Source organism: Pseudonocardia sp. P1, from assembly GCF_000178675.2.
In the GTDB taxonomy this organism is placed as follows: Bacteria; Actinomycetota; Actinomycetes; order Mycobacteriales; family Pseudonocardiaceae; genus Pseudonocardia.
Map to the genome: position 1 here is coordinate 403,701 of NZ_ADUJ02000001.1, position 56,859 is coordinate 460,559.

Sequence of the window (56,859 nt, forward strand, 5' to 3'; positions counted from 1 at the left end):
CGCTCATCGCGAAGGCCGTCGCGAACTCGCTGGCGAAGAAGATCGCCAAGCAGCGGGGCGACGACCCGGACGAGGGCCGCGCGTTCTTCTTGAACATCAAGGGCCCGGAGCTGCTCAACAAGTTCGTCGGCGAGACCGAGCGGCACATCCGGCTCATCTTCCAGCGGGCCCGGGAGAAGGCCTCGGCCGGTACCCCGGTGATCGTGTTCTTCGACGAGATGGACTCGATCTTCCGGACCCGTGGCTCGGGGGTGTCCTCCGACGTCGAGACGACGATCGTGCCCCAGCTCCTCGCCGAGATCGACGGCGTCGAGGGCCTGGAGAACGTGATCGTGATCGGCGCCTCGAACCGCGAGGACATGATCGACCCGGCGATCCTGCGGCCCGGGCGGCTGGACGTGAAGATCAAGATCGAGCGTCCGGACGCCGAGGGTGCGCAGGACATCTTCTCCAAGTACATCACCGAGACCCTGCCCATCCACGACGACGACGTCGCCGAGTTCGGCGGCAGCCGCAAGGCGTGCGTCGACGGGATGATCCAGCGCATCGTCGAGCGGATGTACGACGAGTCGGAGGAGAACCGGTTCCTGGAGGTCACCTACGCCAACGGTGACAAGGAGACCCTCTACTTCAAGGACTTCAACTCGGGCGCGATGATCCAGAACATCGTCGACCGGGCGAAGAAGTCCGCGATCAAGTCGGTGCTCGAGTCCGGTCAGACGGGCCTGCGGGTCCAGCACCTGCTGGACGCGATCGTCGACGAGTTCGCGGAGAACGAGGACCTCCCGAACACCACCAATCCCGACGACTGGGCCCGGATCTCGGGCAAGAAGGGCGAGCGGATCGTCTACATCCGCACCCTGGTCACCGGCAAGAACGAGGCCACCGGCCGCGCGATCGACACCGCGTCGAACACCGGCCAGTACCTGTAGGCACGCACCCGGCGAACGGCCCCGCCACGGTCTCCGTGGCGGGGCCGTCCGTCGTCGGGCACTCCGCGGGATCAGGGGCTCACGGCGTCCGGGCGCGGACGACGTCGAGGTTGCGGAACGTCGGCTCGCCGGTCGCGATCTTCTGCATCCGCTCGGCGATCCGGGTGGTGGCCGGGTGGTCGGAGTTGCGCATCGCCAGCTCGTGGCTCGGGAAGCCGACGACCTCCACGTAGGTGCCGGGGCGTTCCCGGTCCTCGGCGACGACGTACCACTGCGCGGTGCGCTCGGTGCCGATCTCGCGCATCCACTCCTCGACGAGCCCGTCCATGTCCTCGATGCGGTTCGTGTCGAACTCGATCATCTGGACGAACGAACCGTCGGCGGCGTCCAGCGGGGCGGTCCGCATGCCGGCGCGGATCGCGTCCCGCAGCTCGGGGCCGTCCGTGTGGCCGTGCACGGCCACGGCGTGCCCGCAGGCGGCGTCGAGGACCTCGGCCTCCTCGCCGGTCAGGGTCAGCGTGCAGCCGGACTCGCTCGGCATCTCGCGGCAGTCGACGATCTTCCTGGTCATCATGTCCTCCGGTACGACGGTCGGGTGGGTCACCGATCCCTCGCCGGGGCGCCGCGCGCGCAGCGGCGGATCGCGTGCAGTCGTCGCGGCCCGGAGTCCCGGTCGACGGGCGAGCAGAGTAGCGGCGGGGACCCGACGGCGACGTCGTCACGATTGCCGATCGCAACGGACCCGCCGACACCGTGTCCGATCCGTTCACGACGCGGGGGCGGGCCCGGGCCTAGCCTTCCGCCCATGGACGAGACGATCGGCGCCGAGCTCGACATGATCGGCATCATGGTGACGGACATGGCCCGCTCGGTGGCCTTCTACCGGCTGGTGGGCCTGGAGTTCCCGGACGGCGCGGAGTCGTCGCCGCACGTGGAGACGACCCTGCGCGGCGGCATCCGGCTGGCCCTGGACCTGCAGTCGATGGTGGAGGGCTTCCACCCCGGCGCGGCCCCGACCGGCGACGGACGCATGTCGGTCGCGTTCCGGCTGCCGGGTGCGTCCGCCGTCGACGACGCCTGGAAGCGGATCACCGGCGCCGGGTACGAGTCGGTGCTCGACCCGTTCGACGCGCCGTGGGGCCAGCGCTACGCGACCGTCCGCGACCCGGACGGGTCCCCGCTCGACCTGTTCGCCTGGGTGTGAGCCCTCCGGCCGGTCAGAACTGCAGGCCGAGTGCCCACCCACCGAGCAGGTAGGCGAACAGGGTGATCAGCACGACGCCGACGACGTTCAGTGCCAGCCCGCCACGGGCCATCTGGCCGATCGTGACCACGCCGGACCCGAAGACGATCGCGTTCGGCGGTGTCCCGACCGGCAACATGAACGCACAGGTCGCGGCGAGCGCGGCCGGGATCAGCAGGGTCATCGAGTCGGCCCCGATGCCGATCGCCACGCCGCCGAGCACCGGGATGAACGTCGCGGCCGTGGCGGTGTTGCTGGTGACCTCGGTCAGGAACAGCACGATCAGCACGACGGCGCCGACGAGCAGCAGGATCGGCAGGACCCCGAGACCGGCGACGCTCGCGCCGATGAACTCGTCGAGACCGCTGGAGGCGACCGCACCGGCCAGGGCGAGCCCGCCGCCAAAGAGCAGCAGCACGCCCCAGGGCAGTCCCCGCTGGGCGTCCTCCCAGACCAGGAGCATCCGGTACGGCCGTACGGCACCGGTGCCCTCGCGCGGCTCGTCCGGCGGCTCGGTGTCCGCGGGCAGGAGGAACAGCGCGAGACCCGCCGCGATGGCGATCGCGGTGTCGTTCATCCCGCCCAGCCACGGCAGCGCGGCGTCGATCGCGGCGAACTCCGTGAGGATGCCCGGCACGATCCAGAGCACCGCCGCACCGGCGAACACGCCCAGCACCCGCTTCTCGGCCGTGCTGGCGGGGCCCATCCCGCGGAGCTGGTCGTCGATCATCTCCCGGCCGCCGGGGATCTCCGTGAGGTCGGTGCGGAACAGGAACCGCGTGATGAGCAGCCATGCCACACCGATGAACACGACCACGATCGGCACGCCGAGCTGCATCCAGCCGAGGAAGCTGATCTCGCGGTCGAGCTCGTCCGCGACGTAACCGGCGACGATCGCGTTGGGCGGGCTCCCGAGGAGCGTCCCGAGACCGCCGATCGACGACGCCCAGGCCACCGACAGGACGAGCCCGACCCCGAAGGTCCGCACCGCGGGATCGCGGACGGTCTCGCTGATCGGGGCTCCGCGGCGGACCGAGTCGCCCGAGCTGCCTGCCCGCTCCGCGACGAGGGCCAGGACCGACAGCGCGATCGGGAGCATCATCAGGGTGGTCGCCGTGTTCGACACCCACATCGACAGGAACCCGGTCGCGATCATCATCCCGAGCACGATCCGGGTCGGGGAGGTGCCGACGGTCCGCAGCGTCAGGAGCGCGATGCGCCGGTGCAGGTGCCACTTCTGCATCGCGATGGCGATGAGGAACCCGCCGAGGAACAGGAACACGATCGGATCGCCGTAGTCGGCCGTGATGTCGGAGACGCCGACCACCCCGAGTGCGGGGAACAGCACGATCGGCAGGAGCGCGGTCGCGGAGAGCGGCACCGCCTCGGTGACCCACCAGGCCGCCATCAGCACCCCGATCGCAGCGACGATCCGGGCGTCGGGTTCGAGGGTCTGCGCGGCCCCGAGGAGGATCCAGGTCAGCGCCCCGAGGCCCACGCCGAGTGCCCGGAAAGCCCAGGTGCGGCCCGGTGAGCGGCCGTCGGCCGCGGTCGTCCCTCCGGTGCCGGGCGGGGGCTCGTCCCCGGCCGGCCTGCGCTCCTCGGTCGGGTTCTCCGACGTCCCCGGGTCGGTCGTGGCCATACGTCCCCCTCGTGCCGCGCTGCTCGTTCGGGGGACGAACCTATCCGATTGATCTGGATATGTCCGAATGGTCCACCCCGATCTCCAGGTCGAGGAGCCGGGAGGACAGCGACTTCCCGTGGGTGTCGAGCTCGGCCGACACCGTGACCCCGCCACCCCGCACCCCGGTGCAGACGAACTGCAGGCAGCACACCAGCGGGAGCTCGTGGCGGATCACCTCGCCGCCGACCCACCGGTCCAGCGCGGCACGGACCCGGTCCGGGGTCAGCGCGGCGACCAGGTCGTCGTAGCCGGCGTCGTCGTGCGGGACGACGGTCAGGGTCGCGACGGTGCCCTTGTCCCCGGCCCGGCAGTACGCGATCTCATGCAGCCGCACGGCCGGCCTCCAGCAGGGTGACGTGCGGGGCGACGGCGGCCCGCGGGACCAGGGTGGACAGCACACCGATGACCTCGTCGACGTGCGCGCGGGCGCCGCCCCCGCCCGCCGGACCGTTCGTGTAGAGCGCCTCGACCTCGTGCCCGAGGACGTCCAGTGCGCCGGTGTCGTGGTCGACGGCCGCGACCCGCAGCCGGGCGTCCTCGTCGCCGCCGCGGACCTCGATCCGCGGGGCGACCGGCAGCCCGCGGACCCGTTCGGCGACGACGTCGGCGGCCAGCCGGGCCCGCGCGGCCGCGTTCGGCCCGACGTAGGAGATCCCGGCCTCCAGCCGGTGCCCCGCCCGGTAGCCCACGCTGACCTTGAGCTCGTCGGGCCGGGCCCGGCCCCGTGCGCCCGTCACCCGGACCCGGTCGGGGCCCGCGGTGTCGACCCGCACGCCGCGCAGGTCCAGCAGGACGTCCGGGGTGCGGTAGCCGGTCGGATCGGTGACCTCGTAGAGCAGCTGCTGGCGGACGGTGTGGCGGTCCAGCCGCCCGCCGCTGCCGTCCGGCTTGCCGTAGACGGCGCTGCCGTCCGCCGCGACGTCGGCGAACGGGAACCCCAGCCGGGCGAGGCCCGGGACGTCGAACGCCCCCGGATCGGCCGCGTAGCCGCCGGTGAGCTGGCCCGCGCACTCGAGCAGGTGCCCGACCAGCGTCCCGGCCGCGGCGGGCCCGGGGTCGGCGAGGTCCCAGCCCAGCCGCTGCGCGAGCGGGGCCAGGAACAGCGACGGGTCCGCGACCCGGCCCGTGACGACGACCGCCGCCGACGACTCCAGCGCCGGCAGCAGCGCGTCGGCACCCAGGTAGGCGTTCGCCGAGACGAGCTCGCCGTGCGCGCGCAGCGGGCGCCCGTCCTCGGCGGCGGGGGCGTCCGGATCGATCCGGTCGAGGACGTCGTCGCCGGTGACGACGGCGACCGGGGCCGTCGACCCGAGCCGGTCGAGGTGGTCGCGTACGATCCGGCCGGCCGCAGGCGGGTTGGCCGCGCCCATGTTCGTCAGCAGCCGGACACCACCGGCGAGCAGGTCGGGGAGCAGTGCGGTCAGGCGCTGCTCCAGCCGCGGGTCGTGGCCGGCCCCCGGGTCGGCCAACCTGCGGCGCTGGCCGAGCGCGATCGTCCGCTCGGCCAGGCACTCCAGCACCAGGTCGTCGAGGCGGGCGTGGCGGGCCAGCTCGACGGCCGGGTCGATCCGGTCGCCGGCGAACCCGGCGCCGCTGCCGATCCGGGTCGTGGTCGGGGGCATCGCGTGCGTCCTCCTCGGTCGGGTCGGGTCGGGTCGGGGCGGGTCAGAGGGTCAGTGCGCCCGTGGCGAGCGCGACGACGGTCATCACCAGCGTGGTGCCGAACGCCCAGCCGAAGACGAACCGCTGGTGGCGGCCCAGCTCCACGCCCGTCATCCCGAGCAGGATGAAGGTGGAGGCGGTGAGCGGGCTGAGCGGGAAACCGGTCGTCATCTGGCCCAGGACGGCGGCCCGGGCGACCTCGGCGGGGTCGCCGCCGAGCGCCGCCGAGGTCTCGGCGAGCACCGGCAGCACGCCGAAGTAGTAGGCGTCCGGGGTGAACACGAGGCTCAACGGCATCGAGGTGACGGCGACGGCGACCGGCACCAGCGACCCGGCCCCGTCCGGGACCAGGGAGACGATCGACTCCGCCATCGCCGTGATCATCCCGGTGCCGCCGAGCACGCCGGTGAACACGCCCGCGGCGAAGATCATCGCGGTGACCAGGACGACGTTGTGGCCGTGCTTCTCGAACAGCGCCCGCTGCCCGTCCCAGGTCGGCCGGTTCACCAGCAGCGCGAGCACGAAGGCGCACAGGAACACCACCGGCAGATCGGCGAGCTGGAACAGCAGCACCACGACCAGCGCGAGCGTGAGCACGACGTTGAGGGCGAACCGGACCCGGTCGGCACGGGACCGCACGACGGGCGCGGCCGCGGCGCCCGGGGCGTCCGCCGGGGTGGCCTCCGGATCGAGCTCGACGACGCCGAGGCGGCGCCGCTCCGCGCGCCCGATCAGGTAGGCCGCGAGCAGCACCCACGCGATGCCGGCGCCCATGGCGGGCAGCAGCGGCACGAACACGGCGGTCGCGTCGAGATCGAGTGCCGCCATGGCCCGGGCGGTCGGCCCGCCCCACGGGACCATGTTCATCACGCCCGCGCCGAGGCAGACCAGGCCCGCCAGGACGATCCGGCGCATGCCGAGCCGCTGGTAGAGCGGCAGCATGGCGCTCACCATGATCAGGAACGTGGAGGCGCCGTCGCCGTCCAGCGCGACCAGGACGGTCAGCGCCGCGGTGCCGACGCAGATCTTGAGCGGGTCACCGCCCGCCCAGCGCACCACCCGCCGGATCGCCGGGTCGAACAGCCCGGAGTCGAGCATCAGGCTGAAGTAGAGGATCGCGAAGGTGATCATGATCGCGACCGGGGCGACGGTGTCGAGACCGTCGGTGACGTAGTCCCCGAGGCCGCCGGCGAGCCCGGCGACGACGGCACCCGCGGCGGGGACCACCGTCAGTGCCAGCAGCACCGACACCCGTCCGGAGAGCACCGCCGCCAGGAACACGGCGATGGTCAGGAATCCGATCGCGGCGAGCATCGTCGACCTCCTCGTCGGCGGTGGACCGGCTGTGGCCCGCCGCACACGCTGCTGTCCGGGACCTATGCTCGTCAAAGACCAGATGTGGATCGACTGATGCGGTGGGCCTATGGATCTCACGTTGCAGCAGCTCCGGGCCGTCGTCGCCGTGCACGACGCCGTTGGGTTCACCGCGGCCGCGCACACGCTGCGCGTCGCCCAGCCGTCGCTGAGCCGGGTCGTCGCCGACGTCGAACGACGTCTGGGGGTGCGCCTGTTCGAGCGGACCACCCGGCGGCTGGAGCCGACCCCGGCCGGGAGCGCCGTGGTGGCCGCGGCCCGGCGTGCCCTCGACGCCGTCGAGTCCGAGCTGCGGCACGTCGACGGCTTCCTCGGCGGCCGGGAGGGCGCGGTCCGCATCGCCACGCTGCCATCGCTCGCGGCGATCCTGCTGCCCGGCGTGGTGTCCGCGTTCCGCGGGGCCCGCCCCGGGGTGCGGACCGAGATGTCCGACGCGCTGGCCGACGAGGTCCTCGAGCGGGTGCGGACCGGGCGGGCCGATCTCGCGGTGACGGTCCTGCCCGACGACGACGGCGCCGCCCCGCCCGACCTCCTGGCGACCCCGGTCGCGGCGGACCGGTTCTGCGCACTCGTCCCGCCGGACCACCGGCTCGCCGGGTGCCCCCGGCTGCGCTGGGCGGACCTGGACGGCGAGCCGCTCGTGGACTTCGACCCGACGACCAGCATCCGCCAGCACGTGGACCGGGCCCTGCTCCTGGCCGGCGCCCGTCCGGAACGGGGGCTGGCGGCACGGAACATCGCCGCCGTCGCCGGGCTCGTCGCCGCCGGGCTGGGTGTGACGGCGGTCCCGGGCCTCGTCGTCCCGCTGACCGGGTTCGCCGGGCTGGTCGCGGTACCGCTCGACGGCCCGGTGCTCACGCGGCGGATCGCGCTGGTCGTGCCACGGGGCCGGCATCCCGTGCCCGCGGCGCAGGCGTTCGCGGCGATGCTGACCGGCGCCGACCGGGACCGGCCGTCGCTGCCGGAGCACGCGGAGTGGGTCGGGCCCCCGGACGGGGACCGGCCCGGACCGGTCAGCCCGTGAGCGTCGTGGGGGAGACGCCGGCCAGCGCCCGTACCTCGCGGGACAGGTGCGGCTGGTCGGCGTAGCCGGTGCGGGCGGCGACCTCGGCCGTGGGCACCCCGGCGAACAGCAGGCTGCTCGCCGCCCGGAACCGCAGCACCCGGCGGGCCACCGACGGGCCGTAGCCGAGCGTCGCGAGACAGCGCCGGTGCAGCGTGCGGGAGGTGATCCCGAGCAGATCGGCGACCTCGGCGGCGGGCGTCCCGCGGGCCAGCGCCCGCAGCGCGGGCCGGGGGAGCGGATCGGGGAGCGGGCGCCGGTCGTCCGCCGCGTCGCGGAGGGCGCGGGTGACACCCAGCAGGAGCCGGGGGACGTCGTCGGCGTCCGGGTCGTCCGCGAGCGCCCGCACGGTGTCCGTCACGGCGCGCGGCGGTGGACCCGGCAGCAGGTCCTCCAGTGGGGTCCGGGCGTCCCGCAGCGCGTCGGCGGGCACGCCCAGCAGGCCGGGCAGGATGCCGGGCCGGAACCGCAGCCCCGTCGTCACGGCGCCCGCCGGGCCGGTCGCCAGGTGGGCGGCCGTGTCCGGGCCCGCGACGGTGAGCCGGGCGTCGAGGAGCAGGAGGTCCATGCAGCCGTCGGGCAGCACGCGCTGGGCGTGCGGCCGGTCGTGCCGGCTCTGCCAGGCGCACTCGAGCAGGCCGGCGTCCGGTCCGTCCGGCGTGATCTCCCGGTATCCCGCCACGGTGTGGAGCCTACGACGCGCCGGAGCCCCGGGCCGCACGTCGCGGACCGGGGCTCCCGGGGATGATGCGGTCGGTCAGGAGGCGCGCAGGACGGCCTGGATCTCCAGCTCGACGCCCACCTTCTCGCTGACGACGACGCCGCCACCGTCCATCGGCAGCTCGATGTCGACACCGAACTCCGAGCGCTTGATGGTGGTGGTCGCCGTGAAGCCGGCGCGGGTGCCGCCCCAGGCGTCCGGGCCGAAGCCGTTCAGCTCGAGGTCCAGCTCGACGGGCTTGGTGACGCCCTTGAGGGTCAGGTCGCCGGTGAGCACGAAGTCGTCACCCTTGGCGGCGAGCCCGGTGGACCGGAAGGTCCACTCCGGGTACTTCTCGACCTCGAAGAAGTCGGCCGAGCGGATGTGACCGTCACGCTGCTCGTTGCCGGTGCTCAGGGAGGAGGCGTCGATGGTGGCGGTGACGGTCGAGTCCTCGAGGTTCTCGGCGGTGACGAGCTCACCGGAGACCTGCTCGAAGCGGCCACGGACCTTGCTGACCATCATGTGACGGACGACGAACGCGACGTCGGAGTGCACCGGGTCGATGTCCCAGGTGCCTGCGATGTAGCCGGGGATCTTCGTGGGGGCGCTCATGGAATCTCCTGGGGTAGTTAGTTGAACTCTCACTTGTTGAGAGCGATACTAGGTGCAACAAGATGAGGGCTCAAAGATTTCGGAGGGTGTCGTGGATCACACTCGCTGGCTCGACGACGACGAGCAGCGGACCTGGCGGGCCTTCCTCGCGGCACAGCGCCTGGTGTCCGACCTGGTCGAGCGACGGCTGCAGACGGGCGCCGGGATGCCGCAGGCGTACTACGAGATCCTGGTGCGGCTGTCCGAGGCGCCGGACCGGACGCTGCGGATGAGCGTGCTCGCCGAGTCGGCGATGTCCTCGCGCAGCCGGATCTCGCACGCGGTGGCCCGGATGGAGGAGGCCGGCTGGATCGGTCGCCGGTCCTGCCCGACCGACCGCCGCGGCCAGCTCGCACACCTCACCGACGCCGGGTTCGCGGTGCTCGAGGCGGCCGCGCCGGACCACGTCGAGAGCGTGCGCGAGGCGGTCTTCGACGGTCTGACGCCCGCCCAGCAGGCCGGGTTGCAGGAGGCCTGCGAGGCGGTCGTGGCGCACCTGTCGGGCACGGGGGAGTGGCCGGTGACCGGGGACGCAGGCCCGGACGGCCCGGAGCCCGCACGCGCATCCTAGGCTGGGCACATGCCTCATTTCGACGTCGTCGTGCTCGGTGCCGGACCCGGTGGATACGTGGCGGCCATTCGCGCCGCCCAGCTCGGCCGCAGTGTGGCGGTGATCGAGGAGAAGTACTGGGGCGGTGTCTGCCTCAACGTGGGCTGCATCCCGTCCAAGGCGCTGCTGCGCAACGCGGAGATCGCCCACATCGTCACGAAGGAGCAGAAGACCTTCGGCCTGTCCGGCGAGGTGTCGCTGGACTTCGGTGCCGCCTTCGACCGCAGCCGGACCGTCGCGGACGGCCGGGTCAAGGGCGTGCACTTCCTCATGAAGAAGAACAAGATCACCGAGCTCGACGGGTTCGGCCGGTTCACCAAGCCGGGCGAGATCGAGGTCGAGCTGTCGAAGGGCGGCAACGAGACCGTCACCTACGACGACGTGATCATCGCGGCGGGTTCGACGGTCAAGCTGCTGCCGGGCACCGAGCTCTCCGAGCGCGTGGTGACCTACGAGGAGCAGATCCTCACCCGCGAACTGCCGGAGAGCGTGATCATCGCCGGCGCCGGCGCGATCGGCGTCGAGTTCGCGTTCGTGCTGGCCAACTACGGTGTCGACGTCACCATCGTCGAGTACCTGGACCGGCTGCTCCCGCTCGAGGACGCCGACGTGTCCAAGGAGCTGCTCAAGGCCTACAAGAAGCTCGGGGTCACCGTCCGGACCTCCACCAAGGTGGAGTCGATCACCGACGACGGCTCGGGCGTCACCGTCTCGGTGTCGTCGTCGAAGGGCAACGAGGACCTGCGGGCCGACAAGGTCGTGCAGGCGATCGGCTTCGCGCCGCGGGTCGACGGCTACGGCCTCGACAAGCTGGGCGTGTCGCTGACCCAGCGTGGCGCGATCGAGATCGACGACCACATGCGCACCAACGTCGACCACGTCTACGCGATCGGTGACGTCACCGCCAAGCTCATGCTCGCCCACGTCGCCGAGGCGCAGGGCATCGTCGCCGCCGAGACCCTGGCGGGCGCCGAGACCCAGGAGCTGGACTACAAGATGATGCCGCGGGCGACCTTCTGCAACCCGCAGGTCGCGTCGTTCGGCTGGACCGAGGCCGAGGCCCGGGACCTGGCGGACGAGAAGGGCTGGAAGGTCAACGTCGCGACCTTCCCCTTCACCGCGAACGGCAAGGCGCACGGCATGGCCGAGCCCGCCGGCTTCGTCAAGCTCATCTCCGACGACACCCACGGCGAGCTCCTGGGCGGGCACATCATCGGCGCCGAGGCGACCGAGCTGCTGCCGGAGCTCACCCTGGCCCAGAAGTGGGACCTGACCGTCCACGAGATGGCGCGCAACGTGCACGCGCACCCGACCCTGTCGGAGTGCCTGCAGGAGGCGATCCACGGCCTGTCCGGCCACATGATCAACTTCTGACGGACGCGGAACGGCCGGGGGCCCGCACCCCGTCGGGGTGCGGGCTCCCGTGTGTCCGGGGCCCGCTCGTGAGCGGGGTGCCGGCACGTGGGTGGGCGTCCGGAGTGCCCGGCGCCGATCCGCCGCCCTCGCACGCCCCGGGTGCGGTGCCCCGTCGCCCCGGGTGCGGTGGCTCGTCGGCGTACCTCTTCCGGAGAACCGCTTCCTCAGGCAGCGATCTGTGCCGGGGACCCGTCCTCCTGCTCCGGAGGACCGGTCACCGGCCGACGATCTCTGCCCGGGAAGGCGCCTCGTCCCCACGTGACCGCTCCGTTCGCACGGGTTCCCGTCGCTCGCACGGGATCCGACCCCGTGCGAACGAAGGGAACCCGTGCGAAGGCGAGGTGTCGCGCAGGGTGGCGTAGTACCGGCGGTGTCGAGCGGCTGTCGGGAACCGGATTCGGCGCCGTGGCCCGGCCTGTCGCACCCGGCCCGGGCTCTCCGCACCCGGTCGCGGCTCGGAGCATCCGGCTCTGCGCGCCCGGCTGCGGCTCTGCGCACCCGGCTCGGGCTCGGAGCACGCGGCTCGGAGCATGCGGCTCTGCGCACCCGGCTCGGGCTCGGCGCACCCGGTCGCGGCTCGGAGCATCCGGCTCGGCGCACCCGGTCGCGGCTCGGAGCATGCGGCTCTGCGCACCCGGCTCCGGCTCGGCGCACCCCGTCGCGGCTCGGAGCACCCGTTGCGTGGGGTGCGGCGCGCGGTCACGGGGTGCGGCACGCGGTCACGGGGTGCGCCCCGGGGCAGGGAGGGGGTGCCCCGTGCACTGCGTGCCCCGCGTCCTCCGGGAGGCCGGGTCCCGGGAGGTCGGATCCCAGAGGGCGGATCCGGGGAGGTCCGATCCGGGGAGGCGCGGGGTTCAGGCGGCGCCGGCGCCGGGCTCGCGGCGGGCGGTGTGCTCGCGGCGGGTCGCGGGGCGGCCGGCGTCGCGCTTCTCCTGGCGCTCGGCGGCGAGGGCGGCCTCCACCGCGGCCTGGACGGCGGCGGTGTTGACCTCCGGGTCGATCAGCCGGGCGGCGGCGAGGGAGCGGGCCGAGACCGAGATGCTGACCATGGGAACTCCTGAGTGCATGTACGTGGTGGGGGCGTCGGGAGGGCCCCACGCTGGACCCTCCCCGTCGTGTCGTCACGCGACCCGCCGGTTGTTAACCGATCCAGGTACCGGAGTGGGTGACATATGTTACCCATTGGTAAACGCGCTGGCCGGGAACCCTAGTCGACGTCTCCGGCGAGCCAGCGCCGGGTGATCCAGAGGCCGTCGGGCACCCACGGGTAGTCCGGGGTGCCGAGCCGGGCGCGCAGCTCGCCGAAGCTCCACCAGCCGCCCTCGGCCACCTCGGACGGCTGGTGGACCACCGGGCCGTCCCAGTACGCCTGGTAGGCGTGCACGTGGGCGTGCAGCCCGTGCGGGCCCGAGCCGGGGCCCGTGTCGACGCCGAGCGCGGCGGCGTCGAACGGGAGGACGAAGAGCTTCTCGAGCGCGACGCCCGTCACACCCAGCTCCTCGGCGAGCTCACGGGCGGCGCAGTCGTCGGGAGCCTCGCCCTCGTCCAGCACGCCGCCGGCCCAGCAGTCCCAGAGTCCGGCCATGACCAGCTTGGTGTCGGTCCGGCGGTGCACGTAGAGGTGCTCGCCGTCGGTGCTGCGCAGGGCGATCGCGGTCGTGGCGTGCCACAGGGAGCGGGCGTAGACCTCGCCGCGCTCGGCGGCGCCGGTCGGCGTGCCTGCCGCGTCGAAGACGGTGAGGCGTTCGCGGGCGGGATCCGTCACGCCCGCAGATGATCGGACAGTGGCCGACGCCGCCGCGCGGCGGGGGTGCGAGCAGGGCGGCTGAGGTTAGGCTCGGTGGATGCAGTCTTGCGCAGGGGCCCGGACGTGACGGCCCGCCGGATCATGGGCACCGAGGTCGAGTACGGCATCGCCGTGCCCGGGGACCCCACCGCGAACCCGGTCGTCACCTCCACGCAGGTCGTGCTCGCCTACGCCGCGGCGGCGGACGTCCCGCGCAACCGCCGGGCCCGCTGGGACTACGAGGTCGAGTCGCCGCTGCGCGACGCGCGCGGGTTCGACCTGTCCGCGCCGTCGCTGGCCCCGCAGATGGACACCGATCTGGACGACCTCGGCGCCGCGAACGTCATCCTCACCAACGGCGCCCGGTTCTACGTCGACCACGCGCACCCCGAGTTCTCCACGCCCGAGGTGCTGACCCCGCGCGACGTCGTGGTCTGGGACAAGGCAGGCGAGCGGATCATGCTGGAGGCCGCGAACCGGGCCGCCACCGTGCCGGGTGCGCCGCGGATGCAGCTCTACAAGAACAACGTCGACGGCAAGGGCGCGAGCTACGGCTCGCACGAGAACTACCTGATGGCCCGCACCACGACGTTCCCGTCGATCGTGACCGGCCTGACGCCGTTCTTCGTGTCCCGGCAGATCGTGTGCGGGGCCGGCCGGGTCGGGCTGGGCCAGCAGGGCGACGAGCCCGGCTACCAGATCGCGCAGCGCTCGGACTACATCGAGGTCGAGGTCGGCCTGGAGACCACGCTCAAGCGCGGCATCATCAACACCCGCGACGAGCCGCACGCCGACGCCGACAAGTACCGCAGGCTGCACGTCATCATCGGTGACGCGAACCTGTCGGAGATCGCGACGCTGCTCAAGGTCGGCACCACCGCGCTGGTGCTGGACATGATCGAGCACGGCCGGTCGTTCGAGGACCTCCGGCTGGCGGAGCCGGTGAAGTCGGTGGCCCGCATCAGCCACGACCCGACCCTGCAGGTCACCGTGCCGCTCGCCGACGGCAGGCACCTGACCGCGCTGCAGCTGCAGCAGGAGTACCTGGCCCGCGCGGTCGCGTACCTGGAGGAGACGGCCGGCAACCAGCGGTCCGACTGGGACCCCGACACCAGGGAGGTCGTCGAGGAGTGGGAGTCGGTGCTCGCCGACCTGGCCCGCGACCCGATGCTCACCGCGGACCGCCTGGACTGGACGGCGAAGCTCAAGCTGCTCGAGGCCTACCGTGAGCGCGACGGCCTGTCGTGGGCGTCCGGCCGGCTCGGCATGGTGGACCTCCAGTACTCCGACGTCCGGCTGGCCAAGGGTCTCTACAACCGGCTCGTCACCCGCGGTTCGATGCGCCGCGTCGTCACCGAGGAGCAGGTACTGGCGGCGATGACGGAGCCGCCGGAGGACACCCGCGCCTACTTCCGGGGGTCCTGCATGAGCCGCTACCCGGTGGAGGTCGCGGCGGCGTCCTGGGACTCGGTCATCTTCGACCTGGGCCGGGAGTCGCTGGTCCGGATCCCGACGCTGGAGCCGCTGCGGGGGACCCGCAAGCACGTCGGCGAGCTGTTCGAGGCGGTGTCCAGTGCCGAGGAGCTGGTGGACAAGCTGACCGCGAACTGACCTCCCCACCGGGAGGGGAACGGTCACACGCCAGATCGGAACAGGCGATTTTGTCGGTGCCTGTCGGTAGGGTGGAGGGGACCGGATCCACCTCCGGCGCACGGCCTGAGCGTGCGGTGGGTGCGGATCAGGGGTTGCCGCGAGGCACAGCGCGAGGAGGAGACGTCATGTCGCAGGAGCAGACCAAGCGCCAGGGCGGTGGCGACGGCGACGACGAGTCCGGTGAGAACGAGTCCGGATCGGGTCAGGAGCGCCGCGAGAAGCTCGGCGAGGACGTCGACACCATCCTCGACGAGATCGACGACGTGCTGGAGGAGAACGCGGAGGACTTCGTCCGGTCCTACGTCCAGAAGGGCGGCGAGTGACCGCCTGACGGGCGCCACCGCAGCCTCACCAGCGAGAGCAGTACCGTCCCGGCCGGGTCCGCAGATGCGGGCCCGGCCGTGCCGGAACGGCCGCCGTCCGGGCGGGACCCCCGGCGCAGTAGTTCGAACGAGAGGCACGTCGAAGCAGATGGAGTTCCGGCCGTCGGTCACCCCCGGGCTGGTGCCCGGGCACCACACGGGTCAGCTCGGCACCTTCCTCACCGGGTCGCAGTCGTTCTCCGAGTTCGTCGGGGCCACCGCACCGCACCTGATGCCCGGCGCGGGTGTCACCCCGCAGCCGGTGTCGGCACCGGGCGGGAGCGCCGCCGACGCCCTCGGCGTGCCGCACGGCACCACGATCGTCGCGCTCACGTTCTCCGGCGGTGTCGTCATCGCCGGTGACCGGCGCGCGACCGCGGGCAACGTGATCGCCCAGCGCGACATCGAGAAGGTGTTCGTCACCGACCATCACTCGGCCGTCGGCATCGCGGGCTCCGCCGGGATCGCGCTCGAGATGGTCCGCCTGTTCGGCGTCGACCTGGAGCACTACGAGAAGCTCGAGGGCGTCCCGCTCTCGCTCGACGGCAAGGCCAACAAGCTCGCCGGGATGATCCGGCAGAACCTGGGCGCGGCGATGCAGGGCTTCGTCGTCGTCCCGCTGTTCGCCGGGTTCGACCCCACCGTCGACGACCCGGGCCGGGCCGGGCGGATCGTCACGTTCGACCCCACCGGTGGCCGGTACGACGAGAACCTGGGCTTCCACGCCGTCGGGTCCGGCTCGGTGTTCGCGAAGTCGTCGCTGAAGAAGCTCTACGATCCCGCGGCGGACCTCGACGGCGCGGTGCGGACCGCGATCGAGGCGCTGTACGACGCCGCCGACGACGACACCGCCACCGGCGGCCCGGACACCGTCCGCCGGATCTACCCCGTGGTCGTGGGCATCACCGCCGACGGCGCCGCCCGCCGCGAGGAGAGCGAGATCGCCTCCGTCGTCGAGCGGGTGATCGCCGGGCGTGTGGAGCGCCCGGGTGGCCCGTCCCGCTGATCCGACCCCTCCCGCACGAGCACGAGCCTGGAGCGTCTCCCCATGACGATGCCGTTCTACTCCTCCGTCGACCAGCTGCTGCGCGACCGGTCGGAACTCGCCCGCAAGGGCATCTCCCGCGGCCGCAGTGTCGTGGTGCTGACCTACGCCGGCGGCGTCCTGTTCGTCGCCGAGAACCGCTCGACGGCGTTGCACAAGGTCTCCGAGATCTACGACAAGATCGGTTTCGCGGCGGTCGGCCGGTACAACGAGTTCGAGAACCTGCGCACCGGTGGGATCCGGATGGCCGACTTCCGCGGGTTCACCTACGACCGGCGTGACGTCAGCGGCCGGATGCTGGCCAACGCCTACGCGCAGGCGCTCGGTACGGCGTTCGTCGAGCAGCAGAAGCCGTTCGAGGTCGAGCTGTGCGTGGCCGAGGTCGGTGCCGAGTCCGGCGGTGACCAGCTCTACCGCATCACCTACGACGGCTCCATCACCGACGAGCCGCGGTTCGTCGTCATGGGCGGCCAGACCGAGCCGATCTCGACCAAGCTCGGCGAGACCTACGAGCACGGCCTGGAACTCGACGCCGCGATCGGCGTGGCGCTCGGCGGCCTGCAGGTGCCCGGTGCGGACCCGGCCTCCGCGGGCAACGGTGCCGGCTCCCAGCCCCGGGTGCTCGGCGCCGAGGCGCTCGAGGTCGCGGTGCTGGACCGGACCCGGCCGCGGCGCACGTTCCGCCGGATCGAGGGTGCGGCGCTCACCGAGCTGCTCCCGGCGACGAACCGCGGCACCGCCGAGCCGGAGCCGGAGGTCGCCGGTGGCGACGACGCGCCGGCCGCCGGGGGCGCCCTGGGCGAGGGCGGCGGCTCCTGACCCGGTTCTCCGCCCGGACCGAGTCCGAGGCGGTCGTCACCGCCGACCGGACGGCGGTGTGGCGGGTGCTGACCGATCCGGTGATGCTGCCGCGGCTGACGCCGCTGCTCAGCCGGATCGACGACCTGGGCGAGCACTGGCGCTGGCACATGGTCCAGCTGGCGGTCCTCGGCGTCGGCATCAAGCCGGTCTTCACCGAGCGCATGACCTTCACCGAGGGCAAGCGGATCGAGTTCACGCACAGCCCGCCCGCCGGCGTCACCGAGTGGGCGGGGGCGGAGGGCCACTACGCGCTGGCCGACGCCGAACCCGATGCCGACGGCAGCCCCGCCACGCACCTCGAGATCTCGCTGACCCTCGACGTCGACCTGCCGCTGTCCCGGCTGGCCGCCCCGGTGGTGACCCGGACGATGCGGGCGACGATGGACGCCACCGGGGACCGGTTCGCCGCGAACCTGCTGAGGCACCTGCACGCCCGCGAGCGCTGACCCGCCGCGGCGAGCCCCTGACCGCGCCCACCGGGGACCGTGGAATGATTGAACGGTCAACGAGGTTGGGGGCGGTATGACTGAGTTCGTGTTCGGGATGGACACCTTCGGAGACGTGCCCACCGGCGACGACGGCGTGCTGCTGACCCATCCGCGGGCCATCCGGCAGGTCGTCGACGAGGTGGTGCTGGCCGACGGGGCCGGTGTCGACGTCGTCGCGCTGGGGGAGCACCACCGGCCGGAGTACTCGATCTCGACACCGGAGACGGTGCTGGCCGGGATCGCCGGCCGGACGTCGCGGATCCGGCTCTCGTCCGGGGTCACCGTGCTCAGCTCGGACGACCCGGTGCGGGTCTACCAGCGCTTCGCGACGCTCGACGCGCTGTCCGACGGCCGGGCCGAGGTGATCGTCGGGCGTGGGTCGTTCACCGAGTCGTTCCCGCTGTTCGGGTACTCGATGAACGACTACGAGCAGCTGTTCGAGGAGAAGCTCGACCTGTTCGTGAAGCTCCTCGACGAGAAGCCGGTGACCTGGGAGGGCAGCACCCGGGCCGGGCTGGAGGGCGCCGAGGTCTTCCCGACCGCCGGCCGGCGGATCCCGGTGTGGGTCGGCGTCGGCGGGTCGCCGGAGTCGGTGGTCCGCACCGCGCGGCACGACCTGGGCCTGATGCTCGCCATCATCGGCGGGCAGCCCGCCCGGTTCGCGCCCTACGTCGACCTCTACAAGCGTGCCGTCGAGCAGTTCGGGCACGCCGCGAAGCCGGTCGGCATGCACGCGCCCGGGTTCGTCGCCGACACCGACGAGGAGGCGAAGGAGGTCTTCTTCGCCCCGTACAAGGCGCAGATGGACCGGATCGGCGCCCTGCGCGGCTGGCCGCCGCTGACGCGTGCCCGGTTCGAGGCGGACGTCGAGCAGGGCGCCCTGCACGTCGGGTCGCCGGAGACGGTGGCCCGCCGGATCGCCGAGTCGGTCCGGGCGGTCGGGGCGCAGCGCTTCGACCTGATCTACACCGTGGGCCCGCAGCCGGTGTCGGCGCGCATGAAGGCCGTCGAGCTCTACGGCACGCAGGTGATCCCGAAGGTGCGGGAGCTGCTGGCCTGAGCGACCGGCCCGCCCCGGCCGGTGCCGGGGCGGGCCGCTCAGCCCGGTACCGGGTCCGCCGCCACCGCGCGGCCGGCGGCGGCCCGCAGGACGCCCGCGAGGGCCTGCACGGCCGGCAGGCCGGAGTCCGCCTCGCGGGTCGCCAGGACCAGTGACCGGCCCACCGCGGGACGGCAGGGCCGGAACCGGATCCCGGGATACCCGGCCGCCGTCGCGGTACCCCGGCCGGCACCCGGTGCGGACCGCTCGTCCGCGCCGCCGGTACGCCCGTCCCCGGCGCCCGGCCGCCCGTCCCCGGTTGCCGGCAGCTCGTCCTCGGTTCCCTGCTGTTCGTCCCCGGTTCCCGGGTGCTCGTCCCCGGTTCCCGGGTGCTCGTCGCCCGTTCCCGGCCGGAGATGGGGACCCGGCGCCCCGGCCACCGCCATCGCCGGGACCAGCGCCACCGCCAGGCCGGCCCGGACGAGCGCGAGCTGGGTGGCGAAGTCGGCGAAGAGGTACCGCACGTCCGGCTCGATCCCGGCCGCCCGCAGCATCTGCAGCAACGCCTCGTAGGGCTCCGTGCCGACCGGGCTCGACGCCCACACCTCACCCCCGAGCCCGCGCAGCGGCACCGGGTCGCGGTCGGTGACCGGCCGCCCCTCGGGGACGGCGAGCAGCACCGGCTCGGTGACCAGCGTCGTGACCCGCACACCGGCGGGCAGCGTGACCGGGCGCTGTGTCCAGCTCTCCAGCAGCACGGCGTCGAGGTCCCGGGACCGCAGCGCGGGCAGCAGGTCGACGACCTCGCCGTCGGTGACGGTCGGGACGAGCCGCGGGTGTTCGGCGACGAGCGAGCGCAGCACCTCGGGGAGCAGGACCCGCAGGGCGCTGGCGACGGACCCGATCCGCAGCGGCCCGGCGACGTCGTCGTGCAGGCCGGCGAGGTCGCGCTCCGCGTCGGCGACGGCGGCGGCGACGCTGCGTGCGTGCCCGGCCAGGACGTGCCCGGCCGCGGTGAGGCGGATACCCCGCCCGTCCGGCTCGACCACCCGGGTCCCGGTCTCGCGTTCGAGCTTGCGCAGCTGCTGGGTCACGGCCGGGCCGGTGATGTGCAGCGCGGCCGCGGCGGCACCGACCGACCCGTGCTCGGCGACCGCGGCGAACACCCGCAGCCTCTCCCACGCGATCACGCAGCACAGCTTAGCGGTACAGCGCAGGAACATTCATTGGATCTTCGCGGTCCCGGCGGGGACCGTGGACCCGTGACCGCACGTACCGCGACCGATCCGCACTCCGCACTGCTCCTCCTCGCGGGGGCGTCGGTCCTCGCCTGGACCGGCATCCTCGTCGCGCTCGCCGGTGCCGATCCGGCGACGGCGTCGTTCTGGCGGTGCGTGCTGGCGCTGGTCGTGCTGGCGCCGTGGGCGCTGGCCGAGCGCCGCCGCTTCGGCGGGGTTCCGCTCGGCGTGGCCGGCTGGTCGCTGTTGTCGGGGGTGTTCCTCGGCGCCGACTTCCTGCTCTGGACCCGTGCGGTGCTCGACGCCGGGGCCGGTGTGGCGAACGTCGTGCTCAACGTCCAGGTCGTCGCCCTGCCGCTGATCGCCTGGATCGTCGCGGGCGAGCGCGTCCCGCGGCGGCTGGTGCTCGCCGCTCCCGTCCTGCTCGGCGGGATCGCCCTCGCCGGGGGTGCGCTCGGCGCCGGGGCGGGTGGACCCGAGCCGGTCCGGGGCGCGGTGCTGGGCACTCTGGCGGGGATCGCCTACGCCGGGTTCCTGCACCTGAACCGGTCGGCGTCCCGGAGGCGGCCCCGCCACCTGGTCACCCCGGTCGCCCTGGCCACCGTCGGCGCCGGGGTCACCTGCGGGACGGTCGGCATGCTCGGGGACGGCATCGCGATCGCGATGCCCGCGCACACCTGGGCCTGGCTGATCGTGATGGCGCTGTCGGGCCAGGTGCTCGCGTGGGTGCTGATCGGGCGCGGTTCGGCCGGTCTCGCCCCCGGCACGGCGGGCGCGCTGCTGCTGGTGCACCCGGTGCTGTCGGTGCTGCTCGGGATGCTGGTCCTCGGCGAGACGCTGACGGTGTGGCAGGCCGCGGGCTGCGCACTGGTGGTCGCCGCGGTCGGGTGGGTGGCCCGGCCCGAGGGCCGTGGCGCCGGGCGGCTCGCCCGGTTCGCCGACCGCCAGGCCCGCGCCTGGGAGTCCGCGCACCGCTGAGCCCCGCGCGGGGCGGCTCAGACCTCGATCCGCTCCGCGCCGGTGTAGACGTTGCCGGTCTCCCCGCGCAGGAACCCGACCAGCGTCATCCCCGACTCGTCGGCCAGCTCCACCGCCAGCGACGACGGCGCCGACACCGCCGCCAGCGCCGGGACCCCGGCCATGACGGCCTTCTGCACCAGCTCGAACGACGCCCGCCCCGAGACCATCAGCACGGTCCCGGCGGCCGGGATGCCGCCGTCCATCAGCATCCGGCCCAGCACCTTGTCGACGGCGTTGTGCCTGCCGACGTCCTCGCGTGCGACCAGCAGCTCGCCGTCGGCGTCGAACAGGGCGGCCGCGTGCAGGCCGCCGGTGGAGCCGAACACCTTCTGCCGCTCGCGCAGCCGGTCGGGCAGCGCCAGCAGCACCTCGCGGCGGATCCGCAGCGGGTCACCGGCGGGGGAGTGCCGGGTCTTGAGCCGCACCGCGTCGAGCGACGCCTTGCCGCACACCCCGCACGACGACGTCGTGTAGAAGTTCCGTTCGAGCGAGGTGTCCGGCGGCTCGACCCCGGGCGCGAGGTCGACGTCGAGCACGTTGTAGGTGTTGCGGCCCTGGTCGTCGACCGAGTCGCAGTACCGGGCGGCGTACAGGTCGGCGCCCGACCCGATGACGCCCTCGGTGAGCAGGAAGCCGTGCGCCAGCTCGACGTCGTGGCCGGGGGTGCGCATCGTGACCGACAGCGCGGACCCGCCCACCCGCAGCTCCAGCGGTTCCTCGGCCACCAGGGTGTCCGGGCGGGACCGGGTACTGCCGTCCGCGTTCAGCCGCAGTACCGGGCGGCGGACCGTCAACCGTCCCATCTCGACCCCCTCCTCCGGCCGCGACGAACGGCCGGACCACCAGGGTAGGAGCCCGGCCGTAGGATCGCCCGCGTGGTCGGGGGCGGGACACGCGGGTACGGCGGACGGCGCCCGGCCGCCGGGATCGTGCCGGCCGGCGGGCTGTCCGCACGGATGGGCGCGGCGAAGGCCGCGCTGGACTGGCACGGCGCCCCGTTGCTGACCCGCACCGTCGCCGTCCTGGGCCGGGCGGTGGACGGGCCGGTCGTCGTCGTCCGGGCTGCCGGGCAGGAGCTGCCGGAGCTCCCCACCGGTGTCGAGGTGTACGACGACCCGGAGCCGGGCCTCGGGCCGCTGCCGGCGATCGGGGTCGGCCTGGCCGCCGTCGCCGGGCGGGCGGAGCGCGCCTTCGTCGCCTCCACCGACCTGCCCCTGCTGCACCCCGGCTTCGCCGCGCGGGTGCTCGACCTGCTGGCCGGGCACGACGTCGCCCTGCCGGTGGCGCACGGCCACCACCAGCCGCTCGCGGCCGCCTACCGCACCGGGCTCGCCGGGCTGGTCGCCGAGCTGACCGCGGCCGGCGAGGGGCGGCCACCGTCGCTGTTCGAGCGGGTCCGGGTGCGCCGGATCGCCGAGGAGACGTTGCGGTCGGATCCCGTGCTGGCCCGGCTCGACCCGCGGCTGGACTCGCTGACCAACGTCAACACGCCGGCCGAGTACGCCGCCGCGCTCGCCCGCCCGCAGCCGGCCGTCCGCCTCCGCGACGGCGGCCGTGCCCGCACCGCACGGGCGGCGACCGCGGGCGGGCTGCCCGGCCCGGTCGTCGCGTCCGGGGACACGGTGGCGCCCGCCGGCGTCCTGCCGCCGTGGTTCCCCCTGGTCACGGGCGACGAGGTCACCCGAACCCGCTGAGCGGAGCCGGCGGGACCTGCAACACGTGTGACAGAGCCCTGTGACGTCGATCTCCCGATTGCTACGGTGTGCAGGTACCGGACTCACCACCCGGAGGTCGACGATGACCCGCACCACCCGTCCGCGCGGCGGCGACCGCCGCGGCTTCCGCCCGCGCCACGTCCGGCTCACCGAGCCACTGGTCCGCGACGGCGGCGTCCTGCGCCCCGCCTCCTGGGAGGAGGCCCTCGACCGCGCCGCGGACGGGTTCCGGGACGTGCCGGGCGACCGCTTCGGCATGTTCAGCTGCTCGAAGGCGACCAACGAGATGAACTACACCGCCCAGAAGTTCGCCCGGGCGGTGATGGGCAGCAACAACGTCGACAGCTGCAACCGCACTTGACACGCTCCCAGCGTCGTCGGTCTGACGGCGGTCTTCGGTGCCGGCGGCGGCACCTCCGCGTACGTCGAAGCGGAACACGCCGACCTCCTCGTCCTGTGGGGCAGTAACGCCCGCGAGACGCACCCGATCTTCTTCCACCACGTGCTCCAGGGGATCCGCAACGGGGCCCGGATGTACTCGGTGGACCCGCGGCACACCTCCACCGCCCACTGGGCCGACTCCTGGCTCGGGCTCGACGTGGGCACCGACATCGCGCTCGCGAACGCGGTCGGGCGGGAGATCATCCACGCCGGTCTGGTGAACCGGTCCTTCGTCGAGCGCTCCACCAGCGGTTTCGACGACTACCGGGCGTCGGTCGAGCCGTACACGCTCGAGCGCGCCGAGGAGATCACCGGGGTGCCCGCGGCGTCGATCCGGGAGCTGGCGCACGCCTACGCCCGCGCCGACCGTGCCCAGATCTGCTGGACGCTCGGGATCACCGAGCACCACAACGCCGCGGACTACGTGTTCGCGCTGATCAACCTGGCGCTGCTCACCGGGCACGTCGGCCGGTACGGCTCCGGGCTGGTCCCGCTGCGCGGGCAGAACAACGTCCAGGGCGGCGGGGACATGGGCTCCATCCCGGCGAAGCTGCCCGGCGGCTACGACGTGGGCGACGACGAGGCGCGCGCCCGGTTCCAGGCCGTCTACGGCGGGAAGCCGATCCCGCCGGTCAAGGGCATGCACCTCTCGGAGATGTTCGAGGCGATGGAGCGCCGTGAGATGTCGGCGCTCTACTGCATCGGTGAGAACCCGGCCGAGTCGGAGGCCAACGCCCTGCACGCGCGGCACCTGCTGGAGGACCTGGACCATCTCGTCGTCCAGGACATCTTCCGGACCGCGACGGCCGAGCTCGCCGACGTCGTCCTGCCCGCGGCGGCCGACTGGTGCGAGTACGAGGGCACCGTCACCAACTCCGAGCGGCGTGTGCAGCGGGTCCGCAAGGCGCTCGACCCGCCCGGGCTCGCCCGCCCCGACACCCACATCATCTGCGGCATCGCCGACCGCCTCGGCCACGACTGGGGCGAGCCGACGGCTGAGCAGGTGTGGGACGAGCTGCGCTCGGTGTCGCTGAACTGGCACCACGGCATGAGCTACCCGCGGCTCGACGCGCTCGGCGGCATCCAGTGGCCGTGCCCGGCGGAGGACCACCCGGGCACCCCGCTGATGCACGCCCGGCTGTGGGCCGACGACCCGGCCGAGCGCGGCACCCCGGCGCCGTTCACGCCGGTGGAGCACGTCGCACCGGTCGACGAGCTGTCCGAGGAGTTCCCGATCCGCCTCACGACGGTCCGCCTGCTCGACGCCTACAACTCCGGCGTCCAGACCGGGGGCTACGCCTCGCCGCTGCGCCGGCGGGAGTCGCTGCGGATGGACGCGGCCGACGCCGAGCGGCTCGGGATCGCCGACGGCGAGCGGGTACGGGTGTCGAGCCGTCGCGGGTCGGTGGAGGCGCCGGTGGCGCTCGACCCGTCGCTGCGGCCGGGACTGGCGTCGTTCACGCCGCACTTCAGCGAGGAGGTCGACGTCAACGTCCTGACCAACGACGCATGGGACCCCAAGTCGGGGACCTCGGAGTTCAAGGCCACCGCCGTGCGGATCGAGAAGGTGACCGGGTCGCTGCCGGTCGCGGGGGAGTAGTGGATGGACCTGCACCTGTCGTCGGCGGAACCGAGCACGGGCGAGCGTGAGGCGGTCGACGCCGCGTTCGCGCTGCTCGCGCCGTCCGCGGCCGAGCTGACGGCGGGTGACCGGGCCACCCGGTCCCGGCACGCCGGGCACGCCGCCCGCTCGCACCGGCACCTGCTCCTGCCGCTGCTGCACGCCGTGCACGACGCCGAGGGCTGGCTGTCCGAGGGCGCCCTCAACCACGTGGCGCGCACGCTGCAGGTCCCGCCCGCCGAGGTGTACGGCGTCGCGACGTTCTACGCAATGTTCTCCGTCGAGCCCCGCGCCCCTCGGGTCGTGCACGTCTGCGACGACGTCGCGTGCGGCCCGGCGGGCGGCGAGGAGATCGCGGCCGCGCTCGGGCCGGCGCTGGGGCCGGAGGGCACGGGCTCCGGCCCGGACGGCGCGCCGGCCGCCTGCTGGGTCCGCAGCCCCTGCCTCGGGCTGTGCGAGCGGGCACCCGCGGTGCTGCACCAGCGGGCGGGCGAACCGGACCTGTCCCAGGCCCCGGCGACCCCGTCGTCGGTCCTGGAGGCCGCCTCCGCGCCCGCCGACCCGTCCGGGGAGCAGGCCTCGGCCGCCGACCGGGCCTTCGCCGACGCGACGGTGAGCGCGCCCCAGACCCGCACCGGTGCGCACCTGCGGCTGCTGCGCCGGGTCGGCGTCGTCGACCCGTCCTCGCTCGACGACTACCGCTCCCGCGGCGGCTACGCGGCGCTGCGCCGAGCCGTCGACCTCGGCCCGACCCGGGTGATCGCCGAGCTGAAGGACTCGTCGCTGACCGGGCGCGGCGGCGCGGCGTTCCCCACCGGCGTGAAGTGGGAGGGCGTCGCGCAGGCGCCGGAACGTCCGCACCACCTCGTCTGCAACGCCGACGAGTCGGAGCCGGGCACCTTCAAGGACCGGGTGCTGATGGAGGGCGACCCGTTCGGCCTGGTCGAGGCCATGACCATCGCCGGGTACGTGACCGGCGCGACCGTCGGGCACCTCTACATCCGCGGCGAGTACCCGCTGGCGACCCGCCGGCTGCAGGACGCGATCGCCGCCGCCCGGGCCCGCGGCCTGCTCGGCGACGACGTCATGGGCGAGGGCTTCGCGTTCGACATCGACCTGCGCCGCGGCGCGGGCGCCTACATCTGCGGCGAGGAGACCGCGCTGCTGGAGTCGATCGAGGGCTACCGGGGGGAGCCGCGCAACAAACCGCCGTTCCCGGCCTCAGTCGGTCTGTTCGGCAAGCCGACGGCGATCAACAACGTCGAGACGCTCTACAACGTGCTGGAGGTCCTCGACATCGGCGGGCAGGCGTTCGCCGTGGTCGGCGGCGGCCGGTCCACCGGGTCGAAGCTCTTCTGCGTCTCCGGCGCGGTCGGCACGCCCGGGGTGTACGAGGTCGACTTCGGGACCACCCTGCGGCAGCTGCTCGACCTCGCGGGCGGTGTCCGCGGGTCGCTGCGGACGGTGCTGCTCGGCGGCGCGGCCGGCGGCTTCGTCCTGCCCGGCGACCTGGACGTCGTGCTCACCCTGGAGGGTGCCCGCGACATCGGCGCCACCCTGGGCTCGGGCGTCGTCCTGGTGTTCGACGAGGACGCGGACCTGACCGGCACCCTGCGGCGGATCGCCGCGTTCTTCCGCGACGAGTCGTGCGGGCAGTGCGTGCCCTGCCGGGTCGGGACGGTCCGCCAGGAGGAGGCGCTCGCCCGCCTGGAGCGGAACGCGCCGATCGGCTCGCGGGAGACCGAGATCGCGCTGCTCGACGACCTGGCCCGGGTGATGCGGGACGCGTCGATCTGCGGGCTGGGACAGACCGCGCCGTCCGCGGTGACGTCCGCGATCGACCTCGGGCTGATCGCGGCACCCCCGCGCGACCGCTCGTCGACGAACGGCCACGGGGGCACCCGGTGATCGGCCCGGCCACCCGACCATCCGCAGCGGCGAGGGAGCACCGATGACGACGACCAGCGGCAAGGGCCCGGCCGGCCCCGGCGGTGGCTCGCGGGCACCGGCCCCCGGGCAGGTCGACGGCGCCCCCGAGGCCGACGCGGGCGCGAACGGCTCGGAGACCCCGGGCGACGGCCCGGGCGCGGGCGAGGGGGTCGGCACCCTGGGCCGGACCAACGGGGCCGGGGCGGTCGGCGTCACCGTCGCCGACCCGGCCGGGGCCGCGCCGGGCCCGGCCGAGCGCCTGTCCGGCGGCCCCGTGATGCTCGGCCCGATCCGGCGCACCGTCGGGCTCTCGCTGGACGGCACGGAGGTCCGGGTCCCGGAGGGCTCGACGATCCTGGAGGCGCTGCACTCCGAGGGCACGGCCGAGCAGGCCGACACCCCGACGCTGTGCTGGGCGCCCAACATGGACCCGATCAACGCCTGCCGGGTGTGTGTCGTCGAGGTCGAGGGCTCCCGCACCCTGGTGCCGTCGTGCGCCCGGCGGTGCGAGGACGGCATGGAGGTGCGGACCGGCACCGAGAAGGTCTGGCACAGCCGTCGCATGGTGCTGGAGCTGCTGGCGTCGTCGGTGGACATGGACCGTGCGAGCGACGACGTGCAGCGCTGGATGCGCGAGTACGGCGTCGACGCCGAGCGGTACGGGCCGCCCGACGCGCCCGCCGCGGCGGGGGAGCGCGACCGCCGCCATCCCGGGCACCACCACGCCCCGGACGGGCGCACCCGGGCGACCGTCGAGCAGCCCGTCAAGATCGACAACGATCTCTACGTGCGGGACTACTCCCGCTGCATCATGTGCTACAAGTGCGTCAACGCCTGCGGCACCGACGCCCAGTTCACCTTCGCGATCGCCGCCGCCGGTCGCGGGTTCGACGCCCGCATCGCCACCGAGCACGACGTCGAGCTGCCCGACTCCGCCTGCGTCTACTGCGGGAACTGCATCGGCGTCTGCCCGACGGGGGCGCTGGTCTCGGTCGCGGAGCACGACCGGCGCGAGGCGGGCGACTGGCATCCCGACGAGGAGTCCGTCACGACGACGATCTGCTCGTTCTGCGGGGTCGGCTGCAACCTGGAGCTGCACGTCCAGCGCGGCGAGATCGTGAACGTGACGAGTCCGGCCGACCACTCGGTGACCCACGGCCACCTGTGCATCAAGGGCCGGTTCGGGTTCCGGCACGTGCAGAACCTGCCGGAGGACCGACCGTCGTGAGGAAGCGGGTCAGCTCCCGCTCGACGTGCGTGGTGACCGGCTCGTGCGGGTCGAAGCCCCACCACGTCAGGGTGCCCTGCCAGTAGGTCGCGACGGCGTCGCCGAGCCCGGGCGGCCCGTCCAGGCACGCGTCGAGGACGCCGGCGAGGGACGCCCGCCACGCCGTGCCCCGCCGGCGCGCCTGCGGATCGCGGAGGTCCTCGCGCAGCACCAGCAGGGCGTCGGCGTAGCTGTCGATGCCGCCGTACTGCTCGGAGAGCCCGACGAGGAACGCGACCGCGCCCCGCGGGGTGCGCTCCACGGTGGCCCCGAGCTCGTCGGTGCGCCGTTCGAGCCGGTCCCACGCGTGCAGCAGCACCCGGCTGAGCAGGTCGGGCTTGCTCCCGAACCGCTGGACGAGCGTCGCCGGGGCCAGCCCGCTCGCCTCGGAGAGCGCGGCGAACGTCAGGGACTGCGGGCCGCCGGCGTGCAGCACGTCGAGGGCGACGTCGAGGACGTCGGAATCGGGGACCTGCTTGCGGCGGGGCATGGCACCATCGTATATAAACGAATAGACGTTCACATACGAGGAGGGCACATGGACCTGACGGGACGGGTGGCGCTGGTCGCCGGGGCGACCCGCGGGGCCGGGCGCGGGATCGCCGTCGAGCTGGGCGCCGCCGGGGCGACCGTGTACTGCACCGGGCGCACCACGCGCGAGCAGCGGTCCGAGTACGACCGCGCGGAGACGATCGAGGACACCGCCGACCTGGTCACCGCGGCCGGCGGCACCGGGATCGCGGTGCCCACCGACCACCTCGACACCGAGGCCGTCGCCGCGCTCGTCGACCGGATCGGGCGCGAGCACGGCCGGCTCGACGTGCTCGTCAACGACATCTGGGGCGGCGAGCTCATGGTCGAGTGGGAGACCCCGGTCTGGGAGCACGACCTGGCCAACGGGCTCCGCACGCTGCGGCTGGCGATCGACACCCACCTGGTCACCGCGCACCACGCGCTGCGGCTGCTGTCGCGGACGCCCGGCGGGCTCGTCGTCGAGGTCACCGACGGCACCGACGGGTACAACGCCGAGAACTACCGGCTCAACGCCTTCTACGACCTCGCGAAGATCGCCCCGATCCGGCTCGCCCGGTCCTGGGCGCACGAGCTGCGCGGGCACGGCGGCACGGCGGTCGCCGTCACGCCCGGCTGGCTGCGCTCGGAGATGATGCTGGAGCTCTTCGGCGTCACCGAGGACACCTGGCGCGACGCGCTCACCGCCGAGCCGCACTTCGCCATCTCCGAGTCGCCGCGGCTCGTCGGGCGCGGGATCGCCGCACTCGCCGCGGACCCCGACCGGCACCGCTGGAACGGCCGCTCCACCTCCTCCGGGGAGCTCGCCCGGGAGTACGGCCTCGACGACGTCGACGGCTCGCGCCCGGACGCCTGGCGCTACATCGTCGAGGTGCAGGACGCGGGGAAGCCGGCGGACGTCACCGGCTACCGCTGATGCCACCGGACCCCACGGCGCTCGCCGTCCTGACCGCCGTCGTGGCGGCCGGGACGGCGGTGCAGGTCCTGCTCGGGTTCGGGGTGAACCTCCTGCTCGTCCCGGCGGCGCTGCTGCTCTGGCCGGGACTGGTACCGGTCCCGGCCATGATCGTGAACCTGCTGCTGTCGGCGGGGGTCGCGGTGCGGTGGCGCCGGTGGGCCGATCCGCGGGTCACCCGGTGGGTGCTGGCCGGGGCGGTGCCGGGGCTCGTCGTGGGTGCCTGGCTGCTGGCGGTGCTGAGCCCGCGGGCGCTCGCCGTCGCGGGAGCCTGCGGCATCCTCGCCGCGGTGCTGATGACCGCCCGCGGCCCGGCGGCCCGGCACGCGGGCCCCTCGGCGAGCGCCGCGGCCGGGGCCGGTTCCGCGGTTCTGGGCACGACGGCTGCGGTCACCGGCCCGCCGGTCGCGTTGCTGCTCGCCGGGACCGACCCCCGCCGCGCCCGGGCGACGGTCGCGGTGACGGGCACGGCCATCGCCCTGGTCGCACTGGCCGCCGTGCTGGCGGGACCGCTGCGGGCGGGCGCGGGCGACGCGCTGCTCGCCGGCCTGTGGCTGCTGCCCGGGATCGGGCTGGGCTGGGTCGCCGGGCACCTGCTGGGGCGCCGGGTGGGCGCCCGGACGCTGCGCCGGGTGGTGCTGGTCGTGTCGGCGGCGTCGGCCGTCGTCGTGCTCGTGCGGGCCCTGGCGACCTGAGCCGGGTCAGGGTGTGGCGGGAGGCCGTGCCTCCCGTCGCTGCAGCACGAGCAGCGCACCGAGCGCGATCACCGCGAGCAGCGCGACGAGCCCGCAGAAGGCGATCCCGGCCGTCCGCAGCCCCCAGGCCTGGCTCGCCGCGCCGAGCCCGACGACCGGCAGCGAGATCGCGACGTAGAGCACCAGGAAGTACGACGACGTCGTCCCGGCCCGCCGTGCCACGTCCACCCGGCTGTTCACCGCGGCCAGGCCCTTGGAGAACGTCATGCCCTGCCCCGCGCCGGCGATCACCGCGCCGGCGAGCAGCTCCGTCATCGACGCCCGCGCCACCGACAGCGCGACCAGCCCGACGCCGGCCACCAGGAGCACGCAGCCCGCGTCGAGCACCCGGTCGGTGCCGGCGTGGCGGACGAGCAGCTGCGCGACCACCGAGGCCCCGAGCAGCACGAACGACATCACGCCCGCGACGGCGTGGTTCGGGATGCCGATGATCTCGGAGACGATCCGCGGGGAGAGCGCGGTGAACAGGCCGAGCACCGCGAAGCCGGCGAACCCGGCCGTCGCCGCCAGCGCGAACACCGCCCGGACGGCGGGCGGGACCTCCACCGTCTGCGGGCGCAGCGACGGGTGCGCGGGCCGGTCCCGGACCGTCTCCGGCGCGGCGAGCACCAGCAGCCCGCACAGCGCCACCACGACCGCGTGCACCGCGAAGGACAGGTGCAGCGGTGCCGGCAGGTACTCGACGGCGACGCCCGCGAGTGCCGTGCCCAGGCCGAGCCCGCCGATGTTCGCGGCGGTCGCCACCGCGGGCCCGCGGTCCCGCCACGACTCCGGGGCGGCCTCGATCACCGCTGCGGTCGCGGCCCCGGCGAAGATCCCGGCCGAGACGCCCGACAGCAGCCGCCCCACCAGGAGCACCCACACCGGACCGGCCAGCAGGAAGACCAGGCTGCTGACCAGGGAGAACGCGACGCCGGCGAGCAGCATCGGGCGTCGCCCCAGCTGGTCGGACCAGCGGCCCGCGAGCAGCAGCGCGGCGAGCACACCGAGGGCGTACACGGCGAAGACCACCGTCTGGACGACCGGGGAGAACCCGAGCTCGCGCTGGTAGAGCGCGTACATCGGGGTCGGCATCGTGGCGCCGAGCATGACCACGGCGAAGGTGACGGCGAGCCCCGCGAAGGCCGCGGCCGGTGGCAGGCGAGCGATGATCGAGCCCCTTCCGTACGCCCGGTGCGTGTTGCAACGATCATGATCCCACCCGGTGCGGGAGGCCGCCGCGGAACCTGCCCGGACGGACGGGAGCGGCGCGCGCCCGCTCAGGGCCTGCGGCGCAGCACGTGCAGGTCCACCCCGTGCGGCAGTGGTCGGGTGCGGACCGTCCAGGTCCCGCGGGCGGCCTCCAGCCAGCGCGGGGTCTCCGGGCGCCCGGGATCGGCCAGCCACACCGCCGCCCGGCGGCTCGTCACCCGCGGCAGCAGCGCGGTCAGTGCGTCCGCCGCGGCGACACCGTAGAGCACGTCCGAGGCCAGCACGAGGTCCCACCGCTGCTTCCCGAGCCGGGGGTCGCCGGCGTCGAACGCGGCCACCACGGCCTCCACCGCCAGCCCCGACCGGCGGGCGTTCGCCGCCACCCAGCCGACGGCCGCGGGGGACCGGTCGGTCGCCACCACCGGCACCGCGCCGGCGCGGGCCGCGGCCAGCGACGGCAGCCCGAGCCCGCAGCCCAGCTCCAGCACCCGGCGCCCGGCCAGCCGCGCCGGGCCCGCCGCGGCGACCGCGTGCGCCAGCGCCCGCCCGGACGGCCACAGGTGGGCCCAGTGCGCCGGGTGCAGCTCCTCCACGCCCTCGGCGACCTCGACGGCGTCGGGCTCGACGGTGTCCGGGTCGGCCGGGCGCAGCAGGGTCAGCGGACCGCCCGGCAGCGCGATCTCCTCCAGCACGCCGGGGCCGGTCGGGCCACGCACGCCACGGCGCACCTCAGACGCCGTCCCGGTGTGTCCACCGGCCGCCGACGAGCGTCCCCGCGACCGGCATCGCGCGCAGGACGGCCGGGTCGCAGGTGACCGGATCGGCGTCGGTCAGCACCAGGTCGGCGCGGACGCCCTCGGCGACCCGGGCCGTCGAGCCGCCGACCACGCCGAACGACGCGCCGAGTGCGACGGCCCGGTCGAGCTCCTGCTCCGGGTGCCACCGCTCCCGGCCGTCGGCGGAGCGGTGCACGGCCGCGGCGAGCGCGACCCACGGGTCGAGCGGGGCCACCGGGGCGTCCGAGCCGAGCGCCAGCCGGGCCCCGGTGCCGTGCAGCGACGCGAACGCGAACGCGCGCCCCGTCCGGCCCGCCCAGAGCCGGTCGGCGACGTCGCGGTCGTCCAGCGCGTGCTCGGGCTGCACGCTGGCCACCAGGCCGAGCGCGGCGAAGCGGGGCACGTCGTCGCCGGTGAGCAGCTGGGCGTGCTCGATCCGCCCGCGCGCCCCGGTGGCGGCGAACGCGTCCAGCACCAGGGTGTTCGCGTGGTCGCCGATGGCGTGCAGCGCGGCCTCCAGGCCGGCGTCGTGCGCCCGGGCCAGCAGCGGGCGGAGCTCGTCCGGCGGGACGAGCAGCAGCCCGCACGGGTTGTCGATCAGTGCGCCCGGCGGCGCCGGGTACGGGTCGTAGCAGTACGCGGTGCGGGTGTTCAGCGATCCGTCGGTGATCACCTTGAGCGGGCCGGCGGTGAGCAGGCCGTCGCACCCGTCGACGGCGTCGCCGGTGCGCAGCCCGGTCGCGACGAGGTCGTCGAGCCGGTCCGGCCACACCGACGCCTCGACCCGTAGTCCGGTCGCGCCCGCGGCGATGCGGCGCCGCCAGTCCGGCAGTGACCACGGTGCCTCGAAGTCGACGATCCCGACGACACCCCGGGCCGACGCGGCGGCCGCCGCGTCGGCGACGAACCCGTCGAGCGTCTCGTCGGGGACGTCCTGCAGCGCGACCGTGACCGCGAAGAACTCCGACTCGCGGATCCGGCCGGTCGGGTGCCCGCGGTGCCCGAACCGGTCCAGTGCCGGCCCGTTCAGCCAGCCCTGGTGCAGGTCACCCGACACCAGGACGACCGGGACGTCGCCCGCGAGCGGGTCCAGCAGGTCGCGGTGCGCCTCGTCCGGCCACAGCGAGTCCCGGAACCCGAACCCGACCAGGGCCTCGCCCGGCGCGGGCGGGGCCTGCGCGAGGCGCTCCGCGACGAGCGCGGCGCACTCCGCGGCCGACCGGGCGCCGGAGACGTCGAGCCGGCGGCGGGCCAGCGCCCACTGCGCCATGTGCACGTGGTGGTCCCACAGGCCGGGCAGCAGTGCGCGCCCGTCGCCGTCGACGACCTCCGCCCCGCCGGGGTCGAGCCCGGGCCCGATCGCGGCGACGCGGTGCCCGGACACGAGCACGTCGACCGGCTCCCCGAGCCCGGTGCGGTCCGCGGCGAGCGGGCGCACCGACCGCAGCAGGGTGCGCCCGCCCCCGGCGGCGCTCATCCCTGGAAGGGCCGGTCGCGGCCGGTCCAGCGCTCCTCGTCGCGGCGGTAGACCGGGATAGGGCGCTCGGCGACCCGGAACGTGTACCGGCCGGCCTCCTCGACGACCTCGCCGTCGGTGGCGAGCATGCTCGGCTCCAGGAGCTCGACGTCGACCCGCGGCACCTCACGCTGGTGGTAGACGCGGCTGTGGCCGAGCGCGCCGAGGATCAGCGCGATCACCACGCGCAGCCGGGAGAACCGCACGTCGGCGCGCAGCCAGCGGACGTCGAGCAGGCCGGAGTCCAGCGTCGGCCGCCACGCCGGCACGGCGCCGCGCGGGTAGTACGGGCCGTTGCCGACGAACAGGAACCAGACCTTGTACCAGCGGTCCTCGATCTTCACCGAGATCTTCTCGGACCGCCGCAGCACGGTGATCAGGGCCGCGGCGAAGGCGGGCCACTTGCCGTAGCGCGGCTGCCACTGCTCGCGCAGCCGCACCAGCTCCGGGTAGGAACCGATCGAGGCCGTGTTGATGAAGTAGCGGGTCCGGGTGACGGAGATGTCCTCCGGGTCGTCCAGCCGCCCGGGGTGGGCCTCGACCAGGGCCAGGTCCACGGCGACGGCCTCACCGGCCTGCGTGGCGTCGACGGCCTCCTGGGTGTCGTAGACGCCGACGTCACGGGCGAAGTGGTTGAGCGTCCCGCCCGGGACGACGACCAGCGGCAGCCCGTGCCGGTCCGCGACCGACGCCGCGGTCGCCACCGTGCCGTCGCCGCCCGCGACGCCGACCGCGCGCACCCACTGCCCGCGCTGCGCGATCGCGTCCTCCAGCATGTCCTCGACCTTGATCCCGTCGCCGACGACGAGATGGTGCGCGGCCGGGAGACGCTCCCGGACCTCGTCGGACACGTCGTGGTCCGGCGGCCCGGAGAACGGGTTGGACACGATCACCAGGCCCTCGCCCTGCGGCAGCTCCGGCACGGTGTCGATCGGCCGCGCCCTGGCCTCGTCGCTGGGGCGGACCGGCCACCAGCGGCGGGTCAGCTGTGCCACCGCGGTCCCGACGGCGGCCCCGGCCACCACGTCGGAGGTCCAGTGCACGCCGACGTGCACCCGCGACCAGCCGACGATCGCGGCCAGCGGCACGACGACCGGCGCCGCCCGCCGGTTTTCCATAACGACGGCCGTCGCGAACGCGGCCGCGGAGGCGGCGTGCCCGGACGGGAACGACGACGAGGACGGCGGGTCGGCCACCGTCCGGAACGCGGGCAGCTCCGCCGCGGCCGGACGCCGGCGCGGCAGCAGCGGCTTCAGCAGCGCGTTCGCGGTGAGGCTGGTCAGCGCGATCGACGCGACACCCCGCATGGCCGCCTGGCGCCCGGCACCCCGCCGGACGGCGAGGATCCCCGCGATCGCGAACCAGAGCACGCTGTGGTCGGCCGTCCGGGTGAGCCGCCGCAGCGTCCGGTCCACCCGGCTGGGTGGCCTGCCCGCCACGAAGTCGGTGATGGACCTGTCCACCTGCGAGACGGTGTCGATCCCCCCGTCCACTCGTCGGGACCGCCGTGCGACGCGCTCGAACCATCCGCTCACAACCGTGACAGTAGAGGGGGTCCAACGCCTACCCTGAACCCCATGCAGCGTCGGATCTTCGGGGTCGAGACGGAGTTCGGTGTCACGTGCACCTTCCACGGGCAGCGCCGGCTGTCCCCGGACGAGGTGGCGCGCTACCTCTTCCGGCGGGTGGTGTCGTGGGGCCGGTCCTCCAACGTCTTCCTCCGCAACGGTGCCCGCCTCTACCTCGACGTCGGATCCCACCCCGAGTACGCCACCGCCGAGTGCGACTCGCTGACCCAGCTCGTCGCCCACGACAAGGCGGGCGAGCGCATCCTCGAGGACCTGCTCGTCGACGCCGAGCGCCGGCTCGTCGACGAGGGCATCGGCGGGGACATCTACCTGTTCAAGAACAACACCGACTCGGCGGGCAACTCCTACGGCTGCCACGAGAACTACCTCGTCGCGCGGCAGGGCGAGTTCTCCCGGATCGCCGACGTGCTGCTCCCGTTCCTGGTCACCCGCCAGCTGATCTGCGGCGCGGGCAAGGTCCTGCAGACCCCGCGCGGCGCGGTGTACTGCCTGTCCCAGCGGGCCGAGCACATCTGGGAGGGCGTCTCCTCGGCGACCACCCGGTCCCGGCCGATCATCAACACCCGCGACGAGCCGCACGCCGACGCCGAGCGCTACCGACGGCTGCACGTCATCGTCGGCGACTCGAACATGTCCGAGGTGACGACCCTGCTGAAGGTGGGGACGGCCACGCTCGTGCTGGAGATGATCGAGGCCGGCGTCCAGTTCCGGGACTTCACCCTGGACAACCCGATCCGGGCGATCCGCGAGATCAGCCACGACCTCACCGGGCGGCGCCCGGTCCGCATGGCGGGCGGCCGCGAGGCGAGCGCGCTGGACATCCAGCGCGAGTACCACGCCCGGGCCGTGGAGTTCCTGCAGAGCCGCGGGCACGAGGACAAGGTGATGGAGCGCGTCGTCGAGCTGTGGGGGCGCACCCTCGACGCCGTCGAGTCCCAGAACCTGTCGCTCATCGACCGCGAGATCGACTGGGCGATCAAGCACCGGCTCGTCGAGCGGTACCGGGAGAAGCACGACCTGGAGCTGTCCAGCGCCCGGATCGCCCAGCTCGACCTGGCCTACCACGACGTCCGGCGCGGCCGCGGGCTGTTCGACATGCTGCAGCGCAAGGACCTCGTCGACCGGGTCACCGACGACGGCGAGATCGAGGCCGCGAAGGACACCCCGCCGCAGTCCACCCGGGCGAAGCTGCGCGGCGACTTCATCGCCGCCGCCCAGGCCGCCGGCCGGGACTTCACCGTCGACTGGGTGCACCTGAAGCTGAACGACCAGGCGCAGCGGACCGTGCTGTGCAAGGACCCGTTCCGCGCCGTCGACGAGCGGGTGGACCGGCTGATCGCCTCGCTCTAGGTCGTGCGTGGTCGTCGCGGCCGGAACCGCGACGACCACCCACGAGCCGTCAGTCCTCCGGCTGCGCGACCCGGCCGAACCGCGACTCCGCCGGATCGGCGAACACGTGCAGCCCGAACCGCCGCGAGAGCTCCCGGCAGACCGCGACGCCGCGGACCGAGTTGCCGTGCCGGTCGAGGCCCGGCGAGTAGACGCCGAGACCGAACCAGCGCGGCAGGATGCCCATGATGCCGCCGGACACGCCGCTCTTGGCCGGGATGCCGACGTCGTGGGCCCACTCGCCGGCGGCGTCGTACATGCCGCACATGCTCGTCACGCTCACCACCGTGCGCAGGTGCTCCCGCGGCAGCGCCCGGCGGCCGGTCACCGGGTTGCGGCCGCCGTTCGCGAGGGTCGCCCCCATCAGGGACAGCTCCGGGGCGGTCACCGCGATCGAGCAGGCGGCCAGGTAGACGTAGAGGTTGTCGTCGATGTCGCCGTGCAGCATGCCCAGGCTGCGCATCAGGTAGCTCAGCCCGAGGTTGCGGTCGTTGGAGACCAGCTGCTCGTCGAGGACCTTCTGGTCGACGACCAGGTCCGGGTTCCCGGTGTAGTCGCGGTTGCGCTCCAGCAGCCGCTCGACCTTCTCCTCCTTGGTGGCCCCCTTGACGAGGTTCGCCGCGACCAGGGCACCCGCGTTGATCATCGGGTTGAACGGCCGGTGGTGGACCTGGTCGAAGGTGATCGAGTTGAACGGGTCGCCGGAGGGCTCGACGCCGACCCGGCGCAACGTCTCGTCCAGCCCGTTGTCCTCGAGCGCGAGACCGTAGGTGAAGACCTTCGAGATCGAGTGCAGCGGGAAGCGGATCCCGCAGTCGCCGACCTCCCACCGGGTGCCGTCGACGTTCGTCCCGGCGAGCCCGAACTCGTCGGCGCGGCTCTCCATCTCGGGCGGGTAGTAGCTGACGATCTCCTCGCCGGGCAGCAGGCTCCCGCCACCCGCCGAGCACGTGTTGCGGAGGTCCTCGAGCTGCTCCTGCACCAGCTCCCGTTCGGCCTGGGCGACCATCGGTGTCCCTTTCGTCGACGATGTCCGCTGGAGAACCTACGACGTCACAGACCCTCGGGGAGCCAACCGTCACCCGAGGGGTACATCTCGGTGGCGTCGTCGCGGCGGGCGGGCCGGACGATCCGGCCCAGCCGCGACTCCGACGGGTCCGCGAACACGTGCAGCCCGAACCGGTCCGACAACGCCCGGCACACCGCGACCCCGCGCGCCGAGTTGCCGTGCCGGTCGAGGCCGGGGGAGTAGACGCCGACGCCGATCGCGTCCGGGATGGACGCCAGGATCGCCCCGGACACGCTGGACTTCGCCGGGATGCCGACGTCGTAGGCCCACTGGCCCGCGGCGTCGTACATGCCGCACATGCTCATCACGCTGAGGACGTCGCGGGTGTAGGTGCGGGGCAGCGCCGGGACGCCGGTGAAGGGGTTCGCCCCGCCCCGCGCGACCGTCGCGGCCATCGTGGACAGCTCGACGGCGGTCACCGTGACCGAGCAGGCCGCGAGGTAGACGTAGAGGTTGTCCTCGATGTTGCCGTGCAGCATGCCCAGGCTGCGCATCAGGTAGCTCAGCGACACGTTGCGGTCGTTGGACACGAGCTGCTCGGCGAGGACGTCCTCGTCGACGGCGAGGTCCGGGTTGCCCGAGTAGATCCGCAGCCGGGTGAGCAGCCGCTCGACCTTCTCCTCCTTCGTCGCCCCGTGCACCAGGTTCGCCGCCACCAGCGCACCCGCGTTGATCATGGGGTTGAACGGGCGGTTGTTGACGTCGTCGAAGGAGATCGAGTTGAACGGGTCGCCGGACGGCTCGACCCCGACCCGCAGCAGGACGTCCTCGCGGCCGTTGTCCTCGAGCGCGAGGCCGTAGGTGAAGACCTTCGAGATGGAGTGCAGCGGGAAACGGGCCTCGGCGTCGCCGACCTGCCACTGGGTGCCGTCGACGTCGGTCGCGGCCAGCCCGAACAGGTTCGACTGCGCGGCCATGGACGGTGGGTAGTAGGCGACGACGCGGTTGTCCGGGATGCCGCCGGGACGCCCGATGACCTGGTGCAGCTCCTCGAGCTGCTCCTGCACGATCTCGCGCTCGGTCTGCTCCATGTCCCGCCCCCTCCGCCGTCTCGGCGCGGGGCCGGTGGACCGCCGCGACCCGGGTGTGCGCAGCGGAACCTAGATCACGGGGACGGGGTCACTCGATCCCGGGCATGATCCGGCGCCGGAGTTCGGCCAGCTCGTCCTGGACGTCCGGATCGGCGGGGCCCGCCTTCTCCGGTGCCGGGGCGATGCCCATCGAGCGCAGCAGGCCGGTGGCCGCGGCCGCCGGGTCGCCCGCCTCGCCCAGCACCGGGTGCAGTCCCTCGTCGGCGAGATGGTGGAACACGAGGTTCACCACGGTCCACGGGTTGAAGGTCTCCTGCTCTGCCGTCATCTCGCCCACCTCCACGCACACCCGCGCGGCCGCGGTGCCACGCCGTCCGGTGAGCCTTTCCCCGGCTGCGCCGGGCGTCAACGGGGGTGTCGCAGGATGAGACGGGCGCAGTGGCCGGTGCCGGTCCGCGCGGGGCGCACGGCCGGGCGCCGGGCCCCTGGCTACGATGCCTCTCGTGTCCTCCGCCCGCGCCGAGCGACTGGTGAACCTGGTCCTCTGCCTGATGTCGACGCGGCAGTACCTGACCGCCGAGCGGATCCGCGCGACCGTGCCCGGTTACGCCGAGGCCGCGGGTGACGAGGCGTTCTTCCGGATGTTCGAACGGGACAAGGCCGAGCTGCGCGAACTGGGCGTCCCGCTGGAGACCGGCCACAACTCGGTGTTCGACACCGTCGAGGGCTACCGGATCGCCCGCGCCGACTACGAGCTGGGCGAGATCGAGCTGGAGCCCGACGAGGCGACCGCCGTCGCCCTCGCCGGGAACCTGTGGGACTCACCGGACCTCGCCGGCGCGGCGCACGGGGCCCTGGTGAAGCTGCGCGCGGCCGGTGTGGAGGTCGCCGAGACCCCCGCCGCCACCGTCCGGCCCGGCCCGCACGCCGGGGAACCGGCGCTGGCCCCGCTGCTGGCCGCGACCCGCGCCGGGCAGGTCGTGGTCTTCGACCACCGGCGCGGCGGCCCGGCCGACCCGCCGTCGCGACGGACCGTCGAGCCGTGGGGCGTGGTGTCCTACCGCGGCCGCTGGTACCTCGTCGGCCACGACCGCGACCGCGACGCGGTCCGCTGCTTCCGGCTGTCCCGCATCACCGGTGCGGTCCGCGGGACCGGGCCCGAGGGCGCGGTCCGGGTCCCCGACGGCGTCGACCTGCGCGGCATCGTGCGCTCCTCCGCGGGCCCCGGGCCGGTGACCGGTACGGCGCGGGTCTGGGTCGCCGAGGGCCGGGCGGCCGGGCTGCGTCGCATCGGGCGCGAGCGGGGCCCGCACGAGCACCGAGGACGGCCGGGGGTGCTGATCGAGATCGACCTCCGTGACCGGTCGGTCGTCGCCCGGTGGCTGGCCGGGCACGGCCCGGACGTCGCCGTCCTCGACCCGCCGGAGCTCGCCGTCGCCGTGCGGGAGCTGTGGGCGGGCGCCGCCGACCTCGCCGTGGACCGGGCCCGGTGAGCCGCCAGGGGGTCGCGCAGCGGCTGCCCCGGCTGCTGTCGCTGGTGCCGTACCTGCGGGCGCACCCGGGCGTGCCGGTCGCGGAGGCGGCCGCCGACTTCGGCGTCGACGAGAAGCAGCTGCGCAAGGACCTCGAGCTGCTGTGGATGTGCGGGCTGCCCGGCTACGGGCCCGGCGACCTGGTGGACCTGTCGTTCGCCGGGGACACCGTCGACGTCGTGTTCGACGCCGGCCTCACCCGTCCGCTGCGGCTGACCACCAGCGAGGCGACCGCGCTGCTGGTGGCACTGCGGATGCTGCACCAGTCGCCAGGGGTGGTCGACTCCGACGCCGTCGCGCGCGCCATCGGCAAGATCGAGGCCGCGGTCGGCACGGCCGGGGAACAGGCCGGGACCGGGGGCCTCGACGGGCTGGTCGCCGTGGAGTCGGGCCCGGGGGAGCGGGAGTCCACGGCCGTCGTCCGGCGGGCGCTGGACCGCGGGCGCGCGCTGCGGATCGTGTACTTCACGGCGGGCCGGGACGCGGTGTCGCGGCGCGACGTGGACCCGATGCGTCTGGTGGTCGCCGAGGGGCGGAGCTACCTCGAGGCGTGGTGCCGCCGGGCCGGGGGAGTGCGGATGTTCCGGCTGGACCGGGTCGAACAGGCCGAGGAGCTCGGCGAGCCGTCCCGGCCGCACCCCGACGCGGAGCCCACCGACGTCTCGCACGGGCTCTTCGGGCGCCGTGAGGGGCAGCGGCACGCCGTGCTCGAGCTGGAGCCCGAGGCGCACTGGGTCGCCGAGTACTACCCGGTCGACGACGTCCGCGTCCCCGGGGCCGGTGACACCGAGGGCGACCCGCCACCCGGCACCGCGCCCCGAGGCGTGCCGCAGGCCGACGGTGGTGACCCCGCCCCGGCCGGCCGGCTGCGGGTGCTGCTGCGGTTCGCCGACCCGGACTGGCTGGTGCGGCTCGTGCTGGGACTCGGGGGTGCCGCGCGGATCGTCGAGCCGGCCGAGCTTGCCGGCGCGGTCCGGGCCCGGGCCCGTGAGGCACTGCAGGTCAGCGACGGAACGTGACCGGTCCGCCACGCTCGGCCACCCTCGGCGACCGGACGCCGGGCGGACCGGCGGCAGGGTCACGCGGCGGACGGCGCGGTGAACGGCCCGGTGAACAGCGGGTGAGCACCCAGCCGTCCCGTACCGGGTGCACAGGGACCGCACAGGGGCCGTGCGTAGACTCGGTCACGTACCGGCGGATCGACGGAGGGTTTGTCCCATGCCCGGTGGCTACGAATGGCTGATCATCATCGCCGTGCTGCTGCTGCTGTTCGGCGCGAAGAAGCTGCCCGAGATGGCGCGTTCGGTCGGTCAGTCCGCCCGTGTGTTCAAGGGCGAGATGAAGGGCCTGAAGGACGACGACGCCACGTCGAGGGCCGCGCAGGGCGACAAGGCCGCGCCGCAGGAGAAGGCCGCTCCGCAGGAGCTGCCCGCCACGCCGCAGGCCACGACCGAGCCCGCTCCGCAGGCGCAGCAGGGTCAGCAGGCCCCGTCGCCGCAGGACCGCGGCACCGCGGGCTGAGGTCGCCGGCACCGTGAAGTCCCCGTTCCGTCGGAAGCGCAGGCTCAACCCCGACGGGACCATGACCCTCGTCGAGCATCTCTACGAGCTGCGCAACCGGCTCGGCATCTCGCTCGCCGCGATCGCGGTGACGACGGTGTTCGGCTACATCTGGTTCGAGGTCTCGTTCTTCGGCTGGCCCAGCCTCGGCGAGCTGCTCAAGGACCCGTACTGCTCGTTGCCCGCGTCGTCGCGTGCCTCGTTCAACGCCGACCCGAACTCGTGCACTCTCCTCGGCACGACGCCGTTCGACCAGTTCATGCTGCGGCTGAAGGTGGGTGCGACCGCCGGGGTGATCCTGGCCTGCCCCATCTGGCTGTACCAGTTCTGGGGCTTCATCACGCCGGGTCTGGTGAAGAAGGAGCGGCGCTACGCGCTGAGCTTCGTCTCGGTCGCCGCGATCCTGTTCGTCGCGGGCGCGGTGCTCGCCTACCTGATCATCCCGCAGGCCCTCGGTTTCCTGCTGACGATCGGTAGCGAGATCCAGACGACCGCGCTGACCGGCGCGTCGTACTTCTCGCTCGTCGTCAACCTGATCGTGATCTTCGGGGTCAGCTTCCTGATCCCGCTGCTGGTGGTGGCCCTCAACGGGGCAGGGATCGTCAGCTACCAGATGCTGAAGAAGTCGCGGCGCGGCCTGATCTTCGGGCTGTTCGTCTTCGCGGCGATCGCGACGCCCGGCCAGGACCCGATCTCCATGATCGCGCTGGCCATGGCGCTGACCCTGCTGTTCGAGGGTGCGATCCAGGTCTGCCGGATCTCCGACCGGCGACGGGAGCGGCGCCGCGCGGCCGAGGGCTGGGAGTCCTGGGACCCGGACAGCCCGTCGCCGCTCGACACCTCGCCGTCCCGGATCGACGGGCCCTCGGACCTCGGCGGGCCGTCGCGGATCGAGGAGCCCGCAGCGGTCGGGGAGTCGTCCCCGGCCGGCGCCGGTCCGGCCGCGCCCGCGGTGATCGGCCGGGCGTCCGCGCGTCCCACGTCGGCAGGCCCGCCCGCGTCGCCGCCGCCGTCCGCACCGCCGCCGCCGGCGCCGTCCACACCGCCGGAGCGCCCCGCGGGCGACTCCTTCGACGACATCACCTGACCGGCGTGCCGGCCGGCGCCGAGCGGCGCCGGCCGGTCCCGGGAGACCCTGTCCCCCCACGGCGCCGGGTGCGGCCGTACGCTCTCTCCCCGGGTCCGGAACGGGCAGTACAGGCGAGGAGTTGGGTCGGGGCGCATGAAGTACAACCGGGTGGTCATCAAGCTCAGCGGCCAGGCGATGGCCGGTGACGACGGCTTCGGGTTCGACGCGAAGGCCCTCGCCCACCTGGCCGCGCAGATCCGTCAGGTGCGCGAGCTCGGGGTGCAGATCGCCGTCGTGGTCGGGGGCGGGAACGTCTTCCGCGGGAACCGCTCCGACTCGTGGGGCATCGACCGGGTCGAGGCCGACAACATCGGGATGCTCGGCACGGTGATCAACAGCCTGCTGCTGCGCGGCAAGCTCTCCGCGAGCGGCGAGGACAACGTCCGGGTGATGACCGCGATCCCGATCAACGCGGTCGCCGAGCCGTTCCTGCGGCTGCGCGCGAAGCGCCACCTCGACAAGGACGCCATCCTGATCTTCTCCGGTGGCAACGGCCAGCCGTTCATCACCACCGACTACCCGAGCGTCCAGCGGGCGCTGGAGATCGGTGCCGACGCGCTGCTCGTCGCCAAGCACGGCGTCGACGGCGTCTACGACACCGACCCCCGCAAGAACCCCGACGCGCACCGCTACGAGCGGCTGCCCTACGACGAGGTGCTGTCCAGGCGGCTCGCGGTGATGGACCAGACGGCCTTCATCCTGGCCCGCGACCACGGCCTGCCGCTGCACGTGTTCGACATCGAGCGGGACGGCCTGATGGCCGCGATCTGCCGTGGTGAGCACCACGGCACGGAGATCAACTCCGACATCGTCGAGGCCGAGTTCGCCCGCTGAGCCGGGTACCGGCCCCGCGGGCCGGGCTCACAGGAGCCCGACCCGCGCGAGCCGCTCCTCGAACAGGTCGCGGATCTCCTCCTCGTCGGAGCCGAGGCGCTGCGCCTCCGCGTAGAGCTGGGCGGTGTCCACACCGGAGTCGGCCTCACGCCGCCGCCACGTGTCGGCGTCGACCCGCCAGTACCCGATGACGCCGTAGCCGGTGGCCGGCATCCCGAGCTCGTGGCGCAGGTACTTGCGGACCCCGCGGGTCGCGGCGACCTCGCCGGCGACGTAGACGTAGCCGGGCCCCTCCGGGAAGGAGAGGGCGGTCACGACCTCGTGCAGCACGCTCCCGGCACCGGCCAGCGCGGGATTGTCGATCCAGCGCGTCTCGACGCCCAGGTCCCGCCGGTCCGCGGGGTCGGGGATCTCGACGATCGCCGTCGTCATGACCCGGTCCGGCGACTCGGCCGCGATCCGGGTGATCGCCGGCAGCGCGGTGACGTCGCCGACCAGCAGCTGCCAGGCCGCGTCCTCCGGGCGCCGGAACCAGCTGTTGTGGTGGGTGATCCGCAGGCGGTCACCGACCCGCGCGCCGGCCGCCCACTCGCCGCCGACGCCACCGGCGTGCAGGACGATCTCGACGTCCATCTCCCGGGCCGCCGCGTCGAAGCGGCGCACGGTGTACCAGCGTCCGACGTCCGCGACGGGGTCCCCGCCGGTGCCGGGGACCGGGAAGTTGAACACACACCCCTCGTCGGGGACGCCGAGCGGCTCGAAGCCGTCGAGGCCCGGCCCGCCCACCGTCACGCGGACGAGACTGGGGGACAGGCGGTCGACGGCGTGCACGTCGACGATCCGGTGGGCGATCTCCTTGGACATGTGCGGACCTTCTGCTCGCGCGGAGTGGACATGCGATCCGTGGTGGGAGACGCGTGGTCGGACGTTCGGACGTCGTCGATCAGTCTGTCCCGCCGACGCCCCGGCCGTCGAGGCGACTCCGCCGCCGACGGGGTGTGACCTGGCCCGTACCGCGGCGGGACGTGCCGGGAGGAGACGCGTCACACACGTCTGCGAGGCGGGTCACGGCGGGTGTGTGACAGCCTGGGGCGGTGAGTACCCGGTCAGGCGTGAGCGATCAGGCTCCCGATCCGGCCGCCGCCTACGCGGCGGCCAAGGCCCGCTCCGCACACCCCCGGCTGGCCGAGTTCACCGGCCTGCTGCCGTTCGACCTCGACGGCTTCCAGCGGGAGTCGTGCGAGGCGCTGGAGGAGGGCCACGGCGTCCTGCTGTGCGCCCCCACCGGCGCGGGCAAGACGGTCGCCGGCGAGTTCGCGGTGCACCTCGCGCTGTCCGAGGGCCGCAAGTGCTTCTACACGACGCCGATCAAGGCGCTCTCCAACCAGAAGTACGCCGATCTCGTCGACCGCTACGGCCCGGACGCCGTCGGCCTGCTCACCGGGGACACCGCCGTGAACGGTGATGCCCAGGTGGTCGTGATGACCACCGAGGTCCTCCGCAACATGATCTACGCCGACAGCGACAAGGCGGCGAACCGGCGGCTCGACCACCTCGGGTACGTCGTGATGGACGAGGTGCACTACCTCGCCGACCGGTTCCGCGGGGCGGTGTGGGAGGAGGTCATCCTCCAGCTGCCCGAGCACGTCGCCCTCGTCGGGCTGTCGGCGACGGTCAGCAACGCCGAGGAGTTCGGCGACTGGCTGATCGAGGTCCGCGGGGACACCCGGGTCGTCGTCGACGAGCACCGCCCGGTGCCGCTGTGGCAGCACATGATGGTCGGCAACCGGCTGTTCGACCTGTTCGGCGAGATCCGCCCGGAGGACCGGGACGCGCCGTCGCAGCTCGTCGTCGATCCCGACCTGGTGCGGCACACCCGGGAGATGCAGCGCCGGGACTCCGCCGGCTCCCGGGCCGCCGACCGGGCGGGCGACCGGGGCCCGCGCGGCCGCGGGCGTGGCGGGCCGCGGGACCGCGGCCGGACGCGCGGCGGGAAGCAGGACGCCACGGCCGTCGTCGGGCGGGGGCCACGCCCCGGCGGGCCGTCCCGCGGCGGGTTCCGACCGCCGTCGCGGGTGCAGGTCATCGACCGGCTGGACCGCGAGGGCCTGCTGCCGGCGATCACCTTCGTGTTCTCCCGCGCCGGGTGCGACGCCGCCGTCGGCCAGTGCGTGCGGGCCGGCGTCCGGCTCACCGACCCGGACGACGTCGAGGAGATCCGCCGGATCGTCGAGAAGCACACCGGCGACCTGCCGCAGGCCGACCTCGGGGTGCTCGGCTACTGGGAGTGGCGCGAGGCCCTCGAACGCGGTGTCGCGGCGCACCACGCCGGCATGCTGCCCGCCTTCAAGGAGACCGTCGAGGAGCTGTTCGTCGCCGGGCTCGTCCGATGCGTGTTCGCCACCGAGACCCTGGCACTGGGCATCAACATGCCGGCCCGCACCGTCGTGCTGGAGCGGCTGGTCAAGTACAACGGCGAGGCGCACGTCGACCTGACCCCGGGGGAGTACACCCAGCTCACCGGCCGCGCCGGGCGGCGCGGGATCGACGTGGAGGGGCACGCCGTCGTCCTCTGGACGCCCGGCATGGACCCGGAGCAGGTCGCCGGGCTCGCCTCCACCCGCACCTACCCGCTGCGCAGCTCGTTCCGGCCGGTCTACAACATGTCGGTCAACCTGGTCGGCCGGCTCGGCACCGACGCCGCCCGCGAACTCCTGGAACGCTCGTTCGGGCAGTTCCAGGCCGACCGCTCGGTCGTCGGGCTCGCCCGGCGCATCGACCGCAACGCCGAGGCGCTGGCGGGCTACCGCGAGTCGATGACCTGCCACCTCGGCGACTTCGCCGAGTACGCGGACCTGCGCCGGCGGATCACCGAGCGGGAGAAGTCGCTGCGCAGGCAGAACACCTCCGCCGCCCGCGACGAGACCACCGAGTCGCTGCGCGAGCTGCGCCCCGGTGACGTCATCGGCATCCCGGCGGGCAAGCGGGCCGGGATCGCCGTGGTGCTCGACGCGGGCGTGGGGGCGTACTCGGCGAACGGCCGGGACCCCGAGCCGCGCCCGCTCGTCTGCACCGAGGACCGGTGGGCCGGGCGGTTGTCCGCGGCGGACTTCCCGGCGGCCGTCGAGGTACTGGGGCGGATCAGGATCCCGAAGCGGGTGGACCACCGGTCGCCGCAGGTCCGCCGGGACCTGGCGTCGTCGCTGCGCAACTCCCGGATCGTCCCACCGGACCCCGGCCGCCGCCGCAGGCACGGCGTGCAGGACGACCCGGAGCTCGTGACCCTGCGCCGGGCACTGCGCGCGCACCCCTGCCACGGTTGCGACGACCGCGAGGCGCACGCCCGCTGGGGCGAGCGCCACGCCCGCCTCGAACGCGAGACGGAGACGCTGCGGCAGAAGGTGCGCGCCACGACCCACTCGCTGGCGCGGTCGTTCGACCGGATCCGGGCGTTGCTCACCGAGCGCGGCTACCTCATGCCGGTCGCCGAGGTCGGCCCCGGTGACGACGAGGTCACCGACCACGGCCGCGTCCTCGCCCGGCTGTGGGGGGAGTCGGACCTGCTCGCCGCCGAGTGCCTGCGCCACGGCGCCTGGGAGGGGCTGGAGCCCGACGAGCTCGCCGCGGTGGCGTCCGCGCTGGTCTACGAGTCGCGCCGGGACGACGCCCCGATGCCGCGACTGCCGCAGGGCCCGGTCTCCGACGCCTGCGAGCGGACGGTGCGGATCTGGGAGGAGCTCGAGGCCGACCAGCGGCGGCACAAGGCCGAACGCACCCGCGCACCCGACCTGGCCTTCGCCTGGCCGATGCACCGCTGGGCGCGCGGGGAGTCCCTCGCACAGGTTCTGGAGGCCGCCGAGCGCAACGGGCACGAGCTGTCCGCCGGCGACTTCGTACGCTGGGCCCGGCAGGTCCTCGACCTGCTCGACCAGGTGGCCGGTGTCGCCGGCCGGTCGAGCGCGGTGGGGAAGGCCGCGCACCGGGCCTCCGGTGCGGTCCGGCGCGGCGTGGTCGCGGCCGGGATGGAATGACGTGCGAGACGACAAGCAGGACGGCGAGAGGTCGGCGATGAGCAACCCGCAGGGTCCGGACAGGCATCCCGAGGATGCCTCCGAGCGGACGGGGGAGCTGCCCGTGTGGGGCGGCCCTCCGCCGGGCGGGTGGGGCGCCGATCCGGAGTCGACGGGGGCCTGGTCCCCGGAGCAGGACGGGCGCGACGGCTGGGGCGGCGCGGGCGGTGCGCCCGGCTGGGCCGACCGCGGCGCGGGTGACGCGGGCTGGGACCCGCGCACCGCGCGGCACGACGCGTCCCGTGACGCCGGACCCGGCGCCGACCCCGCCGCGACGGGGGCCTGGTCGCCGCAGGACACCGGGAGCTGGGACACCGGGAGCTGGGACACCGGGGGCTGGGACACCGGCGGCCGGGACGACCGGGGTGCCGGGCAGGATCCGCGCGGCGGTGCACACTCCGCGCCGCTGTGGGGCGACGAGACCCCACCGGACCAGGGCGACACCTGGGCGGTGCCCACCGGCCGGCGCGGCGGCCGTCGTCGTGCACCGGAGGGACCGGCCGCCGCCGTGCCCGCGGGTGCACCCCCGGCCGGGTACACGGAGGAGCCGACCGTCGCGCAGCAGCCCGGCGACGGCGGTGGCTGGTCCGGCGCCGGGCCGGGTGCGGAGCCGTGGGCCCCGAGCGAGGCCGTGCGGGCGCCGGCCGGCAACGGGAAGAAGTGGGCCCTGGCCGGCGCCGGTGTGCTGCTGGTCGCGGTCCTGGCCGTCTCGGCGCTGGTGTGGCCGGCGTGGCTCCTGACGAGCCACCTCGACCAGACCGCGCTGCAGACCGGGGTCAACCAGGTCCTGACCGAGGACTACGGCCTCGAGGTCGGTGCCGTGCAGTGCCCCGACGACGTCGAGGTCTCGGCCGGCACGCAGTTCGCCTGCCAGGCCGTGGTCGACGGCGAGCAGGTCGAGGTGGCCGGCATCGTGACCTCCGACGAGGGCGACTACCAGGTGAACCGGGTCTGACCCGGAAAGCGATGGCGGCGCCGCCGCCGCGCGGGCAGGCTCGGCGGACGTGAGCGCACAGCACGACGTCCGCACCCTGACCGATCCGGCGCAGCGGCGCGCCGCCTACGACCTGTTCCTGTCGACGCTGCACCGCGGCCCGGCCGGTGACGAGGCGTGGGAGGCGCACGGGCACGCCGGCGACGAGCACTGGCTGGGTGTCGTCGACCCCGACGGCGAGATCGTCGGCAGCGCCAACTCGTTCCCGTCCCGCCTGACCCTCCCGGGCGGTGCCCGGGTCCCGGCCGCGGCGGTGAGCGGCGTCGGTGTCCGCGCCGACCGCACCCGTGCCGGCCGGCTGACGGCGCTGATGCGGGCCCAGCTGACCGCGGCCCGGGAGCGCGGCGACACCGTGACGGTCCTGCGTGCCAGCGAGGCGGCGATCTACGGCCGCTACGGCTACGGCGTCGCCTCCCGCGGCCAGCACGTGCGGGTCACCGCCCGCCCGGCCTGGCGCGCCGACGCCCCGGCCGGCGGCCGGGTCCGGCTCCTCGGCACCGCCGAGGCCGGCAAGATCCTGCCGGACCTGCAGGAACGCCTCGCCGCGGACCGGCCCGGCGGGATGACCCGCAACCCGCGCTGGTGGCGGCGCGCGATCGACCCGGGCGGCCCGTCCGCCGGGGAGTACAAGCAGATCGGGGTGCACACCGGCCCGGACGGTGACGACGGGTTCGCGATCTGGGGGATCTCCGAGGGCGAGCCCGGCGGGAACGACACGATCTCCGTCCAGCAGATGTGGGCCGGGTCGCCCGCGGCGACCGCCGGGCTGTGGCGGTTCCTCACCGGCGCCGACCTCAGCGACGCCGTGACCGCCTGGGCCCGCCCGCTGGACGAGGACCTCGACCTGCTCCTGACCGACGGCCGCGCGCACCGGGTCACCGGCCGGTCCGACGACCTGTGGCTGCGGATCGTCGACGTCGGCGCGGCGCTGGCGGCGCGGTCCTGGGGATCCGGCGACCCGGTCGTCCTCCGGCTGCACGACCCCGTCCTCGACGACGCCGGTACCTGGCGGATCGGCCCCGGCGGTGTCCGCCCGGCCGGGGACGCGCTACCGGAGCTGGAGTGCGGCCTGGAGTCGCTCGCCCCCGCGTTCCTGGGGGACCGGACGCCGTCGGCGCTGGCCGCCGCCGGGCGCTGGACCGAGCACGTACCGGGTGCCGCGGTCCGGGCGGACGCGCTGTTCGCGGTGCCCGGGCCCGCACCGTGGAGCGGCACCTTCTTCTGACCGGTCCCCGGGACCCTCGGCACGTGTGCGGCGGGCGGGACGCGCGTACTCTCGCCCGCCCACCAGGGCGGATGCACGACGCGGCTGCCGGTCCCGTCGTCCGCGCCCCGCAGGATCGCCGGGAGGTCCGCGATGACCCCGATCGTCCCCGTCCCGGTGCCGCGCAGGCCGAGCCCGACGGTGACCCCGCGGCGCCCCGGCAAGGGATCGGCGCTGACGAGGATGCTGAGCACGACCGACCCCAAGGACATCGCGATCCTGTACCTGGTCACGTCGTTCGCGTTCTTCATGGTGGGCGGGGCGATGGCGATGCTCATGCGCGCCGAGCTGGCGCGGCCCGAGCTGCAGTTCCTCTCCACCGAGCAGTACAACCAGCTGTTCACCATGCACGGCACGATCATGCTGCTGCTCTACGCGACACCGATCCTGTTCGGTTTCGCGAACTACATCGTCCCGCTGCAGATCGGCGCCCCGGACGTCGCGTTCCCGCGCCTGAACGCGTTCTCCTACTGGCTGTTCCTGTTCGGCGGGATCATCGTCGTGGCCGGTTTCCTGAGCCCCGGCGGCGCCGCCGACTTCGGCTGGTTCGCCTACACCCCGCTGTCCGGCGTGATCCACTCGCCCGGTCTCGGCGCGGACCTGTGGGCCACCGGCCTGATCGTGGCCGGGCTCGGCACGATCCTCGGCGCGGTCAACTTCGTCACGACGATCGTGGCCATGCGCGGTCCGGGCATGACGATGTTCCGGATGCCCATCCTGTGCTGGGCCGTCCTGGTCACCGCGATCCTGATCCTCATCGCGTTCCCGATCCTGACGTCGGCACTGTTCGCACTCGAGGCCGACCGGCACCTCGGGGCGCACGTGTTCGACCCGGTCCACGGCGGCGTCGTCCTCTGGCAGCACCTGTTCTGGTTCTTCGGCCATCCCGAGGTCTACATCGTCGCGCTGCCGTTCTTCGGGATCATCTCCGAGGTCGTCCCGGTGTTCTCGCGCAAACCGCTGTTCGGTTACAAGGGCATGGTCATGGCCAACGTCGCGATCGCGGCCCTGTCGGTGGTCGTGTGGGCGCACCACATGTTCGCGACCGGCGCGGTGCTGCTCGCGTTCTTCTCCTTCACCACGTTCCTCATCGCGATCCCGACCGGGATCAAGTTCGTCAACTGGATCGGGACCATGTGGCGGGGGAAGCTGACGTTCGAGACGCCGATGCTGTTCGCCGCCGGATTCCTGATCACGTTCCTGTTCGGCGGCCTGACCGGGATCCTGCTCGCGATGCCGCCCGTGGACTTCCAGGTCTCGGACACCTACTTCGTGGTCGCCCACTTCCACTACGTGCTGTTCGGGACGATCGTCTTCGCCACCTACGCCGGCATCTACTTCTGGTTCCCGAAGATGACCGGCCGGATGATGGACGAGACCCTCGGCAGGATCCACTTCTGGCTGACCTTCATCGGCTTTCACCTGACGTTCCTGGTCCAGCACTGGCTCGGGAACGAGGGCATGCCGCGCCGCTACGCGGACTACCTGCCGACGGACGGGTTCACCGTCCTGAACACCCTCTCCTCGGTCGGGGCGTTCGTGCTCGGTGCCTCTACGCTGCCGTTCGTCTACAACGTCTTCCGGAGCTACCGGCACGGCCGTGTGGTGACCGTCGACGACCCGTGGGGCTTCGGCAACTCCCTGGAGTGGGCCACCTCCTGCCCGCCGCCGCGCCACAACTTCACCGAGCTGCCCCGGATCCGCTCCGAGCGCCCGGCGTTCGACCTGCACTACCCGCACCTGGTCGAACGCGCCCGCGCGGAGGCGCACACGCCGCCGTCCGTCGCCACCGCGCGGGGCGACGCGGTGACCCGGCCCTGAGCGTCAGGGCGCGAGACCGTGCACCCGGTCACCGGCCACCCGGCCGGCGCACTCCCGCTCGGCCCTCGCGGAGAACGCGGGCTCCCGGGCCGCTTCCACCGCCGTGGCGATGTCGGCGGTCAGCAGGTCCCGGGTGATCCCCGCGGCCGCGGCGGCCCCGGCGGCGACCGCCGCGGGGACGGTCGCCATCGGGTCGGTGACGTTGCCCGCCGCGAAGACCCCGGGGACCGCGGTGGCGCCCATCGGGTCCGCGGGCAGGTGGTCGCCCAGCCCGGACGGGTGCTCGGTCACGGTCAGGCCGAGCCCGTCGAGGAACCCGGCCCGGGCCCGCGCCCCCGGCGAGACGGCCAGCGCGTCGACCGGCACGACGACGCCCGAGGTCAGCCGCAGCCCGGCGAGCCGGCCGTCCGGGGCCTCGACGGCCGTCACCTCCCCGTCGACGACGGAGATCCCGCAGGCGGCGAACGCCTCCCACTGGTCGTCGCCGGGTTCGGGGCCGGTGTGCAGGAACAGCGTCACGTCGCTGCTCCAGCGGGTCGCGATGTGCGCCTTCATCAGGTCGTGCGGCCCGGTGGACAGCACGCCGATCCGGGTGTCGCGGTGCTCCCAGGCGTGGCAGAAGGGGCAGGCGAACACCGGGCCGCCCCAGTGGCCGGCCAGGCCGTCGACGGCCGGGAGCTCGTCGGCGAGGCCGGTCGTGACGAGCAGCCGGCGGCCGGTGACCTCGCGTCCGTCCGCGGTGCCGACGGCGAACCCGCCACCGGGCACGGCCCGCGCGGAGACGGCGCGGGCGTCGCGCACCTCCCCGCCGTAGCCGGTGACCTCGGCGCGCCCGATCCGGGCGATCTCCGCGGGCGGCAGGCCGTCGCGGGTGAGCCAGTTGTGCACCCCCTCGGCCGGGGCGTTGCGCGGGGTCCCGTCGTCGAGGACCAGGGTCCGCCAGCGGGACCGGGACAGCATCAGCGCGGCGGACAGGCCGGCGGCACCGCCGCCGATGACGATCACGTCGTAGTCGCTCATGCCGTCGAGCGTGCGCGCCCGCGGAGAAAACTGGCAACTATCGTTGCCGGAGTGGCAAACTGACCGCATGGACGAGGCGATCGCGGACACCCTGGCCGGTGTGGGCCCCCGGCTGGCGGGCCTGCGCAGCGAGCGCGGCATGACACTGGCCGACCTGTCGGAGGCCACCGGCATCTCGGTGAGCACGCTGTCGAGGCTGGAGTCCGGTGGCCGCCGCCCGACACTGGAGCTCCTGTTGCCGCTGGCCACCGCCCACCAGGTCCCGCTCGACGAGCTGGTCGCCGCACCGCCCGTCGGGGACCCTCGGGTGCGGCTGCGGCCCCGCCGGGTGCACGGCAGCACCGTCGTCCCGCTCACCGAGCGGCCGGGCGGGCTGCAGGCGTTCAAGATGATCGTGCCGTGGCGGGGCGACGAGCCGGCACCGCAGGTGCACGAGGGCTACGAGTGGCTCTACGTGCTCGACGGCCGGCTGCGGCTGGTCCTCGGCGGGCACGACGTCGTCCTCGGCCCCGGGGAGGCCGCCGAGTTCGACACCCACGTCCCGCACTGGTTCGGCTCCGCCGAGCGCGACCACCCGGTGGAGCTGCTGAGCCTGTTCGGCCCGCAGGGGGAGAAGATCCACACCCGGGCAGCGCCACGGAACCGCCGCCCGGACTGAGCCGCGAGGCCCCGGGCTCAGGGGCCGTCGAAGTACGACGGCACGTCGACCGGGCCGCCCGCCTCGGCGAACTCGGCGGCGACGGCGGCGCGCAACCCGTCGTCGTGGAGCAGGTCGGCGACGACGAGCGCCAGCCCGGCCGCGCCGTCGAGCACGGCCCGGTCCCCGGCGGGCCCGCCCGCCGCCTCGGCGAACCCGGTGGTGTGCAGCGCCGTCCCCGGCTCCGCGATCCCGATCATCGGATGGATCGACGGCACCCGCAGCGACACGTTCCCGAGGTCGGTCGAGCCGGTCTCGGTCTCCGGGACGACCCCGCGGGGGAGCACCCGCCGTCCCCGCCCCTCCTGGTGCACCGCCCAGCGCGCGGCCAGCGTCCGGTTGTGCCGGATCGGCAGGTAGGCGGGCCTCGGATCCCACTGGAGCGTGTAGCCGCAGCCGGTCATCGCGGCCGCGGCGACCGCGATCGCCTGCACCCGGTCGGTCAGGTCTCGCAGCGTCTCCGGGTCGGGGGAGCGCAGGTAGTAGCGCGCCGCCGCCCGCTCCGGGACGACGTTCGGCGCCTGCCCGCCGTCGACGACGATCCCGTGCACCCGGTCGGTGCCGGGGAGGTGCTGGCGCAGCATCGCGACACCCTGGTAGCCCATGACGACGGCGTCGAGCGCGTTGCGCCCCATGTGGGGCTGGGCGGCGGCGTGCGCGGCGACACCGTGGTAGGTCACCTCGAGCTGGCGGCGGCCGAGGAACGGGTGGTCGGCGATGTCGTGGGCGAACGGGTGCAGCATGACCGCCGCGTCGACGCCGTCGAACGCGCCGTCGCGGGCCATCGTCTCCTTGCCGCCGCCACCCTCCTCGGCGGGTGTCCCGAGCAGCAGCACCGTGCCGTCCGGGGCGTCCGGGCCCGCGAGCAGCCGGGCCAGTGCGAGGAACGCGCCGGTCGCGGCCGTGCCGATCACGTTGTGCCCGCAGGCGTGCCCGATGCCGGGCAGGGCGTCGTACTCGGCGAGGACGGCGACGGTCGGGCCGCGGCCGTTCCCGGCGCGGGCGCGGAGCGCGGTCTCCAGCCCGTGCACGCCGACCTCGGCGGTGATCCCGTGCCGCGCGAGCAGGCCGGCGAGCGCGGCCGCCGAGCGGTGCTCGGTGAACGCGGTCTCCGGGTGCGCGTGCAGGTCGTGCGAGAGGTCCCGCAGGTCCCCGGCGAGCTCGTCGACCGCCGCCGTGACCCGGGCGCGGGCCGGGGCGGGCGCCCCGTCGTGCGGGGAGGTGATCGGCTCGGCGGCCGCGGCCCGCCGCGCGGTCTCGCGGGCCACGGCGTCGTCGTGGGCCCGGCTCGGCTGCTGTGGTGGCTGGTGGTCGGGGCACGTCACGGCCCCGATCCTCGCACCGGTCAGGACGCGGCGGCCGCCAGCGCCTTCCGCAGGCGCGCCACCGACGACTCGAGCCCCCACCGCTCCGCGAGCTCGTCGAGCCGCGCCGGGTCCACCGGCTCGGCAGGCAGCGCGGTGTCGTCGATGCTCATCCGCACCGGGGCGTCGGTGACCACCCGCACCACCGGTTCGACGACGTCGAGGTAGTCCCGCGCCGCCGTCATCTTCGCCCGGGGCCCGGCCGCGAGCCGGGGGTCGCCGTCGGTGACGGCCGCCAGCAGCTCCGCCCACGACCCGAACCGCCCGACCAGGGTCGCCGCCGTCTTCGCGCCGACACCGGGGACACCGGGCAGCCCGTCGGAGGGGTCGCCGCGCAGCATCGCCATCTCGGCGTACGCGGCGCCGGCCCGGTCCCGGGGCAGGTCGTACTTGGCGGCGACCTCGTCCGGCCCCAGGTCCTCGGCCTTGTTCAGGCCCCGGCCGATGTAGAGCAGCCGGACCCGCGGGCGGCCGTCGCCCGGGTCGCGGACGATCTGCATGAGGTCCCGGTCCCCGGACACGGCCAGCACCGGGTCGGCGGTCTCCCGGTCGGCGAGGGTGCCGATGACGTCGTCGGCCTCGTGCCCGTCGGCGCCGGCGGTGCAGATCCCCGCCGCGGCCAGCACCTCCATGATCACCGGCACCTGGGGGCCGAGGGTGTCGGGCACCTCCTCCGGGACGCCGGCCGGGACCTCGTCGGCCGCCCGCGCCGCCACCACCCGGTGCGCCTTGTACGAGGGCAGTGCCGCGACCCGGAACGCCGGCCGCCAGTCCAGGTCCAGGCACGCCACCAGCCGGGACGGCCGCTGCTCCGTGACCAGGCGCGAGATCATGTCGGTGAACCCGCGGACCGCGTTGACCGGCGTCCCGTCCGGGGCGGTGATGCTCTCCGGGACCCCGAAGTACGCGCGGAAGTACATGCTCGCGGAGTCCAGCAACAACAGCGGGCGGTCGCTCATGGGCGTCGAGTCTGTCACTCACGGCCGGTGGCGCGACGCGACACCGCCCGACCGGTGCATCATGGTGCCGGTGGAGCACACGCACGGGGTCCCGGTCGGCGAGGGCGAGCAGGAGTGGACGGAGGACCGCGCCCGGTTCGTCGTCGCCCAGGGCCGCGACGGGCACGCGGAGGACGGCCTCGCCGCGACCGGCCCGCTGGCCCGCGAGTTCGCCGAGCTGACCCGCGCACTGCTCGTGTCCGGGACCGTCGGCGACGTGCTCGCCCGGGTCGTCGAGTCGGTCCACCGGGTCGTCCCGGGCGCCGACCTCGTGAGCGTCACGCTCCGCGAGGACGACGGTCACTTCCACACCCCGGTCGAGACCGGCCCGGCCGCGTCCGCGATCGACCAGGCCCAGTACCGCAGCGGCCGCGGCCCCTGCGTGGAGTCCGCCCGCGCCGAGGGCCCGGCGCTCGCCGTCGCCGCGGACCTGCGCACCGACGACCGCTGGCCCGAGTTCGCCGCGGCCGCGGTCGAGTACGGCTACCTGTCGGTCCTGGCGACCTCGCTGATCCCGGACATCGCCCCGCCCCGGCTGCCCGGCGCCCTCAACGTCTACGCGGCCCTGCCCGGCGCCTTCACGCCCGCCGACCAGGACCGGATGCTGCTGCTGTCCACGCACGCGTCCCTGGCGCTCGCCACCTGCGCGGCGGTCTCCGCCGCGGGTCTGCAGGAGGCCCAGATGCGGCGTGCGATCGAGTCGCGGGACCTCATCGGGCAGGCCAAGGGCATCCTCATGGCCCGCCGGGGCATGACCGCCGACGAGGCCTTCGACGTGCTCCGCCGCACCTCCCAGGACCTGAACGTGAAGCTCGTCGAGCTGGCGGGGACCGTGACCGCCCACCCGGACGCGCTCGACGCGGAGTGACCGCGGGCCCGCCCGCGAACAGCCGTCGGCGCTGGTCCGGCCGGGGGACGCGCGCTGGGCCGGGCGGCGGTCGCACACCCCGCGTACCCGCATACGCTCACGC

53 protein-coding genes (1 of these 53 cut by a window edge) are annotated in these 56,859 nt (G+C 74.2%); 30 read left to right on the plus strand and 23 right to left on the minus strand.

Features of this window, described 5'->3' with window-relative positions; all coding sequences use genetic code 11:
- Positions 1-932, plus strand: the 3' portion of a protein-coding gene (gene arc, locus PP1_RS01395) for a proteasome ATPase (RefSeq protein WP_050802187.1). It extends 850 nt beyond the left edge of the window; 932 of the gene's 1,782 nt are visible here — the last part of the coding sequence; its start codon lies beyond the left edge, outside the window; it ends in the stop codon at positions 930-932.
- A gap of 79 nt (positions 933-1,011) precedes the next feature.
- On the opposite strand, the gene PP1_RS01400 is transcribed toward arc, so the two are convergent.
- Positions 1,012-1,536: a DUF1059 domain-containing protein gene (locus tag PP1_RS01400; protein WP_010224423.1), complete on the minus strand. Its 525-nt coding sequence runs from the start codon at positions 1,534-1,536 to the stop codon at positions 1,012-1,014.
- A 201-nt stretch (positions 1,537-1,737) separates the two neighbouring features.
- Between PP1_RS01400 and PP1_RS01405 the strand changes: the two genes are divergently transcribed.
- The gene (locus PP1_RS01405; RefSeq protein WP_010224424.1) at positions 1,738-2,136 is read left to right on the plus strand and encodes a VOC family protein; all 399 of its coding nucleotides are present in this window, start codon (positions 1,738-1,740) and stop codon (positions 2,134-2,136) included.
- Positions 2,137-2,149: 13 nt separating this feature from the next.
- Here the strand turns inward: PP1_RS01405 and PP1_RS01410 are convergent, their stop codons facing one another.
- The 4 genes from PP1_RS01410 to PP1_RS01425 are packed head-to-tail and all read right to left on the minus strand — an operon-like array spanning position 2,150 to position 6,835.
- The gene (locus PP1_RS01410) at positions 2,150-3,817 is read right to left on the minus strand and encodes an SLC13 family permease (RefSeq protein WP_010224425.1); all 1,668 of its coding nucleotides are present in this window, start codon (positions 3,815-3,817) and stop codon (positions 2,150-2,152) included.
- A gap of 40 nt (positions 3,818-3,857) precedes the next feature.
- Positions 3,858-4,193, minus strand: coding sequence for an AtuA-related protein (locus PP1_RS01415; RefSeq protein ID WP_010224426.1), 336 nt, complete (start codon positions 4,191-4,193; stop codon positions 3,858-3,860).
- Entirely contained in the window at positions 4,180-5,481 is a 1,302-nt protein-coding gene (locus tag PP1_RS01420) for an acyclic terpene utilization AtuA family protein (RefSeq protein WP_010224427.1), read from the minus strand. The genes PP1_RS01415 and PP1_RS01420 overlap by 14 nt, the downstream gene beginning before the upstream one ends.
- Before the next feature lie 43 nt (positions 5,482-5,524).
- Positions 5,525-6,835, minus strand: coding sequence for a CitMHS family transporter (locus PP1_RS01425; protein ID WP_010224428.1), 1,311 nt, complete (start codon positions 6,833-6,835; stop codon positions 5,525-5,527).
- 109 nt (positions 6,836-6,944) lie between these two features.
- Between PP1_RS01425 and PP1_RS01430 the strand changes: the two genes are divergently transcribed.
- Complete coding sequence (locus PP1_RS01430; RefSeq protein ID WP_010224429.1) at positions 6,945-7,919, plus strand: LysR family transcriptional regulator; 975 nt, start codon at positions 6,945-6,947, stop codon at positions 7,917-7,919.
- Here the strand turns inward: PP1_RS01430 and PP1_RS01435 are convergent.
- Positions 7,909-8,640: a helix-turn-helix domain-containing protein gene (locus tag PP1_RS01435; RefSeq protein WP_170918896.1), complete on the minus strand. Its 732-nt coding sequence runs from the start codon at positions 8,638-8,640 to the stop codon at positions 7,909-7,911. The two genes, PP1_RS01430 and PP1_RS01435, sit on opposite strands and share 11 nt — an antisense overlap.
- 75 nt (positions 8,641-8,715) lie before the next feature.
- Positions 8,716-9,273 (minus strand): YceI family protein, encoded by a 558-nt coding sequence (locus tag PP1_RS01440; protein WP_010235396.1) that lies wholly within the window; start codon positions 9,271-9,273, stop codon positions 8,716-8,718.
- A 91-nt stretch (positions 9,274-9,364) separates the two neighbouring features.
- On the opposite strand from PP1_RS01440, the gene PP1_RS01445 reads away from it, so the two are divergent.
- Both PP1_RS01445 and lpdA read left to right on the plus strand, forming a co-directional pair.
- Entirely contained in the window at positions 9,365-9,883 is a 519-nt protein-coding gene (locus tag PP1_RS01445) for a MarR family winged helix-turn-helix transcriptional regulator (RefSeq protein WP_010235398.1), read from the plus strand.
- Positions 9,884-9,892: 9 nt separating this feature from the next.
- On the plus strand, positions 9,893-11,296 hold the full coding sequence (lpdA, locus tag PP1_RS01450) for a dihydrolipoyl dehydrogenase (RefSeq protein ID WP_010235400.1): 1,404 nt from the start codon (positions 9,893-9,895) through the stop codon (positions 11,294-11,296).
- Between the two features lie 896 nt (positions 11,297-12,192).
- On the opposite strand, the gene PP1_RS01455 is transcribed toward lpdA, so the two are convergent.
- Positions 12,193-12,387 (minus strand): hypothetical protein, encoded by a 195-nt coding sequence (locus PP1_RS01455; protein WP_060575928.1) that lies wholly within the window; start codon positions 12,385-12,387, stop codon positions 12,193-12,195.
- A 158-nt stretch (positions 12,388-12,545) separates the two neighbouring features.
- On the minus strand, positions 12,546-13,103 hold the full coding sequence (locus tag PP1_RS01460) for an NUDIX hydrolase (RefSeq protein ID WP_010228456.1): 558 nt from the start codon (positions 13,101-13,103) through the stop codon (positions 12,546-12,548).
- A gap of 123 nt (positions 13,104-13,226) precedes the next feature.
- On the opposite strand from PP1_RS01460, the gene dop reads away from it, so the two are divergent.
- The 6 genes from dop (at position 13,227) to PP1_RS01490 (ending at position 18,593) form a co-directional block, all read left to right on the plus strand.
- Complete coding sequence (gene dop, locus PP1_RS01465) at positions 13,227-14,735, plus strand: depupylase/deamidase Dop (protein WP_033199336.1); 1,509 nt, start codon at positions 13,227-13,229, stop codon at positions 14,733-14,735.
- 167 nt (positions 14,736-14,902) lie between these two features.
- Positions 14,903-15,100 (plus strand): ubiquitin-like protein Pup, encoded by a 198-nt coding sequence (locus tag PP1_RS01470; protein ID WP_010228454.1) that lies wholly within the window; start codon positions 14,903-14,905, stop codon positions 15,098-15,100.
- Positions 15,101-15,248: 148 nt separating this feature from the next.
- Entirely contained in the window at positions 15,249-16,145 is an 897-nt protein-coding gene (prcB, locus tag PP1_RS01475) for a proteasome subunit beta (protein ID WP_010228453.1), read from the plus strand.
- A 42-nt stretch (positions 16,146-16,187) separates the two neighbouring features.
- Complete coding sequence (gene prcA, locus PP1_RS01480; RefSeq protein WP_010228452.1) at positions 16,188-17,003, plus strand: proteasome subunit alpha; 816 nt, start codon at positions 16,188-16,190, stop codon at positions 17,001-17,003.
- A 65-nt stretch (positions 17,004-17,068) separates the two neighbouring features.
- Entirely contained in the window at positions 17,069-17,491 is a 423-nt protein-coding gene (locus PP1_RS01485) for a hypothetical protein (protein WP_139316782.1), read from the plus strand.
- 76 nt (positions 17,492-17,567) lie between these two features.
- Positions 17,568-18,593, plus strand: coding sequence for an LLM class flavin-dependent oxidoreductase (locus PP1_RS01490; RefSeq protein WP_075314239.1), 1,026 nt, complete (start codon positions 17,568-17,570; stop codon positions 18,591-18,593).
- A 38-nt stretch (positions 18,594-18,631) separates the two neighbouring features.
- On the opposite strand, the gene PP1_RS01495 is transcribed toward PP1_RS01490, so the two are convergent.
- Positions 18,632-19,762: a LysR family transcriptional regulator gene (locus PP1_RS01495; protein ID WP_075314238.1), complete on the minus strand. Its 1,131-nt coding sequence runs from the start codon at positions 19,760-19,762 to the stop codon at positions 18,632-18,634.
- 72 nt (positions 19,763-19,834) lie between these two features.
- Between PP1_RS01495 and PP1_RS01500 the strand changes: the two genes are divergently transcribed.
- On the plus strand, positions 19,835-20,788 hold the full coding sequence (locus PP1_RS01500; protein ID WP_010236114.1) for a DMT family transporter: 954 nt from the start codon (positions 19,835-19,837) through the stop codon (positions 20,786-20,788).
- 17 nt (positions 20,789-20,805) lie between these two features.
- Here PP1_RS01500 and fdhD read toward each other — a convergent pair whose 3' ends face one another.
- Positions 20,806-21,633: a formate dehydrogenase accessory sulfurtransferase FdhD gene (gene fdhD, locus PP1_RS01505; RefSeq protein WP_010236116.1), complete on the minus strand. Its 828-nt coding sequence runs from the start codon at positions 21,631-21,633 to the stop codon at positions 20,806-20,808.
- Positions 21,634-21,705: 72 nt separating this feature from the next.
- Between fdhD and mobA the strand changes: the two genes are divergently transcribed.
- The 4 genes from mobA (at position 21,706) to PP1_RS01525 (ending at position 27,764) form a co-directional block, all read left to right on the plus strand.
- Positions 21,706-22,524, plus strand: a complete 819-nt coding sequence (gene mobA / locus PP1_RS01510) for a molybdenum cofactor guanylyltransferase (RefSeq protein WP_212592108.1) — start codon at positions 21,706-21,708, stop codon at positions 22,522-22,524.
- A 103-nt stretch (positions 22,525-22,627) separates the two neighbouring features.
- Positions 22,628-24,586, plus strand: a complete 1,959-nt coding sequence (locus tag PP1_RS01515) for a molybdopterin oxidoreductase family protein (RefSeq protein ID WP_083697142.1) — start codon at positions 22,628-22,630, stop codon at positions 24,584-24,586.
- Between the two features lie 3 nt (positions 24,587-24,589).
- Positions 24,590-26,515 carry an NAD(P)H-dependent oxidoreductase subunit E gene (locus tag PP1_RS01520; protein ID WP_075314237.1) on the plus strand — a complete coding sequence of 642 codons (1,926 nt, stop codon included), beginning with the start codon at positions 24,590-24,592 and terminating at the stop codon, positions 26,513-26,515.
- A 43-nt stretch (positions 26,516-26,558) separates the two neighbouring features.
- The gene (locus tag PP1_RS01525; protein WP_249265988.1) at positions 26,559-27,764 is read left to right on the plus strand and encodes a 2Fe-2S iron-sulfur cluster-binding protein; all 1,206 of its coding nucleotides are present in this window, start codon (positions 26,559-26,561) and stop codon (positions 27,762-27,764) included.
- Here PP1_RS01525 and PP1_RS01530 read toward each other — a convergent pair.
- Entirely contained in the window at positions 27,706-28,293 is a 588-nt protein-coding gene (locus tag PP1_RS01530; RefSeq protein ID WP_010229660.1) for a TetR/AcrR family transcriptional regulator, read from the minus strand. The two genes, PP1_RS01525 and PP1_RS01530, sit on opposite strands and share 59 nt — an antisense overlap.
- Before the next feature lie 48 nt (positions 28,294-28,341).
- Between PP1_RS01530 and PP1_RS01535 the strand changes: the two genes are divergently transcribed.
- Together PP1_RS01535 and PP1_RS01540 are read left to right on the plus strand one after the other, a co-directional pair.
- Positions 28,342-29,250, plus strand: coding sequence for an SDR family oxidoreductase (locus PP1_RS01535; RefSeq protein ID WP_010229659.1), 909 nt, complete (start codon positions 28,342-28,344; stop codon positions 29,248-29,250).
- Entirely contained in the window at positions 29,250-29,984 is a 735-nt protein-coding gene (locus PP1_RS01540; protein WP_060575936.1) for a TSUP family transporter, read from the plus strand. The genes PP1_RS01535 and PP1_RS01540 overlap by 1 nt, the downstream gene beginning before the upstream one ends.
- A 6-nt stretch (positions 29,985-29,990) precedes the next feature.
- On the opposite strand, the gene PP1_RS01545 is transcribed toward PP1_RS01540, so the two are convergent.
- From PP1_RS01545 to PP1_RS01560, 4 genes are read right to left on the minus strand one after another with little or no spacing between them, the layout of a single operon-like run.
- Positions 29,991-31,394: an MFS transporter gene (locus PP1_RS01545; protein WP_337819689.1), complete on the minus strand. Its 1,404-nt coding sequence runs from the start codon at positions 31,392-31,394 to the stop codon at positions 29,991-29,993.
- Positions 31,304-31,951 carry a class I SAM-dependent methyltransferase gene (locus PP1_RS01550; protein WP_075314236.1) on the minus strand — a complete coding sequence of 216 codons (648 nt, stop codon included), beginning with the start codon at positions 31,949-31,951 and terminating at the stop codon, positions 31,304-31,306. The genes PP1_RS01545 and PP1_RS01550 overlap by 91 nt, the downstream gene beginning before the upstream one ends.
- 13 nt (positions 31,952-31,964) lie before the next feature.
- Positions 31,965-33,488 (minus strand): amidohydrolase, encoded by a 1,524-nt coding sequence (locus tag PP1_RS01555; protein WP_075314235.1) that lies wholly within the window; start codon positions 33,486-33,488, stop codon positions 31,965-31,967.
- The gene (locus PP1_RS01560) at positions 33,485-34,990 is read right to left on the minus strand and encodes a phosphatase PAP2 family protein (RefSeq protein ID WP_139323881.1); all 1,506 of its coding nucleotides are present in this window, start codon (positions 34,988-34,990) and stop codon (positions 33,485-33,487) included. Before PP1_RS01560 ends, PP1_RS01555 begins: the two co-directional genes overlap by 4 nt.
- 114 nt (positions 34,991-35,104) lie before the next feature.
- Between PP1_RS01560 and pafA the strand changes: the two genes are divergently transcribed.
- Positions 35,105-36,466, plus strand: coding sequence for a Pup--protein ligase (gene pafA / locus PP1_RS01565; protein ID WP_010242432.1), 1,362 nt, complete (start codon positions 35,105-35,107; stop codon positions 36,464-36,466).
- A 49-nt stretch (positions 36,467-36,515) separates the two neighbouring features.
- Here the strand turns inward: pafA and glsA (PP1_RS01570) are convergent, their stop codons facing one another.
- The 3 genes from glsA (PP1_RS01570) to PP1_RS01580 form a co-directional block, all read right to left on the minus strand.
- Positions 36,516-37,514: a glutaminase A gene (gene glsA / locus PP1_RS01570; RefSeq protein ID WP_010242434.1), complete on the minus strand. Its 999-nt coding sequence runs from the start codon at positions 37,512-37,514 to the stop codon at positions 36,516-36,518.
- A 44-nt stretch (positions 37,515-37,558) separates the two neighbouring features.
- On the minus strand, positions 37,559-38,605 hold the full coding sequence (glsA, locus tag PP1_RS01575; RefSeq protein WP_010242436.1) for a glutaminase A: 1,047 nt from the start codon (positions 38,603-38,605) through the stop codon (positions 37,559-37,561).
- 88 nt (positions 38,606-38,693) lie between these two features.
- Positions 38,694-38,933, minus strand: a complete 240-nt coding sequence (locus tag PP1_RS01580; protein WP_029240044.1) for a hypothetical protein — start codon at positions 38,931-38,933, stop codon at positions 38,694-38,696.
- Between the two features lie 175 nt (positions 38,934-39,108).
- Here PP1_RS01580 and PP1_RS01585 point away from each other — a divergent pair, with 175 nt between their 5' ends.
- The 5 genes from PP1_RS01585 to pyrH all read left to right on the plus strand — a co-directional run bounded on the left by PP1_RS01585 (position 39,109) and on the right by pyrH (position 43,660).
- Positions 39,109-40,098 carry a helix-turn-helix transcriptional regulator gene (locus PP1_RS01585; RefSeq protein ID WP_060575940.1) on the plus strand — a complete coding sequence of 330 codons (990 nt, stop codon included), beginning with the start codon at positions 39,109-39,111 and terminating at the stop codon, positions 40,096-40,098.
- Positions 40,095-41,156 carry a helix-turn-helix transcriptional regulator gene (locus PP1_RS01590; RefSeq protein WP_060633734.1) on the plus strand — a complete coding sequence of 354 codons (1,062 nt, stop codon included), beginning with the start codon at positions 40,095-40,097 and terminating at the stop codon, positions 41,154-41,156. Before PP1_RS01585 ends, PP1_RS01590 begins: the two co-directional genes overlap by 4 nt.
- 199 nt (positions 41,157-41,355) lie before the next feature.
- Complete coding sequence (gene tatA, locus PP1_RS01595; RefSeq protein ID WP_010237781.1) at positions 41,356-41,658, plus strand: Sec-independent protein translocase subunit TatA; 303 nt, start codon at positions 41,356-41,358, stop codon at positions 41,656-41,658.
- Positions 41,659-41,671: 13 nt separating this feature from the next.
- Positions 41,672-42,784 (plus strand): twin-arginine translocase subunit TatC, encoded by a 1,113-nt coding sequence (tatC, locus tag PP1_RS01600; protein WP_249265986.1) that lies wholly within the window; start codon positions 41,672-41,674, stop codon positions 42,782-42,784.
- 135 nt (positions 42,785-42,919) lie between these two features.
- Positions 42,920-43,660, plus strand: coding sequence for a UMP kinase (gene pyrH, locus PP1_RS01605; RefSeq protein ID WP_010235247.1), 741 nt, complete (start codon positions 42,920-42,922; stop codon positions 43,658-43,660).
- Positions 43,661-43,687: 27 nt separating this feature from the next.
- On the opposite strand, the gene PP1_RS01610 is transcribed toward pyrH, so the two are convergent.
- Entirely contained in the window at positions 43,688-44,524 is an 837-nt protein-coding gene (locus PP1_RS01610; RefSeq protein WP_010235244.1) for a siderophore-interacting protein, read from the minus strand.
- Positions 44,525-44,772: 248 nt separating this feature from the next.
- On the opposite strand from PP1_RS01610, the gene PP1_RS01615 reads away from it, so the two are divergent.
- The 4 genes from PP1_RS01615 (at position 44,773) to ctaD (ending at position 51,809) form a co-directional block, all read left to right on the plus strand.
- Positions 44,773-47,691, plus strand: a complete 2,919-nt coding sequence (locus tag PP1_RS01615) for a DEAD/DEAH box helicase (protein ID WP_075314234.1) — start codon at positions 44,773-44,775, stop codon at positions 47,689-47,691.
- Positions 47,692-47,728: 37 nt separating this feature from the next.
- Positions 47,729-48,685 carry a DUF4333 domain-containing protein gene (locus tag PP1_RS01620; RefSeq protein ID WP_337819659.1) on the plus strand — a complete coding sequence of 319 codons (957 nt, stop codon included), beginning with the start codon at positions 47,729-47,731 and terminating at the stop codon, positions 48,683-48,685.
- A 49-nt stretch (positions 48,686-48,734) separates the two neighbouring features.
- Positions 48,735-49,949, plus strand: coding sequence for a GNAT family N-acetyltransferase (locus tag PP1_RS01625; protein WP_075314232.1), 1,215 nt, complete (start codon positions 48,735-48,737; stop codon positions 49,947-49,949).
- 132 nt (positions 49,950-50,081) lie between these two features.
- Positions 50,082-51,809 (plus strand): aa3-type cytochrome oxidase subunit I, encoded by a 1,728-nt coding sequence (gene ctaD, locus PP1_RS01630; RefSeq protein ID WP_010232562.1) that lies wholly within the window; start codon positions 50,082-50,084, stop codon positions 51,807-51,809.
- Positions 51,810-51,812: 3 nt separating this feature from the next.
- On the opposite strand, the gene PP1_RS01635 is transcribed toward ctaD, so the two are convergent.
- Positions 51,813-52,829, minus strand: a complete 1,017-nt coding sequence (locus tag PP1_RS01635; protein ID WP_075314231.1) for an NAD(P)/FAD-dependent oxidoreductase — start codon at positions 52,827-52,829, stop codon at positions 51,813-51,815.
- Positions 52,830-52,896: 67 nt separating this feature from the next.
- On the opposite strand from PP1_RS01635, the gene PP1_RS01640 reads away from it, so the two are divergent.
- Positions 52,897-53,487: a helix-turn-helix domain-containing protein gene (locus PP1_RS01640; protein WP_010232023.1), complete on the plus strand. Its 591-nt coding sequence runs from the start codon at positions 52,897-52,899 to the stop codon at positions 53,485-53,487.
- Positions 53,488-53,504: 17 nt separating this feature from the next.
- On the opposite strand, the gene PP1_RS01645 is transcribed toward PP1_RS01640, so the two are convergent.
- Positions 53,505-54,851, minus strand: a complete 1,347-nt coding sequence (locus tag PP1_RS01645) for a M20 family metallopeptidase (protein ID WP_075314230.1) — start codon at positions 54,849-54,851, stop codon at positions 53,505-53,507.
- A 20-nt stretch (positions 54,852-54,871) separates the two neighbouring features.
- A complete protein-coding gene (locus PP1_RS01650) occupies positions 54,872-55,849 on the minus strand; it encodes a 5'-3' exonuclease (RefSeq protein WP_075295424.1) in 978 nt (325 codons plus the stop codon).
- A gap of 61 nt (positions 55,850-55,910) precedes the next feature.
- On the opposite strand from PP1_RS01650, the gene PP1_RS01655 reads away from it, so the two are divergent.
- The gene (locus PP1_RS01655) at positions 55,911-56,756 is read left to right on the plus strand and encodes a GAF and ANTAR domain-containing protein (protein WP_050802336.1); all 846 of its coding nucleotides are present in this window, start codon (positions 55,911-55,913) and stop codon (positions 56,754-56,756) included.
- Positions 56,757-56,859 lie beyond the last annotated feature (103 nt).

Bases quoted from the DNA above. Each gene is read 5' to 3' on its own strand.
- PP1_RS01580 (WP_029240044.1), bottom strand. From the start codon at position 38,933: ATGACGGCAGAGCAGGAGACCTTCAACCCGTGGACCGTGGTGAACCTC.
- PP1_RS01455 (WP_060575928.1), bottom strand. From the start codon at position 12,387: ATGGTCAGCATCTCGGTCTCGGCCCGCTCCCTCGCCGCCGCCCGGCTG.
- PP1_RS01470 (WP_010228454.1), top strand. From the start codon at position 14,903: ATGTCGCAGGAGCAGACCAAGCGCCAGGGCGGTGGCGACGGCGACGAC.
- PP1_RS01525 (WP_249265988.1), top strand. From the start codon at position 26,559: ATGACGACGACCAGCGGCAAGGGCCCGGCCGGCCCCGGCGGTGGCTCG.
- PP1_RS01530 (WP_010229660.1), bottom strand. From the start codon at position 28,293: ATGCCCCGCCGCAAGCAGGTCCCCGATTCCGACGTCCTCGACGTCGCC.
- PP1_RS01650 (WP_075295424.1), bottom strand. From the start codon at position 55,849: ATGAGCGACCGCCCGCTGTTGTTGCTGGACTCCGCGAGCATGTACTTC.
- PP1_RS01655 (WP_050802336.1), top strand. From the start codon at position 55,911: ATGGTGCCGGTGGAGCACACGCACGGGGTCCCGGTCGGCGAGGGCGAG.
- PP1_RS01635 (WP_075314231.1), bottom strand. From the start codon at position 52,829: ATGAGCGACTACGACGTGATCGTCATCGGCGGCGGTGCCGCCGGCCTG.
- PP1_RS01620 (WP_337819659.1), top strand. From the start codon at position 47,729: ATGAGCAACCCGCAGGGTCCGGACAGGCATCCCGAGGATGCCTCCGAG.
- PP1_RS01425 (WP_010224428.1), bottom strand. From the start codon at position 6,835: ATGCTCGCCGCGATCGGATTCCTGACCATCGCCGTGTTCCTGGCGGCG.
- tatA (WP_010237781.1), top strand. From the start codon at position 41,356: ATGCCCGGTGGCTACGAATGGCTGATCATCATCGCCGTGCTGCTGCTG.
- PP1_RS01640 (WP_010232023.1), top strand. From the start codon at position 52,897: ATGGACGAGGCGATCGCGGACACCCTGGCCGGTGTGGGCCCCCGGCTG.
- PP1_RS01540 (WP_060575936.1), top strand. From the start codon at position 29,250: ATGCCACCGGACCCCACGGCGCTCGCCGTCCTGACCGCCGTCGTGGCG.
- pafA (WP_010242432.1), top strand. From the start codon at position 35,105: ATGCAGCGTCGGATCTTCGGGGTCGAGACGGAGTTCGGTGTCACGTGC.
- prcA (WP_010228452.1), top strand. From the start codon at position 16,188: ATGACGATGCCGTTCTACTCCTCCGTCGACCAGCTGCTGCGCGACCGG.
- PP1_RS01430 (WP_010224429.1), top strand. From the start codon at position 6,945: ATGGATCTCACGTTGCAGCAGCTCCGGGCCGTCGTCGCCGTGCACGAC.
- PP1_RS01410 (WP_010224425.1), bottom strand. From the start codon at position 3,817: ATGGCCACGACCGACCCGGGGACGTCGGAGAACCCGACCGAGGAGCGC.
- lpdA (WP_010235400.1), top strand. From the start codon at position 9,893: ATGCCTCATTTCGACGTCGTCGTGCTCGGTGCCGGACCCGGTGGATAC.
- PP1_RS01535 (WP_010229659.1), top strand. From the start codon at position 28,342: ATGGACCTGACGGGACGGGTGGCGCTGGTCGCCGGGGCGACCCGCGGG.
- PP1_RS01490 (WP_075314239.1), top strand. From the start codon at position 17,568: ATGACTGAGTTCGTGTTCGGGATGGACACCTTCGGAGACGTGCCCACC.
- fdhD (WP_010236116.1), bottom strand. From the start codon at position 21,633: ATGGGACGGTTGACGGTCCGCCGCCCGGTACTGCGGCTGAACGCGGAC.
- PP1_RS01405 (WP_010224424.1), top strand. From the start codon at position 1,738: ATGGACGAGACGATCGGCGCCGAGCTCGACATGATCGGCATCATGGTG.
- glsA (WP_010242434.1), bottom strand. From the start codon at position 37,514: ATGGTCGCCCAGGCCGAACGGGAGCTGGTGCAGGAGCAGCTCGAGGAC.
- PP1_RS01555 (WP_075314235.1), bottom strand. From the start codon at position 33,488: ATGAGCGCCGCCGGGGGCGGGCGCACCCTGCTGCGGTCGGTGCGCCCG.
- dop (WP_033199336.1), top strand. From the start codon at position 13,227: ATGGGCACCGAGGTCGAGTACGGCATCGCCGTGCCCGGGGACCCCACC.
- ctaD (WP_010232562.1), top strand. From the start codon at position 50,082: ATGACCCCGATCGTCCCCGTCCCGGTGCCGCGCAGGCCGAGCCCGACG.
- pyrH (WP_010235247.1), top strand. From the start codon at position 42,920: ATGAAGTACAACCGGGTGGTCATCAAGCTCAGCGGCCAGGCGATGGCC.
- PP1_RS01440 (WP_010235396.1), bottom strand. From the start codon at position 9,273: ATGAGCGCCCCCACGAAGATCCCCGGCTACATCGCAGGCACCTGGGAC.
- glsA (WP_010242436.1), bottom strand. From the start codon at position 38,605: ATGGAGCAGACCGAGCGCGAGATCGTGCAGGAGCAGCTCGAGGAGCTG.
- PP1_RS01420 (WP_010224427.1), bottom strand. From the start codon at position 5,481: ATGCCCCCGACCACGACCCGGATCGGCAGCGGCGCCGGGTTCGCCGGC.
- PP1_RS01610 (WP_010235244.1), bottom strand. From the start codon at position 44,524: ATGTCCAAGGAGATCGCCCACCGGATCGTCGACGTGCACGCCGTCGAC.
- prcB (WP_010228453.1), top strand. From the start codon at position 15,249: ATGGAGTTCCGGCCGTCGGTCACCCCCGGGCTGGTGCCCGGGCACCAC.
- PP1_RS01520 (WP_075314237.1), top strand. From the start codon at position 24,590: ATGGACCTGCACCTGTCGTCGGCGGAACCGAGCACGGGCGAGCGTGAG.